This window comes from Streptomyces sp. Q2, assembly GCF_056820935.1.
Window position 1 is genome coordinate 121450 of record NZ_JBXEJE010000013.1, and the last position, 57671, is coordinate 179120.

The following is a 57671-nucleotide window of genomic DNA, read 5'->3' on the forward strand; positions in this document are numbered from 1 at the left end:
CGGCCCCTCGGCTTGCGCCCCCACCCAGGGGAGCGCAAGCCGAAGACCCGGCCCCCGACCGGGGGCAGGACGGCCTCAGTCCGCGAGGGGCAGGTACACCCGGTTGCCCGCCGCCGCGAACTCCTTCGACTTCTGGGCCATGCCCTCCTCGATCTCCTCCTGATTCCCGCCGTGCCGGCGGCGGATGTCCTGGGAGATCTTCATCGAGCAGAACTTCGGCCCGCACATCGAGCAGAAGTGCGCCGTCTTGGCGGGCTCGGCCGGCAGCGTCTCGTCGTGGAACTCCCGTGCCGTGTCCGGGTCGAGAGCCAGGTTGAACTGGTCCTCCCACCGGAACTCGAAGCGGGCGTCCGACAGCGCGTCGTCCCACTCCTGGGCACCTGGGTGCCCCTTGGCGAGGTCGGCCGCGTGGGCGGCGATCTTGTAAGTGATGACGCCGGTCTTCACGTCGTCACGGTTGGGCAGTCCCAAGTGCTCCTTGGGAGTGACATAGCAGAGCATGGCCGTGCCCCACCAGGCGATCATCGCGGCACCGATGCCGGAGGTGATGTGGTCGTACGCCGGCGCGACGTCCGTCGTCAGCGGGCCGAGCGTATAGAACGGAGCTTCATCGCAGATCTCCTGCTGAAGGTCGATGTTCTCCTTGATCTTGTGCATCGGGACGTGGCCCGGGCCCTCGATCATGGTCTGTACGTTGAAACGCTTCGCGATCCGGTTGAGTTCCCCGAGCGTGCGCAACTCCGCGAACTGCGCCTCGTCGTTGGCGTCCGCGATGGAGCCCGGCCTGAGGCCGTCACCGAGCGAGTACGTGACGTCGTAGGCGGCGAGGATCTCGCAGAGCTCCTCGAAGTTCTCGTACAGGAAGCTCTCCTTGTGGTGCGCGAGGCACCAGGCGGCCATGATCGAGCCGCCGCGCGAGACGATGCCCGTCTTGCGGTTCGCCGTCAGCGGTACGTACGGCAGGCGGACGCCCGCGTGGACCGTCATGTAGTCCACGCCCTGCTCGGCCTGTTCGACGACCGTGTCCTTGTAGATCTCCCAGGTCAGTTCCTCGGCGCGCCCGTCGACCTTCTCCAGGGCCTGGTAGAGCGGCACCGTGCCGATGGGCACGGGGGAGTTGCGCAGCACCCACTCGCGGGTGGTGTGGATGTTGCGGCCGGTGGACAGGTCCATGACCGTGTCGGCGCCCCAGCGGGTCGCCCAGGTCATCTTCTCGACCTCCTCCTCGATGGAGGAGGTCACCGCGGAGTTGCCGATGTTGGCGTTGACCTTCACCAGGAACCGCTTGCCGATGATCATCGGCTCGATCTCCGGGTGGTTGACGTTGGCCGGCAGCACGGCCCGGCCCGCGGCGATCTCCTCGCGGACGACCTCCGGAGAAACGTTCTCCCGGATGGCGACGTACTCCATCTCCGGTGTGATCTCTCCCCGGCGGGCATAGGCGAGCTGCGTAACCGCCTTGTCGTCGCGACTGCGGCGCGGAAGGCGCGGCCGTCCCGGGAAGACCGCGTCGAGGTTGCGCAGGCCGCCCCGCGGTGAGGTGTGCTTGACCCCGTCGTCCTCGGGGCGGACGGGCCTGCCCGCGTACTCCTCGGTGTCGCCGCGGGCGACGATCCAGTTCTCCCGGAGGGGAGGCAGACCCCTGCGGACATCGGTTTCGGTGAGGGGGTCGGTGTAAGGGCCTGACGTGTCGTACAGCGTGACCGACTGCCCGTTGGTGAGGTGCACCTGACGGACCGGCACTCGCAGATCGGGGCGTGAGCCCTCCACGTACGCCTTGTGCCAGCCGATGGACTTCCCGCTCTCCTCGCCCTCATTGAGCTCGTTCTGCGTGGAGGCAGGCGTGCGTGCGTCCTTGTTGGTCATGAGACCTAGCTCCCTACGCCGGCATTACCCGGTAACAGGTTCGGCGGTCGACGCAGCGGATTCCGTCTGCCGGCGTTTCGTGTGAAACATCACTCGCTTCAGGCGATGTTTCATGTGAAACATGGCAGGGACGGAGGTCAGCGCCCTCTCAGCCCGGTGCTCCGAGCTCCCGCGTGTACAAAGGTGGCTCCACGCTAGCGTCAATTCGGGCGCGGTGAACAGAGGGCCCCCGGCGTTCTTGCGATGATCGGTCGGTGACCACGACACAGCAGTTCCCGTTTCCGCCATCCGAGCCGCCGCGCAGGCCGGGCGGCGGGAGCGGCGACGGAAGCGACGACGGACGTGGAGACGGGCGTGACGACAGCCTTGGTGGCGGTCACGGAGGCGCCCGCGGGGGTGGCCATGAAGCCGGCCATGATTTTTTCGGCGTCAGGGGCAACACACGAGCCGGACGAGCCCATGACCCCGGGGTCGGTGGCGGGCACGGTGCCGGTCAGGGACCCGGTGGCGGTCCGGGACCCGGTGGCGGTCGTGGGCACGGCCACGGCGACGGGCACGGTCACGGCTCGGGTGGTGGCGACGGTCACGGCGACAACGGTTCCGGTGGGTGGCAGGGGCACAACGGCCCTGGTGACGGACAGGGGCACAACGGTCCCGGTGACGGACAGGGACACGACGGTCCCGGTGCTGGCGGCGGGCACGGCCACTCCCACAGTCATGGGCCTGCGGCCCCCGTCTCCAAGCATCTGCGCAAGGTCATCGCGGCGATCCTGATCCCGTTCGCCTTGGCCGTCCTGGTCGGGCTCGTGGTGCTGTGGCCGGGGGGCGCCCCGGGGCACGCGCGCACGGGGGTCGGCTTCGACCGGCAGACCCAGCAGGCCACGGTCACCAAGGTCGAGAGCGTGAGCTGCTCGTCGGTGAACGCCTCCGGGGAAGCCCCGACCGGCGACACCTCCACCGCCGAGGGCTCGTCCGCGCAACAACAGGCGAACGGCACCTGCAAGAAGGCGACGATCCGGGTCGACACCGGCGATGACAAGGGCCGTACCTTCACGGAGATCGTCCAGCCGGACCAGTCACGGCAGTTGCACCAGGGCGAGGAGGTCGTGGTCGCCTACGAGCCCTCCGCACCGAAGGACCTGCAGTACTCGGTCACCGACGTCAACCGTCGCCTCCCGATGGCGCTGCTCGCCGGCATCTTCGCGCTCGCCGTGGTGATCGTGGGACGACTGCGAGGGGTGATGGCACTCGTCGCGCTGGCCATCAGCTTCCTGCTGCTGAACTTCTTTGTCCTGCCCGCAATCCTCCAGGGCTCGAATCCGCTGGTCGTGGCCGTGGTCGGAGCGAGCGCCATCATGCTGATCGCCCTGTACGTGTGCCATGGTCTGTCGGCCCGCACGTCCGTCGCGGTGCTCGGCACACTGATCTCGCTGCTGCTGATCGGCGTCCTGGGCTCGCAGTTCATCGGCTGGGCCGCGCTCACCGGCAACACGGACGACAACACCGGCCTCATCCACGGCCTGTATCCGTCGATCGACATGAGCGGTCTGCTGCTCGCGGGCGTCATCATCGGTTCGCTCGGTGTCCTCGACGACGTGACGGTCACCCAGACGTCGGCGGTATGGGAGCTGCACGAGGCCAACCCGACGATGGGCTGGCGCGGCCTGTACCGCGCGGGTATCCGGATCGGCCGCGACCACATCGCGTCCGTCGTCAACACGCTCGTCCTCGCCTACGCGGGCGCCGCGCTGCCACTGCTGCTGCTCTTCTCGATCGCCCAGAGCAGCGTGGGGACGGTCGCCAACAGTGAACTGGTCGCGGAGGAGATCGTGCGCACGCTGGTGGGCTCGATCGGCCTCGTCGCCTCGGTACCGGTCACCACGGCCCTCGCGGCCCTGGTGGTCTCGGCCGACCGGGCGGGAGCGGGGGGCGGTGCGACGACGGGGGCGCCGGCACTGGAAGCGGCAGCGACCGGTGCGCGTCCGGCTCCGGCACGCGGCGGGAAGGGGCGCCGGCGCCGGCGCTGAGGCGGGAGACCTGGCCCCGCCCCCCCCCGTTGCTCAACGGGGTAAACGCGGGGGGTGGTGGTGCGCGGGGCGGCGGGGCCAGGTCTCCCGCCTCAGCGCCGGCGCCGGCGCTGAGGCGGGAGACCTGGCCCCGCCGCCCGGCTCACCCCGTCCGCCCTGTTTACCCCGTATGCCCAACGTGGTCGGCCGGATCGCGCCGGGCGGCACGGGGGATCTCAGCATTCGCCCGACCGCAACGCCGCTCACGCCTCGGTTCACGCCTCACGCCTCACGCCTCACGCAGAAGCGTTACTGCGCAACCTCCCGCCGGTGCCGAAGCGTTCCGCCATCTCCTGCCGAAGCGCTTCAGCCCGCGCTCTGCTCTTCCGCCAGGATGCGGTCCAGAGCCTCGTCGAGGTGAGCGTCGAAGTCGGCGTGCGCCCCTTCCTGGCCCAGCGGCACCAGCTTGTCGGTGCGGTCGAGGAAGGCGATGAGCGGAGCCGTGGACGAGCGGAACAGCGCCTGGTCGCTGCCGACCTGAAGCCGGATCAGCACGTCGCCCAGCGAGTCGGGATCGGCGGGCGAGACCCGCACGTCCCCGTCACCGCAAGGCCGCCCAACCCCGTCGATCAGCAGCTCGCGACCAAAAGCCCAGGTCACCGGGGCATCCCCCGGCAAGTGGAAGGTCAGCCGCACGGCGTAGGGATCGCAGGTCTCGTAGCGCAGCTCCACCGGGATTCGGAAGGAGAGCTCCTCGGAGACGAGAAAGCTCATCATGACCTCTGCTTGCACGGACTCGCGCATCGCCTATCCCGTCACTCGCCGTCGGCTGGCTGGTAACCATCCTTCTGACACTGAGGGAATCTTGCTGAAAGTACACGAGAGATCACAAGGAGTGAGTTTTCAGATACTGATAGAGATCGCGAGTGACCCCAGCAGCAGCCCCAGCGCGTCCTGCAACTCCCGCGTCGCCGCCTGCAACCGATCCGCCTGGTGGGCGGGCAGGGAAATGGCCATCGTCGCGGCCAAGTTACCCACCGTGATCGGAATGGCCGCGCACACCGTCCCCAGCGCGTATTCCTGGCGCTCGGTCACCGGATCCGCCCGTCGCATGCGTTCAAGTCGCCGCATCATGGAGTGGTTGTCCCGGACCGTGTACGGGGTGATGGACTGCACGGGATAACGGGCGAGGTGGTCGCGGCGGGCCTCATCGTCCAACTGGGCCAGCAGACACTGCCCGATGGCGTGCGCGTGCCCGGTTTCGCGGAAGTCGGCCCACTCCTCGACCGCCGGGATGCCCGGGGTGTCGGAGACGCACATGACCTCGATCTCGCCGTCGCGGTACATCGCGTAGTACACCGGTACGCCGATCGCGTCGCGCCAGTGTGCGAGTGTCTCCGCGACCGTGCTGCGACGTTTCTGCTGGGCTCCGCTGCTGCCCAGCCGCTCGGCCGCCTCGCCGAGGAAGAACAGCCCCTTGTCGCGGCGCAGATAGCCCTCGTGCACGAGGGTGCGCAGCAGGTGGTAGGCCGTGGGAAGCGCCAGGCCCGTCTCGCGGGCGAGCTGCTTGGCCGGGGCTCCGTGTTCGTGCTCGGCGACGGCTTCCAGTAGGCGCATCGCGCGCTGCACGGATCCGATGAGGGTCGCGGACTGCGGCGACGCGGATGACGCGGTCGCCTGCCGCTGTGTCGGAGGTGTCGTCGGGCGTGGCCGCGCCGTCGATGCGGCGGGCTGGTCGGGCGGTCGGAGGCGGGCTCCCGGAGGGGGTGGCGCCGACCGGCCGGCCGCGGCGGGTGCACGGGGTGGGCCCGCTGCGGCGGATGACTGGGGCTGGGCGGGTGCGGTGGGTACGTGGGATGGGACAGGTGGGGTGTCAACCGTGGCCAAGGGTCACTCCCGGAGCGCGAGGGGGCAGCCCGTGCGGGGAACACGGGAGGGGGTGTACGCCGCTCGCGGGGTCGTCCCCGCGTCGAGTTCCGGACTCTAACCGTCCGTCACCGCTCGCAGACCGCCTCCCCGGGAAACTTCCCTCCCCCGAGGGAACCGGTGATTCCTGTTACCGGTCGCCGGTTGCCCCGAGTTGACGGCTCACCAGTCGCCGCGGGACGAGGAGCTCGTCGTGAACTTCCGTACGACGTAAACCAGTCCGCCGACCAGGGCCACGAAAACCAGCAGCTTGAAGAGCAGGCCGATGACGAAACCCACGACGCTCGCTATCAGCCCGCCGAACACGACCAGGGCGATGACCGGCACCGCGACCCACTTCACCCACCACGGCAGTCCCGTGAAGATCTCTCGCATGGCCCCAACCTCTCTGTGCCCGGCCTCTGCTGCCGGATCCTCTGATGTCCTGCACTCGATGCTAGGGCCGGGAGGGGCCCGAGCGGGGGCCTCGCATCCCTTGTCCGCCCCTGACTGATCCCCTAGGGAACCCCGAGGTCGCAGCTCAGCTCTCGGGCGGAGAGAAGACCACCATCACCCTCAGGTCCTCGCTGATGTGATGGAACTTGTGCGCGACACCGGCCGGTACGTACACGACACTGCCGCGCGCCACCTGGGTGGTCTCCATTCCCACGGTGATCGCGGCGCGACCGCTCACGACGAAGTAGACCTCGTCCTGGCTGTGCGGCTGCTGCGGGTCGTGCTCGCCCGCGTCGAGCGCGTACAGGCCGACCGACATGTTCCGCTCCCGCAGGAACTGCAGGTAGGCGCCGTCGTTGGCGGCGCGCTCCGCCTCCAGCTCGTCCAACCGGAATGCCTTCATCGACTTTGTCCGCCCTCGCCGTACTCGTAGCCGATCTCTTCTGTCACGATCAGACACATGATGAATTTCCTAGTCAAGACGATCGCCAACGCGGGCGCTCTGGCGGTTGCCGTTTGGCTGCTCGACAAGATCACCCTGACCGGTGACAGCACCGGCAAGAAGGTCTGGACGCTCATCCTCGTCGCCCTGGTCTTCGGGCTGGTGAACTTCCTGGTCAAGCCCATCGTGAAGGTTCTCACCTTCCCGCTGTTCATCCTGACCCTCGGGCTGATCACCCTGGTGGTCAACGCCCTGATGCTGCTGCTGACCTCGTGGCTGGCCGACAAGCTCGACCTGAGCTTCCACGTCGAGGGCTTCTGGACCGCCGTCCTGGGCGGCCTGATCATCTCGATAGTGTCCTGGGCGCTCCACGTCGTCCTGCCCGACGAGGACTGAGCACGCCATGACGTACCGGGTCTGCTTCGTCTGCACCGGCAACATCTGTCGTTCCCCGATGGCCGAATCCGTCTTCCGCGCCCGCCTACAGGAGGCCGGCCTCGACGGCTTGGTGGAGGTCGACAGCGCCGGCACCGGCGGCTGGCACGAAGGGGACGGTGCCGACCCGCGCACGGTCACCGTCCTCGAGAACAGCGGCTACGAAGGTGCTCACACGGCCCGCCAGTTCCAGCCGTCGTGGTTCGACCGCCTCGACCTCGTCATCGCCCTCGACGCAGGTCACCTCAAGGCCCTGCGCCGCCTCGCACCCACCTCGCAGGACGCGGAGAAGGTCCGGCTGCTGCGCTCCTACGACCCCACGGCGGGCGGTGACCTCGACGTACCGGACCCGTACTACGGGGGCATGGACGACTTCGAGGAGTGCCTTGAGATGGTGGAGGCGGCGAGCGAGGGTCTGCTCGCCGCCGTACGCGAGGACATGAAGGGAAAGGCGGCGTGAGCGCTACGAGCGGGCAGGGACTGCCGGTGGACAGCGGCGACGGCACGCGCGCGGTGCGGGCCGGGCTGCCCGAGCCGGTCAAGCACGAGCCGACCCTGCCCGGTCCCGTGTTCGCCGCCCACTTCCATCTGCCGGGCGACGTGACGGGTCCGTACGGCTACGGCCGCGACGACAACCCCACCTGGACCCTGCTGGAACGCGCTATCGGTGAACTGGAGGCGCCCGGGCGCGGCGACGTCGAGACGCTCGTGTTCGCCTCGGGCATGGCCGCGATCTCCTCGGTGCTCTTCTCGCAGCTGCGGGCCGGGGACGCGGTCGTTCTCCCCAGCGACGGTTACCAGGCCCTGCCCCTGGTACGCGCTCAGCTGGAGGCGTACGGCATCGAGGTGCGCACCGCGCCCACCGGCCGCGACGCCCAGCTGGAGGTCCTCGACGGCGCGAAGCTGCTGTGGATCGAGACGCCGTCGAACCCCGGGCTCGACGTGTGCGACGTACGGCGGATCGCCGAGGCGGCACACGCGCGTGGCGCCCTGGTCGCGGTCGACAACACGCTCGCGACACCGCTCGGGCAGCGCCCGCTGGAGCTCGGCGCCGACTTCTCCGTGGCCAGCGGCACCAAGCAGCTCACCGGGCACGGAGACGTCCTGCTGGGATACGTCGTCGGCCGCGGCGCCGAGGCCATGGCCGCCGTACGGCGCTGGCGGAAGATCGTCGGGGCGATTGCCGGGCCCATGGAGGCCTGGCTCGCCCATCGTTCGATCGCCACGCTCCAGCTACGCGTCGAGCGGCAGAACGCGACGGCCCTGGTTCTCGCGGAGGCGCTGCGGGAGCGCCCCGAGGTGACCGGGCTGCGTTATCCCGGGCTGCCCGACGACCCCTCCCACAAGGTCGCCTCGCAGCAGATGCGGCGCTTCGGATGCGTGGTCTCCTTCACGCTGCCCACGCGCGCGCGTGCCGACCGTTTTCTCGACGCGCTGCGGCTCGTCGACGACGCGACCAGCTTCGGCGGGGTGCGCTCGACGGCCGAACGCCGCGGGCGCTGGGGCGGGGACGCCGTGCCGGACGGATTCATTCGCTTCTCAGTGGGTGCCGAAGACCCCGAGGACCTCGTGGCGGATGTGCTGCGCGCGCTGGACGAATCGTCCCGGTGACCCCTTCGCGCCCGCTCGGGGCGGTGTACGGCTACGAACAACGGACGGTCCGAGCCTCCCCCCTCGTGGCTCGGACCGTCCCGGTTCTGCGCGCGAAGAACCGCGCGAACAAGGCTAGTTGACTCTGTGTCAGTGTCCAATCACAGTAGCGACAGAGACCTATCGACATATTTATAGTTGGGCCCTGCCTCGGGGCCGGGAGAAGGGCAGGGAAGAGGAGGACGTCGCCATGGATCTGGCCTTGCTGCGCACCTTTGTGACGGTGCACCGGGCCGGGTCCTTCACCCGCGCGGCCGCGCTGCTCGGCCTGTCGCAGCCGGCCGTCACCTCGCAGATCCGCACCCTGGAGCGACAGCTGGGGCGTCCCCTGTTCCTGCGGCAGGCCCGGGGCGTGACGCCTACGACCATCGGCGACGAACTCGCCCACAAGGCCGCTCCGCATCTCGACGCCCTGGTGGAGATCACCGAGACCGGGCTCGACGACGAGTCGTCCTTACGGACACTGCACCTTGCGGGCCCACCCGAGTTCACCGCTGAGCGGGCGCTGCCAGCGCTCACCCGGCTGACCGGCGAGGACGGCCAGGGCTTCGCTCTGCGTGCTTCCTTCGGGAACGCCGAAGAGGTTCTGGAAGGGCTGGCCGCCGGGCATCATGATCTGGCCATCTGCCCGGCCCGTCCACGCGGCGCCCTGCTCACGGCGACTGCGCTCTGCGACGAGGAGCACGTCCTGGTCGCCGCCCCGCGCTGGGCCGAGCGACTCGGCTCCGGGAAGCCGCGCCGCAAGGGGCCACGGGTGCTGGAGAACGTCACCTCGGCCAAGGCGAGACGCGCGACGGAGAACATCTCCGGGTCCAAGGGAAGGCGGGCTTCGGAGTGCGCTTCCGCGGCCAGGTCGGCACCCGCGCTGGAGAACGTCCCGGTGGTCGAGGTGCACGAGTCGCTGCCCTTCGTGTCCCGCTACTGGGCTTCGGTCTTCGACTCCCTCCCGGCCGCCCCGGGCACCGTGATCGTCCCCGACCTGCGCGCGGTTCTCGCCTGCACGGTGGCGGGCGCCGGGCTCGCGGTGCTGCCCCGCTATCTGTGCGCCTCCGCCCTCGAGCGCGGGGAGGTCGTCGCGCTGCACGATCCGGCGGTTCCGCCCCTGCGGACGTACTTCCTGGTGGTCCGCACCGGCACCCTGGCGATGCCGCACATCGCCCGTGCTCACGAGTGGCTGCTGCGAGCAGCCGGCGACTGGTGCTGAGGCTCGCATTTCAGCTGGTCACACGGTGAGCCCATTCGGTGCCCTTCGCGATGTTTCACGTGGAACCAGCGGGGCCACATTTCTCCCATGACCGTCCGACCCGTGGTCAAGCGCACCGCCCGTGCCGTTCTGCTGGACGGTGACGATTTGATCCTGATCAAGCGCACCAAGCCCGGCATGGATCCCTACTGGCTCACGCCCGGCGGCGGGGTCGAGCCGGACGACACGACCGTTGTCGACGCCCTGCACCGCGAGGTGTACGAGGAGCTCGGCGCCAAGATCACCGATGTGGTGCCCTGCTTCGTCGACACCGTCGAACACATCGGCGCGGACGGCGGTGCGACCGGCGTGAAGGTGCAGCACTTCTTCGTCTGCCATCTGGAGTCCATGGACCCGTCCCTGCGGCACGGTCCCGAGATGGACGAACCCATCGGCGAGTACGAGATCGTGCGGGTGCCGTTCACTCGCGTCGGGATCGCCTCCGTCCACCTCGTACCGCTGTCGCTGCGGCACTACCTCGACGGCAACATCGAGGGCGTACGGGCCATGCACGCCCCGGACCTCGGCTGACGTCCGAGGACGGTCACGGAGCGGCGGCGACGAGCTCCTCCACCGAGTCGTGGCGAATGCGGGCCGACGGGATGCCGATGTCCCTGAGCGCGTCCACGCCGCTGCGGATCATTCCGGGCGGGCCGGAGAGGTAGGCGTCGTACTCGTTCCACGGGCCGTACTCGCGTATGGCGTCCGGGAGCTGCAAGTGCGCCTGCTGATCGATGACCGCGCGGACCGAGAGCCAGGGGTGGCTCTGCTGAAGCCGGAGCATGGTGTTGATGTCGTAGAGGTCGTGATCGGTGCGGGCGCCGTAGAAGACCTCGACCGGGCGCCGTTCGCCGTGCTCGGCGACGTCCTCGACGAGGGCCTTGATGGGCGCTATGCCGGTCCCGCCGCCCAGACAGAGCAGTCCGCTGTCGGTGGTGTGGTCGACGGTCATCGAGCCGGCGGGCGGGCCGAGCCGGATGATGTCGCCCGGCCGGGCACGGTGCACCAGGGCGTTGGAGACCCAGCCCGCGGGGACGGCCTTCACGTGGAACGACAGCAGACCGTCCGAGCGCGGGGTGGAGGCGAAGGAGTAGTGCCGCCAGATCCGCGGCCACCAGGGCGTTTCCACGCTCGTGTACTGACCGGCGAGGAAGGGATAGGGCTGATCCGGGCGGACCGTGACCACCGCGACGTCCGGCGTTCGGAGGTCGTGCGCCACGACCTCCGCATACCACCAGGCCGGGGCGCGCAGTTCGTCCGCCGCCGCCGCGTCGATCATGACCTGCGAGATCGTCGTGTACGCCCGGACCCAGGCAGCCTCCAGCTCCGGGTTCCAGATCCCGGAGGCGTACTTGCTCAGGGCGCCGATGAGGCACTCGCCGACAGCCGGGTAGTGCTCGGCCCGCGTGCCGTACTTGCGGTGGCCGCGGCCGAGGTTCTGCAGGTACTCGACGAGGACCTCGGTGTTGTCGATGTGCTCGGCGGCGGTGAGCAGCGCCTTGAGCAGGCGGTCCCGCTGGGTGTCCATCGCGGCCGGGAACAGTGACCGCAGATCGGGGTGACGTACGAAGAGCAGGGCGTAGAAGTACGAGGTGACCTTGTCGGCCACGGGACCGACCTCGGCCATGGTCTGGCGGATGAGTACGGCGTCCGGGGAGGCGTCCTGCTGCGGGGCGGAGCGCTGGACGGGTACGCGCTGTTCGGCGGGCGGGGCCTGGGCGGGCGCAACCTGAGTGAGGAGGGAGGAGTGGGTGAGCGGGGCTTGGGAGGGCGGAGCTGGGGAGCTGGTCGGCGTGAGGGCCGATAGCGAGGGCGCTGTCCCGGGAGCCGGTATCGCGCTCGGCCTCCCCCCGGATGCGCTGACGGCCGGCATGTCGGGGGTTGTGACGGACGATGTGTCATCCGCGGTGACGGGCGGGGCGTCGGCTGTCTCCGCTGTAGGGGCTGCGCCGGCTGCCGTCACTGTGGGCGGTGTGGCGTCCGTGGCCTCGGTGGGCGGTGGTGCGCCGCCGGTTTTCGTGGCCCGCGGTTCGGCGTCCGGCGTCGGTGGGGCCTTACCGGTGCCTGTCGCGGTCCTGCCCACCGGACGCATCGCTGACAGGCGGCGGCCGTCGACGCTCTCCTGTTCGCCGCCAGGAGGGGTCTCCGGCGGCTTGTGCGGCGTGAACCAGCCGCTCCCGCCGCCGGAAGTGCCGTTGTCGGCCGACGTGGTGGTCGGAGCGTCCATGGTGTGCCTCGCCTCGAACATCTTTCGGTCGGTCTGCGCACTTCCCTGGTTGGAAGATGCCTGCTTTCCCCCGCAGACGGCTTGCTCTCTAGTCCGGCGCCGCAGCCGATGTGGCCACATTCAACCCGTGTTCCGGCTACGTACGGACAAGTAAGGCGAGAGTGTGACATTGGCCGCAGTACCTACACCGCAGCGTCCCACCTGATGTGAATGCACCGGACGCATAACCGGAAATGCCGGTTTTTGATCTCTCCGTCCCGTTAGGCTGCGTCGCCCTGCTCTCGGCCCACTCAGGCCTGCAGGAAGGGCTCCTCAACCGGACAGGAACCGGAGTCGACCATACCGGCCACCGCTCCCCACACAAGTCCCCCCTCCTCCTCCACGAATGCGACGAGGGCCGAACCATCGATTCCCGCAATTACCGGGCGTGCCGCACCAATTCATAGGCTTCCCACAGGTCCCGGCCCATATAGCAGTGGGTCGAGACACCGGACAAATGGCTGTCCGCGTTGACCGCGACAGAGATCGGCACCACGCCGAACAGGTCCCTGTCCGACAGCGAGTCCCCGTAGGCGATGCAGTCGGCCCGCGTGACGCCGAACTCCTCGCACAGCCGGTCGGCGATCCGGACCTTGGCGGCAGCGCTGAGCACCCCGGCCGGGTCCACGGGCTCGGTGAAAGGCAACGCGGGAAAGCGGGACCCGTAGGCCGCGTGGGCGCCCCAGCCGATGAGCCGCTCCACGAAGAACGAGGGCGAGAGCGACACGACAGCGCAGTAGTCGCCGCCATTTCTGATCTCCGCCCAGACCTCGCGGATACGCGCCAGCCACGGGGCGTCTTCGAAGGCCGCCGTCACGTGAGCCTCGGTGAGTTCCGCCCAGAGCCTGTACACCTCCGCCGCGTATTCGGGCGGGCCAATCAGCCCTGCCCCGATCGCCTGGTCGAGTGCCACCGCCTCGGCTTCCAGCCCGAGCTGCCGGGAGATCTCCACGGGTGCGGTGCTTCCGTGCAACAACGTGCCGTCGAGGTCGAAGAGATGAAGTCTGGCCATGCCGCCGAGGCTATCGGGATGCCTGCCGCTTACGGAGTGGCCATCGGACAGCCGTTGTTCGCCGCTGTTTCACGTGAAACACGCAGTGCTTGCTCGCAGGCTGTGCAATCTGCCATGACATGGCCAAAAGCCCGTTCCTCCTCCCGGAAACGGGTGGACGCCGGGGGTGCAGGTCCGACAGCCTGACCTGCGTGCCGACTCGTTCCCCCACCGCTCTGCCCATCCGCCGTCTGACGCGTCGTGATCTCACCGCCTGCGCCGACTTGTCCGAGGACCGGGGGTGGCCACGCGAGGAGCACAAGTGGGGCCTCCTCCTCACGGCCGGGAAGGGCTACGGCATCGACGACCCCGACGGCGGTCTCGTCAGCGCCTGCGTGGTCACCGAGTACGGACCGCCGGAGCAACCCGATCTCGGGGCGATCGGCATGGTGCTGGTCGCCGAACGGCATGCCCGCCAGGGCATCGGACGCCGGCTGATGCGCCACGTCGTCTCGGCGATGGGCACCACACCGTTGACGCTGCACGCGACGCCGAACGGTCGCCCGCTCTACGAGGAACTCGGCTTCAAGGCCGTCGGCCGGGTCGAGATGCTGCGCGGACACTTCACACCGGACAGCTCGCTTCCCGAGATCGCCACCCGTGCGGCCACCGGTGAGGACCTCACCGGCATCCTCCGGCTCGACGAGGAGGTGTTCGGCACCGATCGCACCCACATCATCGCCCGACTGCCTGCCTTCGCCGACCAGTTGCGCGTCGCCGAGGAGAACGGCCGGGTCATCGGCTACGGGGCCGCCTGGCCCAACATGGACACGCACGTCGTGGGTCCGCTGATCGCCCGCGACACGCGGACGGCGAAGTGTCTCATCGCCTCCCTGGCCGCCCACACCTCTCGCCCACTGCGCACCGACATCGACGTACGGCACGAGGAACTGCTGGCCTGGGCGAAGGCGCACGGTCTGGCACCCGTCGCCTTCAACGCCGTCATGACATATGGCGTCGCGGAACTCCCCGGCGACTGGAACCGACGGTTCGCGCCACTGACGGTGGCGGCGGGCTGAGGCCGGACGGGCCGAGCTCCGATGCGGCGACGTCAGCTCCCGGTGGATCCGGGAACCGGCATCGCCGCGCGTACAGCTCGTGGTCAGGGGCAGCCGTCCGGCTCACTGGGGCACGGCAGCCCGCTGTTCCGTCGGCACGCCCTCCGCGACCACCGTGCTGGGCGCGCTGTCTCGGCGTTCCAGAGCGGCCGAGAGGAAGGCGAGGAGCAGGGCGGCCGCAGCGAGGGCGGCGCCGACCCAGTTGGGGGCGGTGTACCCGAGGCCGGCCGAGATGACGAGACCGCCGAGCCAGGCGGAGAGCGCGTTGCCGAGGTTGAAGGCGCCGATGTTCACGGCCGACGCCAGCGTCGGGGCTCCGTGCGCCTGGTCGAGGACGCGCTTCTGAAGCGGCGGGACGGTGGCGAAGCCCAGGGCACCGATCAGCGCGATCGTGACGGCCGCCAGGGCCTTGTGGTGGGCGGTGAGCGTGAAGAGGGCGAGCACGACGGCAAGGGCGCCCAGAGAGACGTAGAGCATGGGCATCAGGGCGCGGTCGGCGTACTTGCCGCCGACGAGGTTGCCGCCGACCATGCCGAGGCCGAAGAGGACCAGGAGCCAGGTGACCGAGCCGTCGGCGAAACCGGCGACATTGGTCATCATCGGCGCGATGTAGGTGATGGCCGCGAAGACGCCGCCGAAGCCGAGTACGGTCATCGCCATCGCGAGAAGGACCTGCGTGTTCTTGAAGGCGGCCAGTTCGTGGCGCAGGCTCACGCCCTCCGCCCTGGGCATCTCGGGGACGAGCTTGGCGATGCCGAACAGTCCGATCACGCCCAGGGCGGCGACGATCCAGAAGGTGACACGCCAACCCACAAACTGCCCGACCAGCGTGCCGAGCGGGACACCGACGACGTTGGCGACCGTCAGGCCGGTGAACATCATCGCGATGGCTCCGGCCTTCTTGTCGGGGGCGACCAGGTCGGCCGCGACGACCGAGCCGATGCCGAAGAAGGCGCCGTGGGCGAGTGACGCGATCACGCGGCCGATCAGCATGACGGCGAAGGCGGGTGCGACGGCGGACAGCAGGTTGCCGACGATGAAGAGGCCCATCAGCAGCATCAGCATGCGCTTGCGGGAGATCTTGGTGCCGAGCACGGTCATCAGCGGAGCGCCGAACATGACACCGAGCGCGTAGCCGGTCACCAGGAAGCCGGCCGTAGGGATGGAAACCCCGAAGTCGCCCGCGACCTCGGGCAGCAAGCCCATGATCACGAACTCCGTCGTACCGATTCCGAAGGCCCCGATCGCGAGGGCGAGAAGCGCGAGCGGCATGGGGGTGACACCTTCCCAGACGGTTGCAAGAGCGCGTTACACGAAGACACATTAATTGCAGACGCTCTATATATGCAAACGCTGACTATTTTGGTAACGCCGTTGCGTAGAGTTCGACCATGGGAGATCTTGAGATACGGCCCGCCAAGACGGAGGACATTCCTGCGATCGTCGCCATGCTTGCCGACGACCCCCTGGGTGCCCAACGTGAGTCGCCGGACGACCTGACCCCGTACCTGACGGCTCTGGAACGCCTCACGGCCGACCCCAACCAGCATCTGATGGTCGCCGATCGCGAAGGTCGCGTCGTGGGGACGCTCCAGCTCACGATCATTCCCGGCCTGTCCCGGCGCGGCTCCACCAGGTCGATCGTCGAAGGCGTACGCATTCACGCCGACGAGCGCGGCAGCGGCCTGGGGACTCAGTTCATCGAGTGGGCTGTCGAGGAATCCCGTCATCAGGGCTGCCAGTTGGTGCAACTGACGTCGGACAACACCCGCACGGACGCCCACCGCTTCTACGAGCGGCTCGGCTTCACGGCATCGCACGTGGGTTTCAAGCTCCAGTTGTGACGTGACACCGGGCGACATGCCGCTCCGGCTACGACATGGCGAGGCGGCCCGTTTCACGTGAAACAGGCCGCCTCGCCGCGACCGACGGTCAGCCGATGCCGCGCCAACCCTCGGGATCCACTCCGCCGGGCAGGGAAGCCCCCTCGCCGTACGGCTGCCGCGTGAAGACGAACGACCCGAGGTCGAGATGGCTCACGGAGCCGTCAGGGCGTCGTACCGCCTTCAGGAGCTCTCCGGCGTAATAGCCTTCCAGGCCCGCCCAGGTTCCGTCACCGTTCGCCCGAAACCGCGAACGACGGCCGTTACCGGAGAGAGGGCTCAGCGAGGCGAGCCCGTCGGCCGTCAGCCGCAGGGCGAAGCCATGCGTACCCCAGTACCACTGGCCCGCCAACTCGAGATCGTCCGCCTCGACTTCGGCCAGCGGCCTCCATGGTTCGGGGAAGCGGGGTTCGGACTCGGCGACGATCCGTACGAGGTCTGCACCCACGGCCGACAGCAGCGGTCCCGAGGTGCAGTTGGCCAGCACCACCACCGCGACGTCGTCCGCCACGCTGATGGTGAGGTTCGCGAGAAAGCCCGGCAGCGAACCCGAATGTCCCACGAGCAACCGTCCGTCCCGGTGCTGGATCTGCATACCCAGCCCATAGGTGGCACCGTCCACGACATCCGCGGCCTCGGCCGGCGCCGCGGGTGTCCGCATCTCCAGCACGGTCTCGGCGTTCAACACCTGCTCGTCCCCCTTCGCCAGGAAGACGGCGAACTTAGCCAAGTCGCCTGTGGTGGACCAGAGTTGCCCGGCCGGAGCCATCAGCCCAAGATCCTCCGTGGGTTCGGGCAGCATCACGTCGGCCCACGGGTGCACCGCCCAGCCACCGGCATGAGGGGCCAGCGGCCGCGTGCTCGTACGGTCGAGACCCAGCGGCTCGAGCACCTCGCTACGCAGTACCTCCTCCCACGAAGCCCCGCGCAGCTTCTCCACCAGCGCGCCCAGGAGGCTGTAGCCCGGGTTGGAGTAATGGAAGCGGCGGCCGACCGGATGCCGGAAGGGCTGCTCCCCCAGTACGTCGGCGAGTTCGGGACGCAGAGACCCCGGCGTGCGCTCCCACCACGGCGCGGGGGACTCGGCCGCCAGTCCACTCGTGTGGGCCAGCAGTTCGGCGATCGTGGCCTCTCCCGCACCGGTTCCCGGCAGATGTTTCTCCAGCGGGTCACTGAGGTCGAGCGCGCCCTCGTCGCGCAGCCGCAGCACGAGGACGGCAGTGAAGGTCTTGGTGATCGACCCGATCCGGTACTGCACGTTCTCGTCGGGGCCGTGCCCCTCCACCGAGGTCCGCGAGCCGTGCCACACAGCCCGCCCCTCCCGTACGACCGCCGCAACCAGCGACGGCGCACGTCCTTCCGCCTGAGCCACGGCAATCCGGTGCAACAACGCCCGGCGCGTGCCGGGAAGCAGCTCTTCCTGAGATGTGGTCATGGCCCCAGTCCACCCTGCGGGGCACTCGGGAGTCGAGCCTGCCGGTTGCCGGGTCGGAGGGTCTGCATCATGCCAACGTGGATGACGGCATCAGGGTCGGTGCTGTTGTCGGCCGCGTCCTCGGCCGGCGGGCCCGGCTGAGGACGCTCCGGGATCAGGTCTGCGCCATGTCCACAAAACGCGAGTAGTGGCCCTGGAAGGCGACCGTGATCGTCGCCGTCGGACCGTTTCGGTGCTTGGCCACGATCAGGTCAGCCTCGCCGGCGCGCGGGGACTCCTTCTCATAGGCGTCCTCGCGGTGCAGCAGGATGACCATGTCGGCGTCCTGCTCGATGGAACCGGACTCACGCAGGTCGGAGACCATGGGCTTCTTGTCCGTGCGCTGCTCGGGACCACGGTTCAACTGGGAGAGCGCGATGACCGGCACCTCCAGCTCCTTGGCCAGCAGCTTCAGGTTTCGCGACATGTCCGAGACTTCCTGCTGACGGTTCTCCGCACGCTTCGAGCCACCGGACTGCATCAGCTGGAGATAGTCGATGACGACCAGCCTGATGTCGTTGCGCTGTTTCAGCCGGCGGCACTTGGCACGGATCTCCATCATCGACAGGTTCGGGGAGTCGTCGATGAACAGCGGCGCGGCCGAGACGTCCGGCATCCGCCGGGCCAGCCGCGTCCAGTCCTCGTCGGTCATCGTGCCGGATCTCATGTGGTGCAGGGCAACGCGGGCCTCGGCGGACAGCAGGCGCATCGCGATCTCGTTGCGGCCCATTTCGAGGGAGAAGATCACGCTCGGCAGGTTGTTCTTGATCGACGCGGCCCGCGCGAAGTCCAGCGCGAGGGTGGACTTACCCATGGCGGGACGGGCGGCGATGACGATCATCTGGCCCGGATGCAGACCGTTGGTCAGCGAGTCGAAGTCCGTGAAACCCGTGGGCACTCCGGTCATCTCACCGCTGCGCGAGCCGATCGCTTCGATCTCGTCGAGCGCACCCTCCATGATGTCGCCGAGGGGCAGGTAGTCCTCGCTGGTGCGCTGCTCGGTGACCGCATAGATCTCGGCTTGGGCCCGGTTGACGATCTCGTCGACGTCGTCGTCGGCCGCGTATCCCATCTGTGTGATGCGGGTACCGGCCTCCACCAGGCGGCGCAGGACGGCACGCTCGTGGACGATCTCCGCGTAGTACTCGGCGTTCGCCGCCGTCGGAACGGTCTGGACGAGGGTGTGCAGATACGACGCCCCGCCGACCTTGTTGATCTCACCGCGCTTGGTGAGTTCGGCGGCGATCGTGATGGGGTCGGCCGGCTCGCCCTTGGCGTAGACGTCGAGGATCGCCTGATAGATCGTCTCGTGCGCCGGCTTGTAGAAGTCGTGGCCCTTGAGGACCTCGACGACATCAGCGATGGCGTCCTTGGAAAGCAGCATGCCGCCCAGCACGGACTGCTCGGCGTCGAGATCCTGCGGCGGAACCCGCTCGAAGGATGAACCGCCGCCCTCCCAAGCCCCGTTCTCCCTGCCTCGGTCGTGCTGCTCGTCGCGGCCCCGGGCTCCGTCGCCACGACGTCGGGAGGCGGGCAGACGATCACTGGGACCGCTGTCCGCCCAGGGGTCGTCCAAGGGCTCGGAAATGCTCACCGAGCCACCTCCTCCCGTCCGCGGAGCGGACCTTCGCCGTGCCTCTCTTTTCTACGGCACGGCACTGACAAATGAGACGCCCAACTCCGGTTCTGGCGCGTCGGCTTTGTGATGGTTTCCAGGCCGACGGACGGAGTGGGCGCCGGTCCACGGTAGGCCCGCGGGCACCGTCAGCCAATCTGGTTATCCACAGGCCATGTGGACGACGGCCCGGATGCTGTGGAGAAGTCGGCAAAACCTGTGCACGACCCGGTGGACAGCCCTGTGAACAAGCTTCGGCACTTCGCACGAAGACCCATCTGACCTGGCCTTTCGCCGTCCACCGGCTGTGCAGAAGAAAAACTTTCCCAGTCAGACCAAGATCACATCGAACGGTACGCAGAAGAGCACATGGCGCGACGATCAGTAAGGGTCATTGCACCATTGCATCTCTTACCTGTGGACGATTAGATTGGTGCTCATGACACAGGCTCCCGCGACCCCCAAGGCCACCCGCCGCCGGCACGACCGAGAGATCGTCGCGCTGGCCGTCCCGGCCTTCGGCGCGCTCGTCGCCGAGCCCCTCTTCGTCATGGCCGACAGCGCCATCGTGGGCCATCTCGGCACGGCCCAACTCGCCGGTCTCGGCATCGCCTCGGCTCTCCTCGTGACCTCCGTCAGCATCTTCGTCTTCCTCGCCTACGCCACCACGGCCGCCGTGGCCCGACGCGTCGGAGCGGGCGACCTTCAGGCCGCCATCCGCCAAGGCATGGACGGCATCTGGCTGGCGCTACTTCTCGGTGCCGCCGTCATCGCCACCATCCTGCCCACCGCCCCGGGGGTCGTGGAACTCTTCGGCGCCTCCGACACCGCCGCCCCGTACGCGACCACCTACCTACGGATCTCAGCCCTGGGCATCCCGGCCATGCTCGTCGTGCTCGCCGCCACCGGCGTTCTGCGCGGACTGCAGGACACAAGGACACCGCTGTACGTCGCCATCGCGGGCTTCATCGCCAACGCCGCCCTCAATGTGGCCCTCGTCTACGGCGCCGGCCTCGGCATCGCGGGCTCCGCCTGGGGCACGGTCATCGCGCAGTGTGGCATGGCCGCCGCCTATCTCGTGGTGGTGGTCCGCGGTGCCCGTCGGCACGGGGCGTCACTGAGACCCGATGCCGCCGGGATCCGGTCCTCAGCACACGCCGGCGTCCCCTTGCTCGTCCGTACGCTCTCGCTACGGGCGATCCTGATGATCGCCACCGCTGTGGCAGCTCGCCTCGGCGACGCCGACATCGCGGCACACCAGATCATCCTGTCGCTGTGGAGCCTGCTCGCGTTCGCGCTCGATGCCATCGCCATCGCCGGACAGGCCATCATCGGTCGCTATCTCGGAGCCGACGACCCGGAAGGCGCCCGCAACGTCTGTCGCCGCATGGTGCAGTGGGGCATCGCGGTCGGCGCCCTGCTCGGCATACTGGTCATGATCAGCCGCCCGGTATTCCTGCCCCTCTTCACCAGCGACTCCGTGGTGAAGGACGCGGCCCTGCCCGCTCTCGTGATCGTCGCCCTGTCTCAGCCGATCTGCGGCGTCGTCTTCGTCCTGGACGGAGTCCTCATGGGCGCGGGCGACGGTCCATACCTGGCGTGGGCGATGCTGGTCACCCTGGCGGTGTTCATCCCGGCCGCCATCCTGGTACCTGCCCTGGGCGGCGGACTCACGGCTCTCTGGGCGGCCATGACACTGATGATGGCCGTGCGCATGTTGACACTGTGGCTACGCACCCGCTCCGGGCGCTGGCTGGTGACGGGCGCGACGCGCTGACTGTTTCACGTGAAACCGGCGTTTCACGTGAAACATGAACTCCCGAAAAGACACTCGGCGCGCGGAAGGGGCCGCACCTCGCTGGGTGCGGCCCCTTCCTTCAGCCATTCAAGCCGAGTGCGGCGATCAGGCCGCGACGACCTCGATGTTGACCTTGGCGGCAACCTCGGGGTGCAGACGCACGGACGTCTCGTGGGCGCCCAGCGTCTTGATCGGCGAGCCGAGCTCGATGCGGCGCTTGTCGACCTCGGGGCCACCGGAAGCCTTGATCGCGGAAGCGACGTCGGCCGGAGTGACGGAACCGAAGAGACGACCGGCGTCGCCGGAGCGGACGGCCAGGCGAACCTTGACACCCTCGAGCTGGGCCTTTACAGCGTTGGCCTGCTCGATGGTCTGAATCTCGTGGATCTTGCGAGCACGACGAATCTGCTCGACGTCCTTCTCGCCACCCTTGGTCCAGCGAATCGCGAAGTTCCGCGGGATCAGGTAGTTGCGAGCGTAACCGTCCTTGACGTCGACGACGTCGCCCGCGGCACCGAGGCCGGAGACCTCGTGGGTGAGGATGATCTTCATGTTTCGGTCACCCTTCCCTTATCGCGCAGTGGAGGTGTAGGGCAGCAGCGCCATCTCACGGCTGTTCTTCACTGCCGTGGCGACGTCACGCTGGTGCTGCGTGCAGTTGCCGGTCACGCGGCGGGCACGGATCTTGCCGCGGTCGGAAATGAACTTCCGCAGCATGTTCGTGTCCTTGTAGTCCACGTACGTGACCTTGTCCTTGCAGAATGCGCAGACCTTCTTCTTAGGCTTGCGCACAGGCGGCTTCGCCATGGTGTATCTCCTGTGTGATCAAGAAGTGTGGGTACGACCCACCCTCGGCCCGGAGGCCTAGAAGGGGGGCTCGTCCGAGTAGCCGCCGCCGGCGCCACCGCCGCCGGAGTTTCCACCCCAGCCGCCGCCACCGCCGCCGCCCTGCTGGCCGCCGGCGGGAGCGCTGGTTGCCCACGGGTCGTCGGCAGGAGCACCGCCGCCGCCCTGCTGGCCGCCGCCGGAGCCACCGCCCCAGCTGCCACCACCCTGGGCGCCGCCGCCACCGCCACCGCCGCTGAACCCACCCTGGCCACCGCGGCCGGCGGTCTTGGTGACCTTGGCCGTGGCACTGCGCAGGCTGGCGCCGACTTCCTCGACGTCCAGCTCGTAGACCGTGCGCTTGACGCCCTCACGGTCCTCATAGGACCGCTGCTTCAGCCGGCCCTGCACAATGACGCGCATGCCTCGCTGGAGCGACTCGGCGACGTTCTCAGCCGCCTGCCGCCAGACCGAGCAGGTCAGGAACAGGCTCTCGCCGTCCTTCCACTCATTCGTCTGACGGTCGAAGGTGCGGGGGGTGGACGCGACACGGAACTTCGCGACCGCCGCACCGGAAGGGGTGAAGCGCAGCTCGGGGTCGTCGACAAGATTGCCGACGACCGTGATGACGGTCTCGCCTGCCATGGGGGAACCTCTCGGCGGGTTTGCTGCTGGCTGCTGGTGCTGCTACTCGGAATCCGAGATCAGCTGAGCGGGAAAGCTCAGTGGGTCTCGGGACGGAGGACCTTGGTCCGGAGGACCGACTCGTTCAGGTTCATCTGGCGGTCGAGCTCCTTGACGACCGCAGGCTCGGCCTGCAGGTCGATGACCGAGTAGATGCCCTCAGGCTTCTTCTTGATCTCGTACGAGAGACGACGACGGCCCCAGGTGTCGACCTTCTCGACCTTTCCGTTGCCCTCACGGACGACGGAGAGGAAGTTCTCGATCAGGGGGGCGACAGCGCGCTCCTCCAGATCGGGGTCGAGGATGACCATCACCTCGTAGTGACGCATGTAGAACCCACCTCCTTTGGACTCAACGGCCACGGCAGTTCCGTGGCAGGAGGGTTGTGATGCGTACGCAACGGTATCGGCCGCCACTGACAATCGGGGGTCCCGAGGGGGAGTCCTTTGTCATGACGTGGGCAGACACCGGTGCAGACGCTACAGACTACCCGTACAGCGGCTCCCGGTTGAAATCAGGCCGCCAGGACCGTCAATCTGTACACATCGGGTGTGTATGGCGCTACGATGCGCCGTCTTCCGCAGGAGGTGCCCTATGGCACAGGCAATGCGACCCAACACCGTCGGAGGCCTTTTCGCCACGGACGGCAAGCCCCACCCGCTCCAGGACACACTGCTCGCGGTGACTCTGGTGCTGGGCTTCACCTCGTTCGTCACGGCGATGTTCCACAGCCTGCATCTGCTCAGCTCCTGGACCGGCCTGGTGGGGATCCTCACCGGCGCGTACGGGCAGTGGATCTCGGAGACGACCCGGGAACGCTTCGGGCTGGTCCTCGGCCTGGGCGCGGCGGCAGTCGGCTTCTTCCTCGGCATGGCCCACGGCGGCCTCTTCGGTGGGGTTTTTGACTGACGCCTCGGACACCGTCCGCTGAACCCCCATAAAACGCGGCGGAACGCCTCGGCGGCCAACAGGCCGGGGCGAAGGTTCCGTACGCCCAGTCGGGGCGCTCGCCAGGCGCAGTAGGCTTCGGCGCGAGAGCCGGAGCCCCCTTACCCATGGGGCCACACCAGCCCGAGGAGCGCCCCGAATGAGCCTGACCCTGAGGACGATCAGCCGCGAGCAGCATCTGGCATACATCCAGAGCCTGCCGTCGGCGAGCCACATGCAGGTTCCGGCCTGGGCCGACGTCAAGGCGGAGTGGCGCTCCGAGAGCCTGGGCTGGTTCGACGACCGCAGTGGTGAACTGGTCGGCGCGGGTCTCGTCCTCTACCGGCAGCTGCCCAAGATCAAGCGCTACCTCGCCTATCTTCCAGAGGGCCCGGTCATCAACTGGTTCGCGCCGAATCTCACCGAGTGGCTGGAACCGATGCTCGCGCATCTCAAGCACCAGGGCGCCTTCTCCGTGAAGATGGGGCCGCCGGTGATCATCCGGCGCTGGGAGGCCGCCTCCATCAAGCAGGGCATCCAGAACCCGGACGTGAAGCGGCTGCGTGACATCGAGGCCGACTTCATCGAACCGCGCGCCTTCGAGGTCTCCGACAAGTTGCGCCGCATGGGCTGGCAGCAGGGTGAGGACGGGGGCGCCGGCTTCGGCGACGTACAGCCCCGCTATGTCTTCCAGGTGCCGCTGGCGAACCGCTCCCTGGAAGAGGTCCACAAGAACTTCAACCAGCTGTGGCGCCGCAACATCAAGAAGGCCGAGAAGGCAGGCGTCGAGGTCGTCCAGGGCGGCTATCACGACCTGGAGGAATGGCAGCGCCTGTACGAGATCACCGCTGTGCGGGACCACTTCAGGCCCCGCCCGCTGTCGTACTTCCAGCGCATGTGGACGGCCCTCAACACCGAGGACCCCAACCGCATGCGGCTGTACTTCGCCCGGCACAACGGCGTGAACCTGTCGGCGGCGACGATGCTGATCGTCGGCGGGCACGTCTGGTACTCCTACGGCGCCTCCGACAACATCGGCCGCGAGGTCCGGCCCTCGAACGCGATGCAGTGGCGGATGCTGCGCGACGCGTACGCGCTCGGCGGCACGGTCTACGACCTGCGGGGCATCTCCGACTCCCTGGACGAGACCGACCATCTTTTCGGTCTGATCCAGTTCAAGGTGGGCACGGGCGGCCAGGCCGCCGAGTACCTCGGCGAGTGGGACTTCCCGCTGAACAAGCTGCTCCACAAGGCGCTCGACATCTACATGTCCCGCCGCTGAGGTCGCGTTCTTCGCTTCAATAGCTCCCATACCTCTGATACACCGCAGCCACCAGAAAGGTTCCAGGTCCGGCCATGGCGCTCACGCTCTACGTCGACACCGCGCGCTGGCGGGCGCACCACAAGCACGTGCAGGAGCAGTTCCCGGGACTCGTCCCGGTCTGCAAGGGCAACGGCTACGGCTTCGGACACGAGCGGTTGGCGGAGGAGGCCACGCGGCTCGGCTCGGACGTCCTCGCCGTCGGCACGACGTACGAGGCCGCCCGCATCAAGGACTGGTTCGGCGGTGACCTGCTGGTGCTGACGCCGTACCGGCGCGGCGAGGAGCCCGTCCCGCTGCCCGACCGGGTCGTCCGCTCGGTGTCGTCGATCGACGGGGTGTACGGCCTCGTGGGCGCCCGTGTGGTCATCGAGGTGATGTCCTCGATGAAGCGGCACGGCATCAGCGAGCAGGACCTGCCGCAACTGCACGCCGCCATAGAGAACGTCCGTCTCGAGGGCTTCGCGATCCACCTGCCGCTGGACCGTACCGACGGCTCGGACGCCGTCGAGGAGGTCATCGGCTGGATGGACCGGTTGCGCGCGGCCCGCCTGCCGCTGCACACGATGTTCGTCAGTCACCTCAAGGCCGAGGACCTGGCCCGGCTGCAGCAGCAGTTCCCTCAGACCCGCTTCCGCGCACGGATCGGCACCCGACTCTGGCTGGGGGACCACGAGGCCACCGAGTACCGCGGGGCGGTCCTGGACGTCACGCGCGTCTCCAAGGGCGACCGCTTCGGCTACCGCCAGCAGAAGGCGGCCTCGGACGGCTTCCTGGTGGTCGTGGCGGGTGGTACGTCCCACGGCGTGGGCCTGGAGGCTCCCAAGGCGCTGCACGGTGTCATGCCCCGCGCCAAGGGCGTTGCCCGCGCCGGCCTCGCCACGGTCAACCGGAACCTTTCTCCGTTCGTCTGGGACGGCAAACAGCGTTGGTTCGCCGAGCCACCGCACATGCAGGTCTCCATCCTGTTCGTACCGGCCGAGGCCTCGGAACCGAAGGTCGGTGAGGAGCTGGTGGCCCATCTGCGCCACACCACCACGCAGTTCGACCGGATCGTCGACCGCTGAGCCCCGGCTTCTCGCCGGCTGAGCGGTTCAGGAACAGCCGAAAGGCCGTACACGGAAGTCCGTGTACGGCCTTTCGCGTGGGTCGCCCACGTCGTGTTCGCTCAGAGCGAACCACCCGTGGAGGGCTCGGAGGGGGCCACCGCGCGCTGGGTGCCCCACTCCACCTGAGGCACCTCGAAGTGGGCCGCGTGCCGCGGCGGATGGGCCGCGGGGCCGAGGACGAAGACATCCTCCGCGCCGTCGAGCACACCGCCCGAGGGGTCGTCGTCACCTGCCCGGCGCACCACGTCCCGCTCCGGCATGAGGATGTCCCGCACGACCACCACACACAGGTACAGCGTGCCCAGCAGGTGCAGGGCGATGGCCCAGTGATAGCCGTCGGTCGGCAAGCCCTTGTGGGCGTCTCCGCTGGTCGTGTACGCGAGGTACATCCAGATGCCCAGGAAGTACGCCACCTCGCACGCCTGCCAGATCAGGAAGTCCCGCCACTTGGGCCGGGCCAGCGCGGCCAGCGGCACCAACCAGAGGACGTACTGCGGCGAGTAGACCTTGTTGGTGAGGATGAACGCCGCGACGATCAGGAAAGCGAGCTGAGCGAAGCGCGGACGGCGCGGGGCGGTCAGCGTCAGCGCCGCGATGCCACCGCAGCACAGCAGCATCAACAGCGTGGCCATCGTGTTCACGGTCTCGGTGCTGGGCGGGTTGCTCGTGTTCTGGGACCAGATCAGCCAGAAAGAGCCGAAGTCGACGCCTCGCTCCTGGCTGAACGTGTAGAACTTCGACCAGCCGTCGAAGGCGAAGAACATCACCGGCAGGTTCACGACCAGCCAGGCGACGATCGCCCCGACCAGGGCCGTCCCGTACTCCCGCCATCTGCCGGCGCGCCAGCACAGCAGGAGCAGTGGGCCGAGCAGGAGGAAGGGATAGAGCTTGGCGGCCGTGGCGAGCCCCAGCAGGACGCCGAAGGCGAGGGAGCGGCCCCGGGCCCACATCAGCATCGCGGCGGCCGTCAGGGCGACCGCGAGGAGGTCCCAGTTGATGGTGGCGGTGAGCGCGGCGGCGGGCGCGAGGGCGATCAGCAGCCCGTCCCAGGGGCGCCGGGCGTGCGTACGGGTCACACAGACGGCGATGACGGCGGCGCACGCCATCAGCATCCCGGCGTTGACCATCCAGTACCACTGTTCCTGGTCCTGGATGCTGCCGCTGCCGGGCGTGAGCCAGCTGGCGACCTCCATGAACACACCGGTCAGCACCGGGTATTCGAGGTACTGCATGTCACCGGGGAGCTTGTCGAAATACGGGACGAGTCCGTCGGCGAAGCCGCGCCCCTGATAGAGGTGCGGGATGTCCGAGTAGCACGCATGCGTGTACTGCGAGCTGGCGCCGAAGAACCAGGCGCCGTTGTAGCACGGCGCCTTCTGGACCAGGCCGAGGGCGAACATGCCGATCGCCACGAGAGCAATGATCCGGACGGGAGTCCACCAGGACGTCCCGAGCAGGGCACGTCGTCCGACGGGGCCACCGATCAGCTCACTGCCGCTCCTGGCGACCTCGTCGTCCTTCGTCGGCCGCACCATGTCCGGCTCGTGCACGCTCGCTGGCGTCGATTCTGCACTGGGCATGCAGCCATCCTGCCGTACTCACCTAGGAGTACGCCGAGGGCCGCCGCACCTGTGGGGTGCGGCGGCCCATGTTTCACGTGAAACACCCTCTGTGGGCGATATGACGGCTAACCGGCTGGGCCTCCGAAGATGCCTCCGTTGTTGTTTCCGTTGTTCCCGTTCTCGCCTGTCGGCGACTCTGTGGGCGAGGAGGTCACACCGCCGTCGGTGGTGCCTCCGTTGTCCGTCCCGCCGGTGTTGTCACCGGTGCACTGCCAGTCGAACTGGCAGCTCTCGGTCGGTGTGGGCGACGGAGAGCTCGACGTCAGGCTGGGCGACGGGCTCGGCGTGGGACTGGCGGACTCGGTCTCACTGACCGTGGGAGTGGGCGTCGGGGTCGGGACGTCGTTGATGATCTCGCCGATGGGCTCGGGCGTCGGGAACGACTCCGCCGTCATGCCCTTCAGTGCCTGTTCCATGTAGTCGTGCCAGATCTCGGACGGGAACGAGGCACCGTGGATCTTCTCCTGGCCACCCGTTCCGAACATCTTCAGGAACTCGCGGTTCTTCTTGGACTCGTCGTCGTCCATCCGGAACATGGTGATCGACGTGGACAGCTGCGGGGTGTAGCCCACGAACCAGGCGGACTTGTTGCCGTCGGTGGTACCGGTCTTGCCCGCCACCTCACGGCCGGTCAGCTTGGCATTGGTACCTGTGCCCTTGTCGACCACGGTCTTGAGGACGTCCGTGACGTTGTCGGCGACCTTCGCTTCGAACGCGTCCTTCGTCTCGTCCTTGTGCGTGTAGATCTGGCCTTCGTTGCTCGTGACCTTCTGCACGGAGAACGGCTCACGCTGCTTGCCGCTGGCCGCGAATGTGGCGTACGCGCCCGCCATGCGGATAGCGCTGGGGTCGGAGATGCCGATGGAGAAGGACGGGAAGCTCGTGCCCGCAAGGCTGTTCTCCTTGAGGCCGGCGTCCATGGCCGACTCCTTCACCTTGTCCAGCCCGACGTCCATGCCGAGCTGCACGAAGGCGGAGTTCACCGATTCCCGCATGGCCTCACGCAGGTCGATCTGGTAGTTCGGCGGACTGCCGTACGACTCCTGGCCGTCGTTCTCCTGGAGCCACTCCTTGTCCTTCTCGTTCTTCCAGATCGACCCGTCGTAGTTCTTGATCTTGAGGTCGTTCTTGCCGCTGTACAGACTCTTCGGAGAGACGACCGTGCGCTCGTCCTGTGCCTGGCTCTCGCCCAGGTCCGGATCGCGCACACCCCACTTCATCGCGGCCGCGAGCACGAACGGCTTGAACGTCGAACCCACCTGGGCACCGGTCGCGTCGGCGTTGTTGGTGAAGTGCTTCGTCGCGTCCTCACCGCCGTAGATGGCCTTGATGGCACCGGTCGTCGGATCCACGGAAGCGCCGCCGAACTGGACGTAGGTGTCCGTCTTCGGGCGCTCCTTGGGCTTGATGTTCGCCTTCTGGACCTTCTGGACCGACTTCTCGAGCTCGTCGACCTTCTTCTTGTCGAAGGTCGTGTAGATCGAGTACCCGCCCTGCTGCAACTTGTCGGCGCTGATGATGTCGTTGTTGATCAGGTACGCCTTGGCGAGGTCGACGAGGTAGCCCACCTGGCCGCTCAGCTCGTTGTTCGAGCGCGGGTTCTTCCAGTTGGGGAGCTTGGTGTACTTGGCCCGTACCGCGGGGTCCAGATGGCCGTACTCGACCATCTTGTCGAGCGTGTCCTGCATCTGTGCCAGGGCCCGCTTTTGGTTGGCCTCCGGACTGGCGCCGGTCGGGTCGATGGAAGTCGAGCCCGCCGGGTCGTAGTACGTGGCGCCCTTGAGTGTCGCGGCGAGGAAGGCACACTCTCCCTCGTTCAGGTCGACGGCGTCCTTGTTGAAGTACGCGCGGGCAGCCGCCTGGATGCCGTAAGCCGAGCGTCCGTAGTACGCGGAGTTGAGGTAGCCCTCCATGATCTTGGACTTCGAGACCGTGGCGCCCACCTTGATGGAGACGAAGATCTCCTTGAACTTTCGCGAGACCGTCTGGGACTGGTCGTTCAGCATCGCGTTCTTCACGTACTGCTGGGTGATGGTCGAGCCACCCTGCGTCTCACCACCGCGGGCCATGTTGAACACCGCGCGGGCGATGCCCTTGGGGTCGATGCCGCTGTCGGTCTCGAAGGTCTTGTTCTCCTGCGAGATGACGGCGTACTGCATCGCCTTGGGAATCTGCGAGAGGTTGACGTTCTGGCGGTTCGTCTCACCGCCCGTGGCGACCATCTCGCTGCCGTTGGCCCAGTAGTAGACGTTGTTCTGCGCCGTCGCGGTCTGGTCGATGTTCGGGACGCTCACGAGCGCGTACCCGACGCCCGCGACCGCGACCAGGCCTCCGAAGAAGCCGATGAACAGGCCCGTCACCAGCTTCCACGACGGCACCCAGCGCGCCACGCCGTACTTGCCGGAGCGCGGGTAGTCGATGAGCCGCTTCTTGCCGGAAGCCGCTGGACGCCCCCTGCCCCGCCCAGGGCCGTTCGGGCCGCCGGGACCACCACGCCGGCCACGGCCGGCGGGTTCGGCCGCTCTGCGTCGGCTTCCACTACTTCTCTGTGCCGCCCGGCGCGCCTCGGCGCGGCTGCCGAACTGACGTTCCTCGCCTCCCGGACCATAGGAATCCGACTCATGGGAACTCTCCCCATAGGAGTCGGAAAGAGACCCGGTGGCGCCTCGCGGAGCCGCGCGGCGGCCGGAGGACGAACCGGACTGGCCGCGTCGGGCCGCGGCACGTCCGCCTCCCTGCGGCTGCGGCGGTTTGCGACGGTGCTCGCTCATCGAACGACTACTCCTCGGGCAGGCGCACCTTTGCGCGCCTGGAAACGGCGGCTGGTTTCCGGTCCCCCCGAAGTACGGATGTGGTCGGTTACACATTCACCCGTACTGCACCGAGGACAAAGACGCCCCCCAGGCGTCACTCGGTTCCCGGTGGTGTGCATGGCGCACAGACTACGCACCGTCAAACCCTGCCTAGCCCAGTAGTTCACCCCAAACCAGGCAACTCGCTTCCCATGAATCAGTGATGTGATCCCGTTCACCATCTCCTCCCTTGCCGGAGCCGGAAGGCCGTTCTATCGTCTGGATGTATCGAGTCGATACATCAGCTCGGCATAACGACCGTCACGGCCCCGTCCGCGGCAGAGAGGAGGCGACGATGAGCCGGCGTTCCGGGATCCTCGAGTTCGCCGTACTCGGCCTGCTCCGCGAGTCCCCGATGCACGGATATGAGCTGCGCAAACGACTCAACACGTCACTGGGCGTGTTCCGTGCGTTCAGCTACGGAACCCTGTACCCCTGCCTCAAGACGCTGCTCGCGAACGGCTGGTTGATCGAGGAGCCGGGGAACACCCCCGCGGACGCCCTCGCCACACCACTCGCAGGGCGTCGTGCCAAGATCGTCTACCGGTTGACGGCGGAAGGTAAGGAGCACTTCGAGGAGCTCCTCTCGCAGACGGGTCCCGACGCGTACGAGGACGAGCACTTCGCCGCCCGCTTCGCCTTCTTCGGGCAGACCTCTCGTGATGTGCGGATGCGCGTCCTCGAGGGTCGCCGCAGCAGACTCGAGGAGCGCCTGGAGAAGATGCGCGTTTCTCTGGCCCGCACCCGGGAGCGTCTCGACGACTACACCCTTGAGCTCCAGCGCCACGGAATGGAGTCCGTGGAGCGCGAAGTGCGCTGGCTGAACGAGCTCATCGAAAGCGAGCGGGCCGGACGGGACCTCAAGGGTTCCGCGTCCGGGGGGTCCGCTCAGCACGACACCACATCTGGAGCGTCGGGCGATCTGCCCCGTCCCGGGGACCTCCCCGGGACGGATTCGCCCGACGACACCGCCACGTGAGCGCCCCTTCAGGGCCTCACTCGTACACACAGGGAGCAACCGGAATGGGTTCGGTTCGCGTAGCCATCGTCGGCGTGGGCAACTGCGCCGCGTCGCTGGTGCAGGGAGTCGAGTACTACAAGGACGCCGATCCGGCGACCAAGGTGCCCGGCCTGATGCACGTCCAGTTCGGCGACTACCACGTCGGCGACGTCGAGTTCGTCGCCGCCTTCGACGTCGACGCGAAGAAGGTCGGCCTCGACCTCTCGGACGCCATCGGTGCCAGCGAGAACAACACCATCAAGATCTGCGACGTCCCGAACAAGGGCGTCACGGTCCAGCGTGGCCACACGCTCGACGGTCTCGGCAAGTACTACCGCGAGACCATCGAGGAGTCCGACGAGACCCCGGTCGACGTCGTCCAGATCCTCAAGGACAAGCAGGTCGACGTCCTCGTCTGCTACCTGCCCGTCGGTTCCGAGGACGCGGCGAAGTTCTACGCCCAGGCCGCCATCGACGCCAAGGTCGCGTTCGTCAACGCCCTTCCGGTCTTCATCGCCGGCACCAAGGAGTGGGCGGACAAGTTCACCGAGGCGGGCGTTCCGATCGTCGGCGACGACATCAAGTCGCAGGTCGGCGCCACCATCACGCACCGCGTGATGGCGAAGCTGTTCGAGGACCGCGGTGTCCGTCTCGAGCGCACCATGCAGCTCAACGTCGGCGGCAACATGGACTTCAAGAACATGCTCGAGCGTGACCGCCTCGAGTCCAAGAAGATCTCGAAGACGCAGTCCGTCACCTCGCAGATCCGCGACCGCGACATGGGCGCCGACAACGTCCACATCGGCCCGTCGGACTACGTCGCCTGGCTGGACGACCGCAAGTGGGCGTACGTCCGTCTCGAGGGCCGTGCCTTCGGTGACGTCCCGCTGAATCTGGAGTACAAGCTCGAGGTCTGGGACTCCCCGAACTCCGCGGGTGTCATCATCGACGCCCTGCGCGCCGCGAAGATCGCCAAGGACCGCGGCATCGGCGGCCCGATCCTGTCGGCGTCCTCGTACTTCATGAAGTCCCCGCCGGTCCAGTACTTCGACGACGAGGCCTACGACAACGTCGAGAAGTTCATCAAGGGCGAGGTCGAGCGCTAGGGAACCAGAACGCAGCACGCCAAGACCCCGGTGTGCTCGCCTGTTGAGGGTCCCCGAGGCATTGCGCCCGGGGGCCCTCCCCTTGTGTGAGGCTGTGCACCATGGCCGTCGTCCGTGACCTGCGCGTCCTCCTCCGCTTCCGGAACTTCCGCCGCCTCCTCGCCGTACGGCTGCTCTCGCAGGGCGCCGACGGCGTGTACCAGGTCGCTCTCGCCGCCTACGTCGTCTTCTCGCCGGAGAAGCAGACCTCGGCCACCGCGATCGCCTCCGCGATGGCCATCCTGCTGCTCCCGTACTCCCTGGTGGGCCCCTTCGCCGGCGTCCTGCTGGACCGATGGCGCCGCCGCCAGGTCTTCCTGTACGGCAACCTGTTGCGCGCCGCAATGGCATCGGTGACCGCCGCCCTGATCGTCAGCCAGGTACCCGACTGGCTCTTCTACGTCTCCGCCCTGTGTGTCACCGCCGTCAACCGTTTCGTCCTGTCAGGCCTGTCCGCCGCGCTGCCCCGGGTCGTGGACGCGGAGCGCCTGGTGATCGCCAACTCCCTTTCCCCGACCGCCGGAACGCTCGCCGCGACCGCGGGCGGCGGTCTCGCCTTCGTCGTACGGCTGGTGGTCGCGGACTCGGACGCGGCCGTGGTGCTGGTGGGAGCCGCGCTGTACCTGTGCGGGGCGCTCGCATCACTGCGCATGGCTCCGGAACTGCTGGGCCCCGACCGCGTGATACCGCATCGACTCGCGACAGCGCTCGTGGGCACCGCCCGCGACCTGATGGCGGGCGTACGGCATCTCGCCGCACCCTCACGCCGGGAGGCCGCCCAGGCGCTCGGCGCGATGGCGCTGATGCGGTTCTGCTACGGCGCTCTGCTGGTCATGCTGCTGATGCTCTGCCGGTACGAGTTCTCCTCGAACACCGACGACGGACTCGCCCTGCTCGGCCTGGCCTTGGGAATCTCCGGCGCAGGCTTCTTCGCGGCAGCCGTCGTGACGCCCTGGGCGGCCGGACGGCTCGGCCCCGGCAGGTGGATCCTCGTGTGCGCCGCGGCCGCCGCGGTCCTGGAACTCTCCCTGGGTCTGCCGTTCGCCACCGCCCCCATGCTCGCCGCGGCCTTCGTGCTGGGCCTGTCGACCCAGGGCGCGAAGATCGCCACGGACACGATCGTCCAGTCCTCGGTCGAGGACGGCTTCCGGGGAAGGATCTTCTCCGTCTACGACGTGCTGTTCAACGTCGCCTTCGTCAGTGCCGCCGCCGTCGCCGCCCTGATGCTGCCTCCGGACGGCCGGTCGGTGCCGCTGGTACTCACGATCGCCGTCATCTACGGAGCAGTCGCCGTTGCTCTGGCCCGATTTGAACGCCGGTGACCTCCACCGAGTCATGTTTCACGTGAAACACGCCTCTGAGTGCACCCGAGAGGGGCCTTCTGCGCGTCCGGGGTCATGTTTCACGTGAAACATGACCCCCTTTCACGGCTTCAGCTCTGCTCGGCCCACCACTCCTTGAGTGCGGCCACCGCCTCGTCGTGCTCCATCGGCCCGTGCTCCAGACGAAGCTCCAGCATGTGCTTGTAGGCGCGGCCGACAGCGGGGCCGGGCCCGACACCGAGGTTCTCCATGATCTGGTTGCCGTCGAGATCGGGACGGATCGCGTCCAGCTCCTCCTGCTCCTGGAGCTGAGCGATCCGCTCCTCCAGGCCGTCGTACGCCCGCGACAGCGCGGCCGCCTTTCGCTTGTTCCGGGTCGTGCAGTCCGACCGGGTCAGCTTGTGGAGACGGTCGAGAAGCGGCCCCGCGTCCCTGACATAGCGACGGACCGCGGAGTCGGTCCATTCCCCGGCGCCGTACCCGTGGAAGCGCAGGTGGAGTTCGACCAGTTGCGAGACGTCCTTCACCAGATCGTTGGAGTACTTCAGGGCGGTCATGCGCTTCTTGGTCATCTTCGCTCCGACCACCTCGTGGTGATGGAACGAGACCCGGCCGTCCTGCTCGAAGCGGCGTGTGCGCGGCTTGCCGATGTCGTGCAACAGAGCGGCCAGGCGGAGAACGAGGTCGGGACCGTTCTCCTCCAGCGCGATCGCCTGCTCCAGAACGATCAGCGTGTGCTCGTAGACGTCCTTGTGCCGGTGGTGCTCGTCGCTCTCCAGCCGCAGGGCGGGCAGCTCCGGCAGGACGTGGTCGGCGATCCCCGTGTCGACGAGCAGCGTCAGACCCTTGCGCGGGAGCGCGGAAAGGATCAGCTTGTTCAGCTCGTCCCGTACCCGCTCGGACGAGACGATCTCGATGCGCCCGGACATCTCCTCCATGGCCGTGACGACCTCGGGAGCCACCTCGAAGTCGAGCTGCGCGGCGAAGCGCGCGGCCCGCATCATCCGCAGCGGGTCGTCCGAGAAGGACTCCTCGGGGGTGCCCGGCGTGCGCAGAACACGCGCCGCGAGGTCGTCGAGGCCGCCGTGCGGATCGATGAACTCCTTCTCCGGCAGCGCGACAGCCATCGCGTTCACGGTGAAGTCCCGTCGGACGAGGTCCTCCTCGATGGAGTCGCCGTACGACACCTCGGGCTTGCGCGAGGTCCGGTCGTACGCCTCCGACCGGTAGGTGGTGACCTCGATCTGGTAGCCGTCCTTCTGGGCACCGACCGTGCCGAAGGCGATCCCGACCTCCCAGACGGCGTCCGCCCACGGCCGCACGATCTTCAGGACGTCCTCGGGACGAGCGTCGGTCGTGAAGTCCAGATCGTTACCGAGCCGGCCGAGCAGCGCGTCCCGGACGGAGCCGCCGACCAGGGCGAGCGAGAACCCGGCCTCCTGGAATCGGCGGGCGAGGTCGTCGGCGACAGGAGCGACCCGCAACAGTTCACTGACCGCGCGGAGCTGCACCTGACTCAGGGCACTGGGGGTGTCTTCGTTGGCGTTCGGCACAACAGAAGAGGGTACGTGGCTCGGGCGGCCCCGAGCTCCTCCATTAAACGCGCACAGACTCTCCACCCCTACCTGCACAAGGCCTGCCCGCGAACCCACGAAGGTGGCCCCTTTTATACGTGCACAATCGGGACAGCACGGCCGCGTCCCCGATCTTGTGAAGCAGACCGCGGCACTTCCCCTCAGCGCGCATCGTTACCATGCGTGGACGCACATTCCGACGACCACTGACGACGACGAGGGACGGGCGAGCGCGTGGCCGAGGCGGCAGACTTCCAGGGGACGAGTCCCTCACCTGCCCGCCGCTGGCTGCGGCGCACCGGAGCGCTGCTCGCCGGGGCGCCTCTGCTGGCCGGACTGTGCCAGCTGCCCTCAGCAACGTCCGCGCACGCCGCCGGACAGACCTTCGCGCAGGCCGCCGCCGACTCGGGCACGGTGTCCGTGGCCGTCGACACGCTCAGCCCCAGCACCCCCACGGACGGCGACACACTGACCGTGTCCGGCACGGTGACCAACAACGGCAAGCAGGCCGTCACCGACGCACATGTGGGCCTGCGGGTGGGTAACGAGGTGACGACCCGCTCGGGCATCGACAGCGCCGCCAGGGACAGCAGCGACACGCAGGCCGCCACCGGGCCGGAGGTCGGCGGCAAGTACGTCGAGAAGTACTCCAAGCTGACTCCGGGCGTCGCCCAGCCCTTCTCCATCTCGGTACCGATGGACGAGCTCGACCTAGGCAGCAGCGGGGTCTACCCCCTCGCTGTCTCGCTCTCCGGCGAGACCTCCGCGCAGCCCTGGGAGCAGGTGCTCGGCACGCGGAGCACGTTCCTGCCGTGGCAGTCCGGCGAGGCGGACACGAAGACGAAGACGACGTACCTGTGGCCGCTTCTCTCCACCGTTCACATGACGGCGGAGACGGGATCGAACGAGCAGCAGACGCCGGTCTTCCGCAACGACGACCTCGCCAAGGAGATCTCCCCGGGCGGCCGCCTGGACCAGCTGGTGTCACTGGGCAAGGACCTCGACGTCACGTGGGTGGTCGACCCCGACCTGCTGGCCTCGGTCGACGCGATGACGAACACCTACCGCGTGAAGTCGGGCGAGACCACAAGGCCGGGCTCCCAGGAGAATCAGGCGCTCGCCAACCGCTGGCTCGCCGAGTTGCAGCGGGCGGTGGTGGGCAAGGAAGTCGTCGCGCTGCCGTTCTCCGACCCGGACCTCGCCTCCCTCGCCCACAACGGCACGAGCGTCACCGGCTCCCTGAGCCAGCTCAAGAACGCCACGGATGTCGTCACCGACACGGTGGACACGATCCTCCACGTGAAACCGGTCACCGACTTCGCCTGGCCCGTGGAGGGGGCCGTCGACCCCTCGATCGTCAAGGTCGCCACGTCCGCCGGCGCCGACAAGGTCATCGCACGCAGCGACAGCCTGCAGGAGACGGGCCCTCTGACGTACACGCCCTCCGCGGCCCGGCCCATCGGCGGCGGCACCACGGCCGTGGTCGCGGACGCTCGCCTGTCGACGGCCTTCCAGGGCGATCTGACAAGGGCCTCCGCCTCCACGCTCGCCGTACAGCAGTTCCTGGCCCAGAGCCTCGCCCTCAACCTGCAGACCGACAAGCAGCGCAGCATCGTCATCGCCCCGCAGCGCTTGCCGTCGTCGCGCCAGGCCCTGGCCATGGCCGAGGCGGTGACGGCTCTGCAAGGCGGGAACTGGTCCGAATCCCAGGACCTCACCGCGGCCGCCACCGCCAAGCCGGACCCGGCGGCCACCACGAAGGTGCCGTCGACGTCCAAGTACCCCGCCTCGCTGCGCAAGCAGGAGCTGCCGCGGTCGGCCTTCGTGCAGATCGCCGGCACGCAGGAGAAGCTCGACAACTTCAAGGTGATCCTCGCCAACCAGTCCAGGGTGGTGACCCCCTTCGGACGGGCCTTGAACCGTGAGATGTCCACGTCGTGGCGTGGTCGCGCCGCGGAGGCGACCGGCTTCCGCAACGACGTGGAGGAGTACCTCGATGAGCTGAAGGACCAGGTCAAACTGATCGACAAGTCCGAGACCAAGCTCTCCGGACGCAGCGCCACGATCCCGGTGACCGCGCAGAACAACCTGGTGCAGGGCGTGGACCACCTGGTGCTGCGGCTCACCTCGCTCAGCCCGAAGCGCCTCGAGATCCGCGGCAAGTCGTACTCCGAGCAGTCGGTCGAGGTCAACGGCGGACACAGCCAGACGGTGAAGTTCCCCACGACGGCCAAGGCCAACGGCAAGGCCACGGTGATCGCCCAGCTGTACACGGAGGACGGCCAGGCGTACGGCGAACCCGTCACCTTCGACGTGAAGGTCACCGAGTTCACGGCCACCGTGATGCTGGTCATCGGCGGCGGCTTCCTCCTGCTCGTCCTCGCCGGCTTCCGGATGTACACGCAGCGCAAGCGTGCGGCCGCCCGTGAAGCCGAGGATGACGGCCCCGACGGAACGGACGAGGCCGAGGGCGAACCGGTGAACCACGGGGGCCCCGAAGACCGTCTCAAGGAGGAGTCCGGCACCCGGGCCCGGGCAGACGACCCCGAGCAGCCGAGTGACCCGACGCCGGACACCCCAGCGGAAAGCGCAGACCCTTCCGGCACGGGTGAGAGAGTGGACCGTTGAGGATGTCGTGGCCGGTGGGCCCGGGACGATGAGGTGGGGTAACCATGAACGCGCCGTACGACGGTGACCGCGGCCAGGCCGCGGGCAGCTCGGGCGACCCCGAGGGCCCGCCGCCCGAGCACGGCCAGGTACCGCCGCAGCCCCCCGCAGACATGTACCTCCAGGACGCCCACGACCAGGACCCCTACCGGGCGCAGGAGCTCTACGCCCAGGACCCGGTCGCCGAGGCGCTCTACGACCGCGCGGCCCACCCTCCGCCGCCCCCGGACGCATACCAGCCGCAGCAGCCGCTTTACGCCCAGCCGTCGCAGTCGTCGTACGCCCCGGACCCGCGCGTGTGGGCGCAGACCCCGGCGCCCGAGCCGGAGGGGCCGACCCAGTACCTGCCGTACGGCGACGATCCCCGGACCACTCAGTTCGTGGGCGTCGACGACCTGGTGACCCAGGCGGGCGAGCAGCGCCACGAGCCGGACGCCTTCGCCCACCTCTTCCGGGACCAGCAGCAGGGTGGCGGCCACTCGCCGTACGACCCCCCGTCGGTACCGAATCCGACCCCCGCACCGCCAGCAGGTCAGTACCAGGCGGCGACACCGCCCGCCCAGGGTCAGTACCAGGCGCCCCCGACACCGTCCGCCGCCGAGACCCCCGCTCCGGCGGCGCCGGCGCCCGCCGCGAAGAAGGGCGGCCGGGCCACGGGTCTGCTGCAGTCGAGTGCCGTGATGGCGGCGGGCACGATGGTCTCCCGCCTCACCGGCTTCGTCCGCTCCGCGCTGATCGTCTCGGCGCTGGGCACCGCTTTCCTGGGTGACTCCTTCCAGGTGGCGTACCAGCTGCCGACCATGATCTACATCCTCACCGTCGGCGGCGGCCTGAACTCCGTCTTCGTGCCACAGCTCGTGCGCGCCATGAAGGACGACGACGACGGTGGTGAGGCGTACGCGAACCGGCTGCTGACGCTCGTCATGGTGGCGCTCGCCGCGCTCACCGCGATCGCGATGTTCGCGGCGCCGCTCTTGGTGCGCGCGCTGTCGAACTCCGTCGCGAGCGACCCCGCGGCCAACGACGTCGCCGTCACCTTCACCCGCTACTTCCTGCCCTCGATCTTCTTCATGGGCGTCCACGTGGTGATGGGGCAGATCCTCAACGCCCGTGGCAGGTTCGGCGCGATGATGTGGACCCCGGTCCTCAACAACATCGTCATCATCGTGACGCTCGGGATGTTCCTCTGGGTGTACGGCACCGCGGAGCACTCCGGGATGAGCGTCACGAACATCCCGCCGGAAGGCCAGCGACTGCTCGGCATCGGCATCCTGCTCGGGCTCGTGGTGCAGGCCCTCGCGATGATCCCGTATCTGCGCGAGACCGGCTTCCGACTGCGGCTGCGCTTCGACTGGAAGGGCCACGGCCTGGGCAAGGCCGCGATGCTCGCCAAGTGGACCATCCTGTTCGTCCTCGCCAACCAGGCGGGCGCGCTCGTGGTCACCCAGCTGGCCACCGCGGCGGTCGCCGGCACGAAGATCCCCGGCACCGGCTTCAGCGCCTACGCGAACGCCCAGCTCATCTGGGGCCTCCCGCAGGCCATCATCACCGTCTCCCTCATGGCCGCCCTGCTGCCTCGCATCTCGCGCTCGGCCGCCGAGGACGACGGCGGAGCGGTGCGCGACGACATCTCTCAGGGCCTGCGCACGACAGCGGTCGCGATCGTGCCCCTCGCCTTCGGCTTCGTGGCACTCGGCATCCCGATGTGCACGCTGATCTTCGGCTCCTCCGGGACCAGCGCCGCCACCAACATGGGGTACATGCTGATGGCCTTCGGCCTCGGCCTGATCCCGTACTCGGTGCAGTACGTCGTCCTGCGCGCCTTCTACGCGTACGAGGACACCCGAACCCCCTTCTACAACACGGTCATCGTGGCCGCCGTCAACGCCGCCGCCGCCGCCGTCTGCTACATCGTGCTGCCGGCCCGCTGGGCGGTGGTCGGCATGGCAGCCGCGTACGGCCTGGCGTACTCGATCGGTGTCGGCGTCGCCTGGCGCCGGCTGCGCAAGCGGCTCGGCGGAGACCTCGACGGCGGGCGCGTCCTGCGGACGTACGCCCGGCTCTGCATCGCCTCGGTACCGGCGGCCCTGCTCAGCGGAGCCGCCTGCTACGGCATCGGCCACACGCTCGGCCAGGGCGTCCTCGGCTCGTTCGCCGCACTGATCGCCGGAGGAGCGGTACTGCTCGGAGTCTTCTTCGTCGCCGCCCGCAAGATGCGTATCGAGGAGCTGAACTCACTGGTCGGGATGGTCCGCGGGCGCCTGGGGCGCTGAGGCGGGGGTAAGCGCACAACCATCGTCCGCCACCGTGTGTCGTGCATAGCGGCGGACTGTGGGCACAATTGGTTTCGGCGTCATATGACGCGCAATGGATGGGGAGGCAGGAACGACGGTGGCGGAACGGAGCACAGCTGCCGTCGACGTGGCAGACAACAGCGGTGACAAGCCGCTGACCGCCGAGGCGGACCAGTCCACGGCCGACGGGGTGGCCAAGAACCGGGAGCGGGACACGGAAGACGTCGAGGCACAGGGGAGTGGGGGGACCGAGAGTCACGGGAAAGTCTCACCACCGGAGCTGCACAGCGGACACAAGCTCGCCAGACGCTACCGGCTCGAGGAGTGCGTCACCCGTCTGGACGGATTCAGCAGTTGGCGTGCCGTGGACGAGAAGCTGCGTCGCGCCGTCGGCGTCCACCTATTGCCCGCGGACCACGCGCGGGCCCGTTCGGTGCTGGCCGCGGCCCGCTCCTCCGCGCTGCTGGGCGATCCGCGCTTCGTCCAAGTCCTCGACGCCGTCGAGGAGAACGACCTCGTCTACGTCGTTCACGAATGGCTGCCCGACGCCACCGAGCTGACCGCGCTTCTCGCCGCCGGCCCGCTGGAGGTGTACGACGCCTACCAGTTGGTCAGCCAGATCGCCTCGGCCATGGCAGCCGCCCACCGTGAGGGCCTCGCCCATCTGCGTCTGAATCCCAACGCCGTGCTGCGCACGTCGACCGGCCAGTGGCGCATCCGCGGTCTCGCCGTCAACGCCGCTTTGCGCGGCATCAGTTCCGAGACCCCGCTGCGGACCGACACCGAGGCGATCGGTGCCCTGCTGTACGCGGCGCTCACCCAGCGCTGGCCGTACGAGAACGACGCCTACGGGCTGTCGGGCCTGCCCAAGGACATCGGCCTCATCGCCCCCGACCAGGTGCGTGCCGGCGTCCACCGAGGCCTGTCCGAGCTGGCCATGCGGGCACTCGCCAACGAAGGCGCCACCGCCTCCCGTCACGAGTCCCCGTGCACCACGCCCGAGGAGCTGGTGAAGGCCATCGGCGAGATGCCCCGCATCCGCCCTCCGGAGCCGACGTTCACCGCCCCACCGGACTACCAACGCACGACGTACCAGCAGGGCACGTACGGCCGCCAGGCGCCGCGTCCGGGCGTCACCCAGCCGGTGCAGGTCCCGCCGCCTCCGCTGCAGAGCCGTACCGGCAAGGCGCTGAAGTGGGCCGTCTCGGGCCTCCTCATCGCCGCACTCGGCCTGGGCAGCTGGCAGTTGGCGGACGCGCTCTTGGACCGGGGCGGCAAATCCGAGGAAACGAACCAGACTCAGACGACGGACGGGGACGACAAGACTCCGACGAAGCCGGCCAGCGCTCCGATCTCCATCAGAAGCGCGGACGACTTCGACCCGTTCGGCGCCGACGGCTCGGAGAAGCCGGGTGACATAGACAAGGTCTACGACAACTCGTCCAGCACGTACTGGCAGACGGACTACTACCTCAGTTCCGATTTCGGCCGACTGAAGCCCGGCGTCGGCGTCATCCTCGATCTCGGCAAGGTCCAGGAGGTCGGGAAGGTGACCGTCTCCTTCGTGGGGAACACCTCCGTCGAGCTCCGCGCCGCCTCCGGTGACGCGAGTTCGGAACCCACGTCCTTCGACGCCTACACCAAGGTCACGCAGGGATCGGGCACGGCCGTGACGCTCAGCCCCGACAAGTCCCTCAAGTCCCGCTACCTTCTGGTCTGGCTGACCAAGCTGCCGCAGATCGACGGTGAGTGGCGGGGCCGGGTCGCGGACATCAAGGTGACCAGCTAAGGACGAAGGGAAGGGGGCCCGATGGCAGATGACACCGCGTACGGCGACACGAGCGATCGGGACCTCCTGACCCGCCACGTGGAGGGCGATCCCGACGCCTTCGGTGAGCTCGTACGCCGGCACCGGGATCGGCTCTGGGCGGTGGCCCTGCGGACGCTGGGGGACCGCGAGGAGGCCGCTGACGCTGTCCAGGACGCCCTCGTGTCCGCCTATCGGGCCGCCCACACCTTCCGGGGCCAGTCCGCGGTCACGACGTGGCTGCACCGGATCACGGTCAACGCCTGCCTGGATCGAGCCCGTAAGGCTGCATCCCGCAAGACCTCCCCCGTCGACGACACCGAGCGCCTGGAGCAACTGCTGGAGCCGCACGAGTCGGCCTCGGCGCCCGCGGAGCGCAACGACCTCCATCGTCAGCTCCTGGAAGCACTCGGCACCCTCCCTCCCGACCAGCGGGCCGCGCTCGTCCTGGTGGACATGCAGGGCTACCCGGTCGCCGAGGCCGCCCGCATGCTCGATGTGCCGACAGGGACGGTGAAGAGCCGCTGTGCCCGCGGCCGAGCCAGACTCCTGCCCCTGCTCAAGCATCTGCGGCCGGAAAACACCAGTGCCGGCAGAGAAGCGGGCACGGGGCGGAACCGGACGCAGGGGACATCCGTCCCACCCGCAGCGGGACCGCGCCGAGCGGGACCGCCGGACACAGGACCAAGCGATCCAGCTGCAGTGAAGGGCGGAGGTGGGCGAGCGTGACATCCACGACAGATACAGCCGGGCACCCGGACGTCGCGGAGATCTCCGACCTCACCGAAGGACTGCTCCCGCCGTCCCGGACCGAGGACGTACGACAGCATCTGGACGAATGTGAACTCTGCGCAGACGTCCACGCCTCGCTCGAGGAGATCCGTGGACTGCTGGGCAGCCTGCCAGGTCCCCCGCGTATGCCTGCCGATGTCGCCGGCCGTATCGACGCTGCCCTCGCCGCGGAGGCCCTGCTGCACGCCACCGCACCCGACGCTGTGGAGGCGCCCACACCTGTCAGCGCCCAGTCCGGGTCCGACGCGTCACCCGCCTCCGCCTCGGACGACAGCGCGCGTGTTTCACGTGAAACATCGCCGGACCGCCCCGCAGGCCACGCGCGAACCTCGACCACCGGTCCGGGCCGCAAGGAGCCCAGGCGGAGCGGTCGGCGCCGGGCTGTCGTCCTCGGCGCTGTGTTCACCGCCGCCGCCCTCGGATTCGGGTCGGTGCTGCTGTCCTCGCTGAACGACGGCAAGCCGTCCAGCCCCGCGGCGAAGTCCACATCCACGGACACCTTCTCCGAGTCCAAGCTGGAGAAGCAGGTCTCCGATCTCCTTGCCCAGAGCCAGAGCACCGGCAGTGGATCCCACGCTCCGCACAGCCTCGGCATGGAATCCGTCCCCGACGGCAACTCACCCAGGGTCTTCAAGGATCCCGTGGTGCCTGACTGCATCCAGAAGGGCATCGGCCGCAGCGGCACAGTGCTCGTGACCAAGGAGGGGATCTACAAGGGGACGGACACGCTCCTCGTTGTACTCCCCGACGCTCCGGACGGTACCCGGGTCACCGCCTACCTCATGGATGCGACCTGCGCTAATCAGCCGTCGTCGTCAGCCACGGCCAAGGTCCTGCTGAAGCAGTCCTACACCGGCTCCTGAGCGCGCACACTTCGTCTCCGTCCTGCGTGGTATCCCCTCCGGTGTCGCGTCCCCGTGTGCCCGGACACAGCGGGAATGCGGGACCCTTAGGATCCGTTGGGTGGGGTGAGAGTTCCGAGAGGAACTCCCCCGGACATACGACGTAGTCCAGAGACGAGGAATCAAGCCGTGAGCGACGTCCGAAACGTGATCATCATCGGCTCCGGGCCCGCCGGCTACACGGCGGCGCTCTACACCGCGCGCGCGTCGCTGAAGCCGCTGGTGTTCGAGGGCGCCGTCACCGCGGGTGGTGCGCTGATGAACACCACCGAGGTGGAGAACTTCCCGGGCTTCCAGGACGGCATCATGGGCCCCGAGCTCATGGACAACATGCGCGCCCAGGCCGAGCGCTTCGGTGCCGAACTCATCCCTGACGATGTCGTCTCCGTCGACCTGTCCGGTGAGATCAAGACCGTCACCGACACCGCGGGCACCGTCCACCAGGCGAAGGCCATCATCGTCACCACCGGCTCCCAGCACCGCAAGCTCGGGCTGCCGAACGAGGACGCCCTCTCCGGTCGTGGCGTCTCCTGGTGTGCCACCTGCGACGGGTTCTTCTTCAAGGACCAGGACATCGCCGTGATCGGCGGTGGCGACACCGCGATGGAGGAGGCCACCTTCCTCTCCCGCTTCGCCAGGACCGTGACGATCGTCCACCGCCGCGACACCCTGCGCGCCTCGAAGGCGATGCAGGAGCGTGCCTTCGCTGACCCGAAGATCAGGTTCGTGTGGGACAGCGAGGTCGCGGAGGTCCAGGGCGACCAGAAGCTCTCGGGCCTGAAGCTGCGCAACCTCAAGACGGGCGAGCTTTCGGACCTTCCGGTCACCGGCCTGTTCATCGCGATCGGCCACGACCCGCGCACCGAGCTGTTCAAAGGCCAGCTGGAGCTGGACGAGGAGGGCTATCTCAAGGTGGACGCGCCCTCCACGCGGACGAGCCTCACCGGTGTCTTCGGCGCCGGTGACGTGGTCGACCACACCTACCGCCAGGCGATCACCGCAGCCGGCACCGGCTGCTCCGCCGCCCTCGACGCCGAGCGCTTCCTCGCCGCCCTCGCGGACGAGGAGAAGGCCGAGCCCGAGAAGACCTCCGTCTGAACCCCCATCCGCCCCACCGCACCAACCAGTTAAGGAGCCCGCCGTGGCCGGCACCCTCAAGCATGTGACCGACGATTCCTTCGAGCAGGACGTCCTCAAGAGCGACAAGCCCGTCCTGGTGGACTTCTGGGCCGCTTGGTGCGGCCCGTGCCGCCAGATCGCGCCGTCCCTCGAGGCGATCGCCGCCGAGTACGGCGACAAGATCGAGGTCGTCAAGCTGAACATCGACGAGAACCCGGGTACGGCCGCCAAGTACGGCGTCATGTCCATCCCGACCCTGAACGTGTACCAGGGTGGCGAGGTCGCCAAGACCATCGTCGGTGCGAAGCCGAAGGCCGCGATCGTCCGTGACCTCGAGGACTTCATCGCCGAGTGACGTTTCACGTGAAACACGAGTGGGCCGACCTCCAGGGGTCGGCCCACTCGTTTGTTCAGAGCGGCCTGAGCGCCGGCTCCTTCTGAACAGCCCCGAGGAGCCGGTCCAGTGCCATCTCCACGTCCTCCTTCCAGGAGAGCGTGGTGCGCAGCTCCAGCCTCAGCCGCGGGTACGTGGGATGAGGCCGGACCGTTTTGAATCCCACCGCGAGCAGATGGTCGGCGGGCAGCAGGCAGGCCGGCTCTTTCCAGCGTGCGTTTCCGAAAGCCTCGATCGCTTTGAAGCCCCGCCGCAGCAGATCCTTGGCGACCGTCTGAACCATCACCCGGCCCAGCCCCTGCCCCTGATAACCCGGCATGATGAAGGCGGTCATCAGCTGCACCGAGTCGGGCGAGACGGGGCTCGTGGGGAATGCCGTCGAGCGGGGCACGTAGGCCGGGGGAGCGTAGAGCACGAAGCCCACTGGTACGTCGTCGACGTACACCACCCGGCCGCAGGACCCCCAGTCGAGGAGGACGGCGGAGATCCAGGCTTCCTTCTCCAGGGCGGCCGTTCCGGCCTTTACCGCGGCTTCACCGCTGACTGGGTCCAACTCCCAGAAGACACACGCGCGACAGCGCTGGGGAAGGTCCGGAAGGTTGTCCAGCGTGAGCGGTACGAGCCGACGCCCCATGAAGGCTGTTCCTCGCTTCCTTCGCCCGCCGCGTCGCGGGCGGCCGTCAGAGCGCTTCGTTCCTTGAGCAGGCTGCCGACGAAGCCGCCGACCGCGCCCAGCCCCAGGCCCGCGCTCACCAATCCGGTGCGGCTCACCGTTCGCATGGCCCCTGCCTCTCCCCTCACAGGTGCTGCCGGGTGGATGCGCCATACCCGAACGCATCGTATCCACGATGAGATTCCACCGATACCGCCGGAAAGCAAAGAGCGGGCTGTGTCCAGTACACACCGGACCCAGCCCGCCCCGGCGGCCGAGCGGGGTCTCCCCGCCCAGCCAGCACTCAGTCCTCCGACTCCTCGGAGTCGTCGTCCACAAGGCTCTTCTGCAGAACCGGTCCCTCTCCGGGAGCGAGGCTGCTGAGGATCCGCTCAAGGTCCTCCATCGACGCGAACTCGACGGTGATCTTGCCCTTCTTCTGGCCCAGGTCGACCTTCACTCGCGTCTCGAAGCGGTCCGACAGGCGGGTCGCAAGGTCGGTCAAGGCCGGTGAGAGCCGGGTACCGGCCCGCGGGCCCTTGGAGCGCTGAGCAGTCTGGGGCCGAGACCCCATCAGGGTCACGATCTCCTCGACGGCACGCACCGAGAGGCCCTCGGCCACGATCCGGTGAGCCAGTCGGTCCTGCTCCTCCGAGTCGTCGACGGAGAGGAGCGCCCTCGCGTGTCCGGCAGAGAGGACTCCTGCGGCTACCCGCCGCTGAACCGCCGGCGAGAGCTTCAGCAGACGCAGGGTGTTGGAGACCTGCGGACGCGAACGACCAATGCGGTCCGCCAGCTGGTCGTGCGTGCAGTTGAAGTCCTTCAGCAGCTGGTCGTAGGCGGCTGCCTCTTCCAGCGGGTTCAGCTGGGCACGGTGCAGGTTCTCCAGGAGGGCGTCCAGGAGGAGCTTCTCGTCGTCCGTGGCGCGGACGATCGCCGGGATCGCGTCCAGCCCCGCCTCCCGGCAGGCCCGCCAACGCCGCTCACCCATGATGAGTTCGTAGCGCGCCGGGCCGAGCTGCCGTACGACGACCGGCTGGAGGAGGCCGACTTCCTTGATGGAGGTGACGAGCTCCTGGAGGGCGTCCTCGTCGAAGACCTCACGCGGCTGCCGTGGGTTCGGCTTGATGGAGTCGAGGGGGAGTTCCGCGAAGTGAACTCCCATGGGCGCTGCAGGCGTCTCCAGCGCACCGTCCGTCGACGGGTCCTCGGTTTCATGTGAAACAGGCGGCAACATGGCCACCTTCGCCGCAGCCACCCCGCGGTCGGTGGTCAGCACCGGTACGGCCGCCGGGGACGCCGAAGCGCCGCCCCCCATCGCGGCCGGAGGCACCGTCCTCTCCGTCGGGGCAGCAGGGATCAGCGCGCCGAGCCCACGACCCAAACCCCTCCGTCGCTCGCTCACTGGATCCCCTCCACCATGTTCAGGTCGCTCTGTGCGCCGATGTGCGCGTGTGTCGCGTCGTAGGAGACGCCGACACCCTTCAGCGCGATTTCTCGTGCCGCCTCAAGATAGGACAGGGCCCCACTCGATCCTGGATCGTAGGTCAGAACCGTCTGTCCGTAGCTCGGTGCCTCGGAGATGCGGACCGAGCGGGGAATGCTCGTCCGCAGCACCTCGTCGCCGAAGTGACTGCGCACCTCGTCCGCGACCTGGGACGCGAGACGTGTCCGGCCGTCGTACATGGTGAGCAGGATCGTCGATACATGCAGCTCGGGGTTGAGGTGCCCCCTCACCAGATCGACGTTGCGCAGCAACTGCCCCAGGCCCTCCAGTGCGTAGTACTCGCACTGGATCGGGATGAGAACCTCCTGGCCGGCGACCAACGCGTTGACCGTCAGCAGGCCGAGCGAGGGAGGGCAGTCGATGAGGATGTAATCCAGCGGCTGCTCGTAGGCCTGGATCGCCCGCTGCAGTCGGCTCTCTCTCGCCACCAGGGACACCAGCTCGATCTCCGCGCCGGCGAGATCGATCGTGGCGGGGGCACAGAAGAGACCCTCGACGTCAGGGACCGGCTGGACGACCTCGGAGAGAGGCCTGCTGTCGACCAGGACGTCGTAGATGGAAGGGACGTCGGCGTGGTGGTCGATTCCCAGCGCTGTGGACGCGTTGCCCTGGGGGTCGAGGTCGACTACCAGGACTCGGTTGCCATGCAGCGCCAGCGAAGCGGCAAGATTGACGGTCGTCGTCGTCTTGCCCACTCCGCCCTTCTGGTTGGCGACCACCATGACCCGGGTCTCCTCGGGACGCGGCAGACCCTCGCCGGCGCGGCCCAGAGCCTCTACCGCCAGTTGGGCAGCACGACCGATCGGGGTGTCGTCCATCGGGGGCGGTGTTTCACGTGAAACATCCTCCCCCATCGACTCGGTACGGGGACCGGGGACCGGATCGGTCATCGGTCCCGCAATGTTGGCGTCGGACCGCAAGGATTCACTCTCCTCGACTTCAGGCTCGCAATGCACAGAGCCTCCCATGTCTTCGGGGTCGTGAACCAGCGAGGGCCGGTCTTCTGTGGATGAATCCACACCTGTGGACAACTCTGTGCCCCCCGCAAAGGGCCTGCGGTCACGCGGAGTCACAGAACGGCCACGACTGATGATCCCATGCAGCAGCGAGCGACGTTTCACGTGAAACACGATGCCGAGCACCCTTCGCAGGATGCGCACGACACTCCGGCGTGCGTACTTTTGACGGCCTTAATACGTGTCGCTGGTCATCACAACGGATCAATGACGCGAAAGAGGAAGAGCGTGGCCCTCTCGGGTCAACGACGTCGACGAGTTCGCCCCGTCCGGGCCGCCTTCGCCCGCTTCGCGGCGAAGCGCACACCACCCGGGCTCTCGCCGACCTCGACCCGCACGACCGTGGACAGCGGATCCACTACGCCCTCACCGACGTGCAGAATGGACGTCTCCACGGCACCGAGCTTGCTCAGCGCCGTCGACGCGCTCTTGAGCTCTTCCTCCGCGGTGTCACCCTTGAGCGCGAGCATCTCCCCGTAGGGACGCAGCAGGGGAATGCCCCAGGTCGCCAACCGGTCCAGCGGAGCCACGGCCCTCGCCGTCACCACATGCACGGGTGTGAGCTTTCCCATGACCTCCTCTGCCCGCCCACGGACGACGGTCACATGGTCCAGGCCCAGCAGCTCAACCACTTCGGTGAGGAAGGTCGTACGCCGTAGCAGCGGCTCCAGCAGCGTGATCTTCAGGTCCTCCCGGACGAGCGCCAGGGGGATGCCGGGCAGGCCGGCGCCCGAGCCGACATCGCACACCGTCACACCCTCGGGGACGACCTCCGAGAGCACCGCGCAGTTCAGCAGGTGCCGCTCCCAGAGACGAGGTACCTCGCGCGGACCGATCAGACCGCGCTGCACGCCCGCCTCGGCGAGCAGCTCCGCGTACCGCACCGCGTCGGCGAAGCGATCACCGAACACCTCGCGGGCACGCTCGGGCGCGGGGGGAAGCTCCGCTGCCTCCGTCACGGGGGGACCGTCCTTCCGTACCGCGTGGGCGCACCGGGCGCCGACGCCAGAACCACGAGAACTATCAGGCTGACAAAGTCCGGCCCCGTCTGCGCAACAGACGGGGCCGGAGGAACGTACGGACCGATCAGGCGGGAAGCACGACGACGAAGCGCTGCGGCTCCTCGCCCTCGGACTCGCTGCGCAGGCCGGCGGTCTTGACCGCGTCGTGCACGACCTTGCGCTCGAACGGCGTCATCGGCTTCAGCTTCACGGGCTCACCCGAGCTCCTGACCTCGGCCGCGGCCTTGGCACCCAGCTCGGAGAGCTCCTCGCGCTTCTTGGCGCGATAGCCCGCGATGTCCAGCATCAGCCGGCTGCGGTCGCCGGTCTCCCGGTGCACGGCCAGGCGCGTCAGCTCCTGCAGGGCTTCCAGCACCTCGCCGTCGCGGCCGACCAGCTTCTGCAGGTCGCGGCCGCCCGCGTCACTGATGATCGATACAGCGGCGCGGTCGGCCTCGACGTCCATGTCGATGTCACCGTCGAGGTCGGCGATGTCGAGCAGACCCTCGAGGTAGTCCGCCGCGATCTCGCCCTCCTGCTCGAGGCGGGTCAGGGTGTCTGCACCCTCGGCAGCGGCGGAGGTGGTGCCTTCCGTCACGGGATGGACTCCTTCTTACTTCTTGGACGGGGACTTGGGCCGCTGCGGGCCCTTGCGCTGTCCGGACTGGGCCTTGCTGCGATTACCGCCGGGCTTCTTGGCCGCGGCGGGCTTGGCGTCCTCGGGCTCGTCGGACTTGATCAGCGACGGACCCTCGCCGGCCGCCTTGGCGCTGCCGGACTGGCGCTGGGACTTGCTCTGCCGCTTCGGCTGCTGACGCTTGGGAGCGGCGGCGCTCGTCGACGTACCGTCCTCGGTCTGGGCTTCGACCTGGGTCTCGCCCTTCACCACGGTGCCGTCGGCCTGGGCCGAGAAGCCCGCCTTGTTCAGGCCGTTGATGAACTTGCGCTCGAACTCGTTGCGGTCGCGGCCCTTGGCCACGATGGCCTTGACGATGGTCTTCTCACTGCGGCCGCGCGTCTTGCCGTGGTGCGTGACGTGCTTGTACAGACGCTCCAGGTAGGCGGCCTGAGCCTTGGAACCCGGGGTCGGGTTGTTGCGGATGACGTACATCTGCTGGCCCATGGTCCACACGTTGGTGGTCAGCCAGTAGACGAGGACACCGACCGGGAAGTTGATGCCGAAGACCGCGAACATGACGGGGAAGACGTACATCAGCATCTTCTGCTGCTGCATGAACGGTGTCTTCACCGTCGTGTCGACGTTCTTCGTCATGAGCTGGCGCTGCGTGTAGAACTGCGACGCCGACATCAGGACGATCATGATCGCGGTGACGACACGGACGTCGGTCAGCGTGGCACCGAGCGCCTGCACCTTGTCCGCGCTGTCGGTGAACTTCGCGGCCAGCGGGGCGCCGACGATGTGCGCCTTACGGGCACTGGCGAGGAGCGGCTCGTCGATGAAGCCGATCGTCTTGCCTGTCGCAATGCTGTTGAGCACGTGGTACAGAGCGAAGAAGAACGGCGACTGCGCAAGGATGGGAAGGCACGAGGAGAGCGGGTTGGTACCCGTCTCCTTGTACAGCTTCATCATCTCTTCGGACTGGCGCTGCTTGTCGTTCTTGTAGCGCTCCTGGATCTTCTTCATCTCGGGCTGCAGCGTCTGCATCGCCCGGGTCGCCTTGATCTGCTTCACGAACAGCGGGATCAGACAGATACGGATCAGGATCACCAGGGACACGATGGACAGGCCCCAGGCCCATCCGGTGTCATCGCCGAAGAGGGCGCCGTACACCTTGTGGAACTGGACGATGACCCAGGAGACAGGTGTCGTGATGAAGCTGAAGAAGCTGGCAATCGTGTCCACTAATCATGCTCCTTGGGCATGGGACGGGGTCTCTGCGGCCGGGCTCGTAAGAGCCTGCCCCGAGGTGGCCGGTTCGGCGGAGGATGACCCGCCCCTGCGTGTACGCCAGGCGCCACGCAGCATTTCGTGCCACCGCGGACGCCTGCGGGGCGGGACATGGTCCACACCGCCCAGCGACCACGGATTGCACCGCAGGATGCGCCAGGCCGTGAGTCCCGTGCCCTTGATCGCACCATGCCGGTCGATGGCCTGGTACCCGTAGTGGGAGCACGACGGGTAGTACTTGCACACCGGCCCGAGCAGCGGGCTGATGGTCCACTGGTACAGCTTGATCAGCGCCAGCAGCGGGTACTTCATCGCGCGCCCCCTCCCAGCAACCGCTCCAGGGCGGCATCCAGGTCTTGGGCCAGTTGTGCATGATCGGCGTCGCCCGCACCGGGCAACGCTCGTACGACTACCAGGCTACCGGGGGGCAGGAGGGCGACTCGATCGCGCATCAGGTGACGAAGCCTGCGCTTCACCTTGTTGCGCACCACGGCCCCGCCCACGGCCTTGCTCACGACGAAACCCGCACGCGTCGGGGGAGCGCTCTCCCCAGGCGCGTGCGGGTTCGTGGCACCGCTACGAAGATGGACGACGAGAGTCGGGCGTCCTGCCCGACGCCCTCGTCGTACCGCGGTCGCGAAGTCCTCGCGCCGCCTCAGCCGGTTCTCGGTGGGCAGCACGATGTCATGACCTGACCGGAATCAGGCGGACAGGCTGGCGCGACCCTTGCCACGGCGGTTCGCGAGAATCGCGCGGCCGGCACGGGTACGCATCCGCAGGCGGAAGCCGTGGGTCTTGGCGCGGCGACGGTTGTTCGGCTGGAAGGTGCGCTTGCTCACTCGAGGGCTCCAGAATAAATCGGGGTTTTCGGGGTGCCGTCCTGGCTGTCACCGTGCGCCCACGAGTAGCTCGCGTCACGCCCGAGTGCACCGCTGACCGATCACCCAAATGATCTGTGCCCATCGGAGGCAGGCGGCAGCAGCCATCGACAACTCGACCTCGTTACGGTACGCGCGGCTGCGCCATCCGGTCAAACCAGCGGTCACCAGGAGACACTATCCACAGCCTGGGGACAACAACTTGAACCGCAGCCGTCGCCCTGACTACCGTGACTGGACTCCGCTTCGTTCCCCTGTGCCTGCCCCACCCCATTTGAATCCCGACCCGTCCCGAACCACACGTTCGTGGGACCCGTGAGAGAGCGTGCTCTGTGGCTGACGTACCTGCCGATCTTGCCGCAGTGTGGCCACGAGTACTGGAGCAGCTCCTCGGTGAAGGGCGCGGGCAGGGGGTTGAAGGCAAGGACGAACACTGGATCCGACGCTGCCAGCCGCTCGCGCTCGTGGCGGACACCGCTCTGCTCGCAGTACCGAACGAATTTGCGAAAGGCGTGCTCGAAGGCCGCCTCGCCCCTGTGGTCAGCGAAACACTGAGCCGCGAATGCGGCCGTCCGATCCGTATCGCGATCACTGTCGACGACTCGGCCGGCGAACCGGCGCCGATCCCGCCGCCCCGGTCCCAGCCGCGCTACGAGGAGTCCGAACTCCCCTCCGGCCAGTACGAGAGCTACGGCCGTCACCGTGCCGACGACCAGAGGCCGGGCCGCTCCGAGCAACACGGCCCCCAGGGCGACCACAACTCCCGGCCGGATCAGCTCCCGACCGCTCGCCCCGCCTACCCGTCGGAGTACCAGCGTCCCGAGCCCGGCGCCTGGCCGCGCCCGCAGCAGGACGAGTACAGCTGGCAGCAGCAGCGACTGGGTTTCCCCGAGCGCGACCCGTACGCCTCGCCGTCCCAGAACAACTACGGCCCGCCGTCACAGGACTCGTACGGCGCTCCTTCCCAGGACTCGTACTCGCAGGACTACCGCCCGCAGTCGATGGAGCGCCCCCCGTACGAGACCCAGCGCCCCGACTACGACCAGCGACCGGACTACGGCCGCCACCGCGCCGACGAGGACCAGCGCGACGCCCGTCGCGAACGGCCCGAGCCGTCCGGTTCCGGGCATGTGCACCGCGGCGGTCCCGTCGGTTCGCATCTGCCCACCACCGGCGCCCCCGGCCCGCTGGCCGCGCAGCCCGCGCCGGCGACCGGTCCGGGCGAGCCGACCGCACGACTGAACCCGAAGTACCTCTTCGACACGTTCGTCATCGGCGCCTCCAACCGTTTCGCGCACGCGGCCGCGGTGGCCGTCGCCGAGGCGCCGGCGAAGGCGTACAACCCCCTCTTCATCTACGGGGAGTCGGGACTCGGCAAAACGCATCTGCTGCACGCGATCGGGCACTACGCCCGCAGCCTCTACCCGGGCACGCGCGTCCGCTACGTGAGCTCGGAGGAGTTCACCAACGAGTTCATCAACTCCATCCGCGACGGCAAGGGCGACAGCTTCCGCAAGCGCTACCGCGAGATGGACATCCTGCTCGTGGACGACATCCAGTTCCTCGCGGACAAGGAGTCGACGCAGGAGGAGTTCTTCCACACCTTCAACACGCTCCACAACGCCAACAAGCAGATCGTGCTCTCCAGCGACCGGCCGCCCAAGCAGCTGGTGACCCTGGAGGACCGGCTGAGGAACCGTTTCGAGTGGGGCCTGATCACCGATGTCCAGCCGCCCGAGCTGGAGACGCGCATCGCGATCCTGCGCAAGAAGGCGGTCCAGGAGCAGCTCAACGCCCCGCCGGAGGTACTGGAGTTCATCGCCTCCCGGATCTCGCGCAACATCCGCGAGCTGGAGGGCGCGCTGATCCGGGTGACGGCGTTCGCGTCGCTCAACCGGCAGCCCGTGGACCTGGGCCTCACGGAGATCGTCCTCAAGGACCTCATCCCGGGCGGCGAGGACTCGGCCCCCGAGATCACCTCCACCGCGATCATGGGCGCGACCGCCGACTACTTCGGCCTCACGGTCGAGGACCTGTGCGGCACCTCGCGCGGGCGCGCTCTGGTGACCGCCCGGCAGATCGCCATGTACCTGTGCCGTGAGCTGACGGACCTGTCCCTGCCGAAGATCGGTGCGCTGTTCGGCGGCCGCGACCACACGACGGTCATGCACGCGGACCGCAAGATCCGCAATCTGATGGCCGAGCGCCGCTCCATCTACAACCAGGTCACCGAGCTGACCAACCGCATCAAGAACGGCTGACAGAGCCGCTCGTACGCCGGCCGCCGAGGGCGCCCCGGGACATGTTCCCGAGGGCGCCCTCCGTCGTTCCAGCAGTCCTGAGCCGGTCCGATCGGCGTCCGAGCCGGGTCTGGAGGCGTCCGAGCCGGGTCCGACAGGCGTCCGAGCCGGTCCGACCGGCCCCTGCGCCGCGACCGAAGTGAGATCCGCTGTTCGAATACCCGCCGGGTTACGGCCTCCCTCCACAGATCCGGCGACTTTCTTCCGTCCACATCCTGGGGACTGGGAAGTTGTCCAGATCGTGTCCACAGGGGACCCTGGTGAACAACCATCAGGCCAGGTCAGGTGGCTGTGGATTCGTGGACGAAGGATCTCCACAGACTGTGGACAGCGAAATGATCCACAGCCTGTGCATCGAGTTGTCCACCGGCCGCCCACAGGCCGAGGCCGGTTGTCCCCAGCGATCCCCAGCTTCTCCACACCGCTGTCCACTGTTCGGCAACGCGACGCGCCTCCTCACCGTGTCGAGTGAAAGGCGTCACACGAAGGTGCCGGGTTGGGCTGTGGGAAACGGGGGTAAAGCTGGGGACGGTGCTGGGGAGAAGTAGCCCGAGGCTGTGCATGGAGTGTGCAGAACTTTCCGTTCTCCACAGAAGAGCCCGGTTGTCCACCGCCGTCACCCACAGGGGCAGTGGACAAAATTCCTGCCCTGAGCTGGGAAAACGGGGTTATCCACGGTATCCACAGGCCCTACTACTACTCCCAACTAGAGAGAGCTGGGAATCCGTTTCGAAGTGGGTCCTGTGCACAACTCGCTGTCCGGCTCCCGACTGCCCCTCGTCACGACTTGACCCCGAGAGGCACCTACTGTCAGTGCCGTGCGTCAGACTGTTCCCGGTGTCCTTCCCGCCACAGGGACCGACGACACCGAGACAGACGACGAAGCCAGGCAGGCCGAGAAGCGCCGGCAACAGCAGGAGGCGGCAACAGTGAAGATCCGGGTGGAACGCGACGTACTCGCGGAGGCAGTGGCCTGGGCGGCACGCAGCCTCCCGGCCCGTCCGCCGGCGCCTGTCCTCGCCGGCCTTCTGCTGAAGGCCGAGAACGGCCAGCTGAGCCTGTCCAGCTTCGACTACGAGGTGTCGGCCCGGGTGTCCGTGGACACGGAGGTCGAGGAAGAGGGCACGGTGCTGGTCTCCGGCCGCCTCCTCGCCGACATCTGCCGGGCTCTGCCCAACCGCCCGGTGGAGATTTCCACAGACGGTGTACGGGCCACGGTGGTCTGCGGCTCCTCCCGGTTCACACTCCACACACTGCCTGTGGAGGAGTACCCGGCCCTGCCGCAGATGCCGAACGCCACGGGCACCGTCCCCGGTGAGGTCTTCGCCGCGGCCGCCGCCCAGGTCGCCATCGCCGCCGGTCGAGACGACACGCTGCCCGTCCTCACCGGTGTCCGCATCGAGATCGAGGGCGACACGGTCACGCTGGCGTCCACCGACCGCTACCGCTTCGCGGTCCGTGAGTTCCTGTGGAAGCCGGAGAACCCCGAGGCGTCCGCGGTCGCCCTGGTGCCCGCCAAGACGCTCCTGGACACCGCCAAGGCCCTCACAAGCGGCGACAGCGTCATCCTGGCGCTGTCCGGCGGAGGCTCGGGCGAGGGCCTGATCGGTTTCGAGGGCGCGGGCCGTCGCACGACCACGCGTCTGCTGGAGGGCGACCTCCCGAAGTACCGCTCGCTGTTCCCGACCGAGTTCAACAGCATCGCCGTGATCGAGACCGCCCCCTTCGTGGAGGCCGTCAAGCGTGTGGCCCTGGTTGCCGAGCGCAACACACCGGTCCGGCTCAGCTTCGAGCAGGGCGTGCTCATCCTGGAGGCCGGTTCCAGCGACGACGCACAGGCTGTGGAGCGGGTCGACGCGCAGCTGGAAGGCGACGACGTGTCGATCGCCTTCAACCCGACCTTCCTGCTGGACGGCCTGAGCGCCATCGACTCCCCCGTCGCCCAGCTGTCCTTCACGACGTCCACGAAGCCGGCACTGCTCAGCGGCAAGCCGGCCCTGGACGCCGAGGCGGACGAGGCCTACAAGTACCTGATCATGCCGGTGCGCCTCAGCGGCTGACCGGGCCCGTCAGAGAAACCGCAGGTCGGGGTATGCGTATGAGCGCGTATGCCCACAGATGTGCGCGAGCGTCCGGGTTTAGGCTCGGACGCAGGTACGAAAGTGCCGCGGTACGCAAGTGCCGTCACGCCACGTCGCAAAAACCTAAGGAACAACTGATGGAGCTCGGTCTCGTCGGCCTCGGCAAGATGGGCGGCAACATGCGCGAGCGGATTCGCCGCGCAGGCCACACCGTCGTCGGATACGACCGCAACCCGGACGTCGCCGATGTCCACAGCCTCTCCGAGCTTGTGGGCAAGCTCAAGGGCCCGCGAGCGGTCTGGGTGATGGTCCCGGCCGGTGCCGCGACCCAGTCGACCGTCGACGAGCTCGCGGAGCTGCTGGAGCCCGGCGACGTCGTCGTGGACGGCGGGAACTCCCGCTGGACGGATGACGAGAAGCACGCGGAGGAGCTGGCCGCCAAGGGCATAGGTTTCGTCGACTGCGGTGTCTCCGGCGGCGTCTGGGGCCTGGAGAACGGCTACGCGCTGATGTACGGCGGCGACGCGGAGAACGTCGCCAAGGTGCGGCCGATCTTCGACGCCCTCAAGCCGGAGGGCGACATGGGCTCGGTGCACGCCGGAAAGGTCGGTGCGGGCCACTTCGCGAAGATGGTCCACAACGGCATCGAGTACGCGATGATGCAGGCCTATGCCGAGGGCTGGGAGCTCCTGGAGAAGGTCGACTCCGTGACCGACGTCCGGGAGGTCTTCCGCTCCTGGCAGGAGGGCACGGTCATCCGCTCCTGGCTCCTCGACCTCGCGGTGAACGCCCTCGACGAGGACGAGCACCTGGACAGGCTGAA

Annotated in this window: 51 protein-coding genes (1 of these 51 running past the window's edge); 25 read left to right on the forward strand and 26 right to left on the reverse strand. The window is 68.1% G+C overall.

Annotated elements, in window-relative coordinates; all coding sequences use genetic code 11:
• Window positions 1-75 precede the first annotated feature (75 nt).
• Entirely contained in the window at window positions 76-1866 is a 1791-nt protein-coding gene (thiC, locus tag ACWBNA_RS16475; RefSeq protein ID WP_482705081.1) for a phosphomethylpyrimidine synthase ThiC, read from the reverse strand.
• 254 nt (window positions 1867-2120) lie between these two features.
• Between thiC and ACWBNA_RS16480 the strand changes: the two genes are divergently transcribed.
• On the forward strand, window positions 2121-3893 hold the full coding sequence (locus tag ACWBNA_RS16480; protein ID WP_482705082.1) for a YibE/F family protein: 1773 nt from the start codon (window positions 2121-2123) through the stop codon (window positions 3891-3893).
• 345 nt (window positions 3894-4238) lie between these two features.
• On the opposite strand, the gene ACWBNA_RS16485 is transcribed toward ACWBNA_RS16480, so the two are convergent.
• The 4 genes from ACWBNA_RS16485 to ACWBNA_RS16500 all read right to left on the reverse strand — a co-directional run bounded on the left by ACWBNA_RS16485 (window position 4239) and on the right by ACWBNA_RS16500 (window position 6636).
• Window positions 4239-4676, reverse strand: a complete 438-nt coding sequence (locus tag ACWBNA_RS16485; RefSeq protein ID WP_383862380.1) for an SsgA family sporulation/cell division regulator — start codon at window positions 4674-4676, stop codon at window positions 4239-4241.
• A 99-nt stretch (window positions 4677-4775) separates the two neighbouring features.
• The gene (locus ACWBNA_RS16490; RefSeq protein ID WP_482705154.1) at window positions 4776-5510 is read right to left on the reverse strand and encodes an IclR family transcriptional regulator; all 735 of its coding nucleotides are present in this window, start codon (window positions 5508-5510) and stop codon (window positions 4776-4778) included.
• A gap of 450 nt (window positions 5511-5960) precedes the next feature.
• A complete protein-coding gene (locus ACWBNA_RS16495) occupies window positions 5961-6173 on the reverse strand; it encodes a DUF5326 family protein (protein ID WP_482705083.1) in 213 nt (70 codons plus the stop codon).
• Between the two features lie 145 nt (window positions 6174-6318).
• Window positions 6319-6636: a cupin domain-containing protein gene (locus tag ACWBNA_RS16500; RefSeq protein ID WP_105970274.1), complete on the reverse strand. Its 318-nt coding sequence runs from the start codon at window positions 6634-6636 to the stop codon at window positions 6319-6321.
• Window positions 6637-6693: 57 nt separating this feature from the next.
• On the opposite strand from ACWBNA_RS16500, the gene ACWBNA_RS16505 reads away from it, so the two are divergent.
• The 5 genes from ACWBNA_RS16505 to ACWBNA_RS16525 all read left to right on the forward strand — a co-directional run bounded on the left by ACWBNA_RS16505 (window position 6694) and on the right by ACWBNA_RS16525 (window position 10534).
• Window positions 6694-7071, forward strand: a complete 378-nt coding sequence (locus tag ACWBNA_RS16505; protein WP_482705084.1) for a phage holin family protein — start codon at window positions 6694-6696, stop codon at window positions 7069-7071.
• Between the two features lie 7 nt (window positions 7072-7078).
• Window positions 7079-7570, forward strand: coding sequence for a low molecular weight protein-tyrosine-phosphatase (locus ACWBNA_RS16510; protein ID WP_482705085.1), 492 nt, complete (start codon window positions 7079-7081; stop codon window positions 7568-7570).
• Window positions 7567-8721, forward strand: coding sequence for a cystathionine gamma-lyase (locus ACWBNA_RS16515; protein WP_482705086.1), 1155 nt, complete (start codon window positions 7567-7569; stop codon window positions 8719-8721). The genes ACWBNA_RS16510 and ACWBNA_RS16515 overlap by 4 nt, the downstream gene beginning before the upstream one ends.
• Before the next feature lie 229 nt (window positions 8722-8950).
• Window positions 8951-9964, forward strand: a complete 1014-nt coding sequence (locus ACWBNA_RS16520) for a LysR family transcriptional regulator (RefSeq protein ID WP_482705087.1) — start codon at window positions 8951-8953, stop codon at window positions 9962-9964.
• Window positions 9965-10051: 87 nt separating this feature from the next.
• Window positions 10052-10534, forward strand: a complete 483-nt coding sequence (locus ACWBNA_RS16525; protein ID WP_482705088.1) for an NUDIX domain-containing protein — start codon at window positions 10052-10054, stop codon at window positions 10532-10534.
• A 13-nt stretch (window positions 10535-10547) separates the two neighbouring features.
• Here ACWBNA_RS16525 and ACWBNA_RS16530 read toward each other — a convergent pair whose 3' ends face one another.
• Together ACWBNA_RS16530 and ACWBNA_RS16535 are read right to left on the reverse strand one after the other, a co-directional pair.
• Window positions 10548-12230, reverse strand: coding sequence for a globin domain-containing protein (locus tag ACWBNA_RS16530; protein WP_482705089.1), 1683 nt, complete (start codon window positions 12228-12230; stop codon window positions 10548-10550).
• 418 nt (window positions 12231-12648) lie between these two features.
• Complete coding sequence (locus ACWBNA_RS16535) at window positions 12649-13281, reverse strand: HAD family hydrolase (RefSeq protein WP_482705090.1); 633 nt, start codon at window positions 13279-13281, stop codon at window positions 12649-12651.
• 191 nt (window positions 13282-13472) lie between these two features.
• On the opposite strand from ACWBNA_RS16535, the gene ACWBNA_RS16540 reads away from it, so the two are divergent.
• Window positions 13473-14339, forward strand: coding sequence for a GNAT family N-acetyltransferase (locus ACWBNA_RS16540; protein WP_482705091.1), 867 nt, complete (start codon window positions 13473-13475; stop codon window positions 14337-14339).
• Window positions 14340-14441: 102 nt separating this feature from the next.
• On the opposite strand, the gene ACWBNA_RS16545 is transcribed toward ACWBNA_RS16540, so the two are convergent.
• Window positions 14442-15650, reverse strand: coding sequence for an MFS transporter (locus tag ACWBNA_RS16545; RefSeq protein WP_482705092.1), 1209 nt, complete (start codon window positions 15648-15650; stop codon window positions 14442-14444).
• A 119-nt stretch (window positions 15651-15769) separates the two neighbouring features.
• Between ACWBNA_RS16545 and ACWBNA_RS16550 the strand changes: the two genes are divergently transcribed.
• Window positions 15770-16222: a GNAT family N-acetyltransferase gene (locus ACWBNA_RS16550; RefSeq protein ID WP_482705093.1), complete on the forward strand. Its 453-nt coding sequence runs from the start codon at window positions 15770-15772 to the stop codon at window positions 16220-16222.
• An 88-nt stretch (window positions 16223-16310) separates the two neighbouring features.
• Here the strand turns inward: ACWBNA_RS16550 and ACWBNA_RS16555 are convergent, their stop codons facing one another.
• Together ACWBNA_RS16555 and dnaB are read right to left on the reverse strand one after the other, a co-directional pair.
• Complete coding sequence (locus ACWBNA_RS16555) at window positions 16311-17696, reverse strand: serine hydrolase domain-containing protein (protein ID WP_482705094.1); 1386 nt, start codon at window positions 17694-17696, stop codon at window positions 16311-16313.
• A 154-nt stretch (window positions 17697-17850) separates the two neighbouring features.
• Complete coding sequence (gene dnaB, locus ACWBNA_RS16560; protein ID WP_053751668.1) at window positions 17851-19329, reverse strand: replicative DNA helicase; 1479 nt, start codon at window positions 19327-19329, stop codon at window positions 17851-17853.
• A 460-nt stretch (window positions 19330-19789) separates the two neighbouring features.
• Here dnaB and ACWBNA_RS16565 point away from each other — a divergent pair, with 460 nt between their 5' ends.
• Window positions 19790-21127 carry an MATE family efflux transporter gene (locus ACWBNA_RS16565; protein ID WP_482705095.1) on the forward strand — a complete coding sequence of 446 codons (1338 nt, stop codon included), beginning with the start codon at window positions 19790-19792 and terminating at the stop codon, window positions 21125-21127.
• Between the two features lie 126 nt (window positions 21128-21253).
• Here the strand turns inward: ACWBNA_RS16565 and rplI are convergent, their stop codons facing one another.
• The 4 genes from rplI to rpsF form a co-directional block, all read right to left on the reverse strand.
• The gene (gene rplI, locus ACWBNA_RS16570; RefSeq protein ID WP_175433548.1) at window positions 21254-21700 is read right to left on the reverse strand and encodes a 50S ribosomal protein L9; all 447 of its coding nucleotides are present in this window, start codon (window positions 21698-21700) and stop codon (window positions 21254-21256) included.
• Window positions 21701-21718: 18 nt separating this feature from the next.
• Entirely contained in the window at window positions 21719-21955 is a 237-nt protein-coding gene (gene rpsR / locus ACWBNA_RS16575; RefSeq protein WP_003949403.1) for a 30S ribosomal protein S18, read from the reverse strand.
• A gap of 57 nt (window positions 21956-22012) precedes the next feature.
• Window positions 22013-22618: a single-stranded DNA-binding protein gene (locus ACWBNA_RS16580; RefSeq protein WP_482705096.1), complete on the reverse strand. Its 606-nt coding sequence runs from the start codon at window positions 22616-22618 to the stop codon at window positions 22013-22015.
• A gap of 77 nt (window positions 22619-22695) precedes the next feature.
• Window positions 22696-22986, reverse strand: coding sequence for a 30S ribosomal protein S6 (gene rpsF, locus ACWBNA_RS16585; protein ID WP_005482942.1), 291 nt, complete (start codon window positions 22984-22986; stop codon window positions 22696-22698).
• 265 nt (window positions 22987-23251) lie between these two features.
• On the opposite strand from rpsF, the gene ACWBNA_RS16590 reads away from it, so the two are divergent.
• From ACWBNA_RS16590 to ACWBNA_RS16600, 3 genes are all read left to right on the forward strand, one after another.
• Complete coding sequence (locus tag ACWBNA_RS16590; protein ID WP_482705097.1) at window positions 23252-23566, forward strand: hypothetical protein; 315 nt, start codon at window positions 23252-23254, stop codon at window positions 23564-23566.
• Between the two features lie 178 nt (window positions 23567-23744).
• Window positions 23745-24866, forward strand: coding sequence for a peptidoglycan bridge formation glycyltransferase FemX (gene femX, locus ACWBNA_RS16595; RefSeq protein WP_482705098.1), 1122 nt, complete (start codon window positions 23745-23747; stop codon window positions 24864-24866).
• Between the two features lie 74 nt (window positions 24867-24940).
• A complete protein-coding gene (locus ACWBNA_RS16600; protein WP_482705099.1) occupies window positions 24941-25972 on the forward strand; it encodes an alanine racemase in 1032 nt (343 codons plus the stop codon).
• Between the two features lie 101 nt (window positions 25973-26073).
• Here the strand turns inward: ACWBNA_RS16600 and ACWBNA_RS16605 are convergent, their stop codons facing one another.
• Entirely contained in the window at window positions 26074-27594 is a 1521-nt protein-coding gene (locus ACWBNA_RS16605; RefSeq protein WP_482705100.1) for a glycosyltransferase family 87 protein, read from the reverse strand.
• Window positions 27595-27701: 107 nt separating this feature from the next.
• The gene (locus ACWBNA_RS16610) at window positions 27702-30407 is read right to left on the reverse strand and encodes a transglycosylase domain-containing protein (protein ID WP_482705101.1); all 2706 of its coding nucleotides are present in this window, start codon (window positions 30405-30407) and stop codon (window positions 27702-27704) included.
• 376 nt (window positions 30408-30783) lie between these two features.
• Between ACWBNA_RS16610 and ACWBNA_RS16615 the strand changes: the two genes are divergently transcribed.
• The 3 genes from ACWBNA_RS16615 to ACWBNA_RS16625 all read left to right on the forward strand — a co-directional run bounded on the left by ACWBNA_RS16615 (window position 30784) and on the right by ACWBNA_RS16625 (window position 33955).
• Window positions 30784-31467, forward strand: coding sequence for a PadR family transcriptional regulator (locus ACWBNA_RS16615; protein WP_482705102.1), 684 nt, complete (start codon window positions 30784-30786; stop codon window positions 31465-31467).
• Between the two features lie 44 nt (window positions 31468-31511).
• The gene (locus ACWBNA_RS16620; protein ID WP_482705103.1) at window positions 31512-32594 is read left to right on the forward strand and encodes an inositol-3-phosphate synthase; all 1083 of its coding nucleotides are present in this window, start codon (window positions 31512-31514) and stop codon (window positions 32592-32594) included.
• A 101-nt stretch (window positions 32595-32695) separates the two neighbouring features.
• Window positions 32696-33955, forward strand: a complete 1260-nt coding sequence (locus tag ACWBNA_RS16625) for an MFS transporter (protein WP_482705104.1) — start codon at window positions 32696-32698, stop codon at window positions 33953-33955.
• Window positions 33956-34065: 110 nt separating this feature from the next.
• Here ACWBNA_RS16625 and ACWBNA_RS16630 read toward each other — a convergent pair whose 3' ends face one another.
• Entirely contained in the window at window positions 34066-35508 is a 1443-nt protein-coding gene (locus tag ACWBNA_RS16630; protein WP_482705105.1) for a CCA tRNA nucleotidyltransferase, read from the reverse strand.
• A gap of 255 nt (window positions 35509-35763) precedes the next feature.
• Between ACWBNA_RS16630 and ACWBNA_RS16635 the strand changes: the two genes are divergently transcribed.
• The 7 genes from ACWBNA_RS16635 (at window position 35764) to trxA (ending at window position 45465) form a co-directional block, all read left to right on the forward strand.
• The gene (locus tag ACWBNA_RS16635; protein WP_482705106.1) at window positions 35764-38157 is read left to right on the forward strand and encodes a DUF6049 family protein; all 2394 of its coding nucleotides are present in this window, start codon (window positions 35764-35766) and stop codon (window positions 38155-38157) included.
• Between the two features lie 44 nt (window positions 38158-38201).
• Window positions 38202-40469, forward strand: a complete 2268-nt coding sequence (murJ, locus tag ACWBNA_RS16640; protein WP_482705107.1) for a murein biosynthesis integral membrane protein MurJ — start codon at window positions 38202-38204, stop codon at window positions 40467-40469.
• 118 nt (window positions 40470-40587) lie between these two features.
• A complete protein-coding gene (locus tag ACWBNA_RS16645; protein ID WP_482705108.1) occupies window positions 40588-42279 on the forward strand; it encodes a protein kinase family protein in 1692 nt (563 codons plus the stop codon).
• A 21-nt stretch (window positions 42280-42300) separates the two neighbouring features.
• Window positions 42301-43026: an RNA polymerase sigma factor SigM gene (gene sigM / locus ACWBNA_RS16650; RefSeq protein ID WP_482705109.1), complete on the forward strand. Its 726-nt coding sequence runs from the start codon at window positions 42301-42303 to the stop codon at window positions 43024-43026.
• Complete coding sequence (locus ACWBNA_RS16655) at window positions 43023-43952, forward strand: anti-sigma factor family protein (RefSeq protein ID WP_482705110.1); 930 nt, start codon at window positions 43023-43025, stop codon at window positions 43950-43952. The genes sigM and ACWBNA_RS16655 overlap by 4 nt, the downstream gene beginning before the upstream one ends.
• A gap of 168 nt (window positions 43953-44120) precedes the next feature.
• Window positions 44121-45089 carry a thioredoxin-disulfide reductase gene (gene trxB, locus ACWBNA_RS16660; protein ID WP_482705111.1) on the forward strand — a complete coding sequence of 323 codons (969 nt, stop codon included), beginning with the start codon at window positions 44121-44123 and terminating at the stop codon, window positions 45087-45089.
• 43 nt (window positions 45090-45132) lie between these two features.
• Complete coding sequence (trxA, locus tag ACWBNA_RS16665; protein ID WP_143641354.1) at window positions 45133-45465, forward strand: thioredoxin; 333 nt, start codon at window positions 45133-45135, stop codon at window positions 45463-45465.
• 55 nt (window positions 45466-45520) lie between these two features.
• Here the strand turns inward: trxA and ACWBNA_RS16670 are convergent, their stop codons facing one another.
• From ACWBNA_RS16670 to rpmH, 9 genes are all read right to left on the reverse strand, one after another.
• Window positions 45521-46138 (reverse strand): GNAT family N-acetyltransferase, encoded by a 618-nt coding sequence (locus ACWBNA_RS16670; protein ID WP_482705113.1) that lies wholly within the window; start codon window positions 46136-46138, stop codon window positions 45521-45523.
• A 322-nt stretch (window positions 46139-46460) separates the two neighbouring features.
• Window positions 46461-47561: a ParB/RepB/Spo0J family partition protein gene (locus ACWBNA_RS16675; protein ID WP_482705115.1), complete on the reverse strand. Its 1101-nt coding sequence runs from the start codon at window positions 47559-47561 to the stop codon at window positions 46461-46463.
• Window positions 47558-48631, reverse strand: a complete 1074-nt coding sequence (locus ACWBNA_RS16680) for a ParA family protein (RefSeq protein ID WP_482705155.1) — start codon at window positions 48629-48631, stop codon at window positions 47558-47560. The genes ACWBNA_RS16675 and ACWBNA_RS16680 overlap by 4 nt, the downstream gene beginning before the upstream one ends.
• Before the next feature lie 290 nt (window positions 48632-48921).
• Window positions 48922-49638, reverse strand: coding sequence for a 16S rRNA (guanine(527)-N(7))-methyltransferase RsmG (rsmG, locus tag ACWBNA_RS16685; protein WP_482705116.1), 717 nt, complete (start codon window positions 49636-49638; stop codon window positions 48922-48924).
• Window positions 49639-49765: 127 nt separating this feature from the next.
• Window positions 49766-50278, reverse strand: a complete 513-nt coding sequence (locus tag ACWBNA_RS16690; RefSeq protein ID WP_482705117.1) for a Jag family protein — start codon at window positions 50276-50278, stop codon at window positions 49766-49768.
• A gap of 15 nt (window positions 50279-50293) precedes the next feature.
• Window positions 50294-51544, reverse strand: a complete 1251-nt coding sequence (gene yidC, locus ACWBNA_RS16695) for a membrane protein insertase YidC (protein WP_482705118.1) — start codon at window positions 51542-51544, stop codon at window positions 50294-50296.
• A 3-nt stretch (window positions 51545-51547) separates the two neighbouring features.
• On the reverse strand, window positions 51548-51901 hold the full coding sequence (gene yidD, locus ACWBNA_RS16700; RefSeq protein ID WP_482705119.1) for a membrane protein insertion efficiency factor YidD: 354 nt from the start codon (window positions 51899-51901) through the stop codon (window positions 51548-51550).
• The gene (gene rnpA, locus ACWBNA_RS16705; protein ID WP_482705120.1) at window positions 51898-52269 is read right to left on the reverse strand and encodes a ribonuclease P protein component; all 372 of its coding nucleotides are present in this window, start codon (window positions 52267-52269) and stop codon (window positions 51898-51900) included. The genes yidD and rnpA overlap by 4 nt, the downstream gene beginning before the upstream one ends.
• Before the next feature lie 21 nt (window positions 52270-52290).
• The gene (gene rpmH / locus ACWBNA_RS16710; RefSeq protein ID WP_006381191.1) at window positions 52291-52428 is read right to left on the reverse strand and encodes a 50S ribosomal protein L34; all 138 of its coding nucleotides are present in this window, start codon (window positions 52426-52428) and stop codon (window positions 52291-52293) included.
• A 371-nt stretch (window positions 52429-52799) separates the two neighbouring features.
• Here rpmH and dnaA point away from each other — a divergent pair, with 371 nt between their 5' ends.
• The 3 genes from dnaA to gnd all read left to right on the forward strand — a co-directional run.
• Window positions 52800-54728 (forward strand): chromosomal replication initiator protein DnaA, encoded by a 1929-nt coding sequence (dnaA, locus tag ACWBNA_RS16715; RefSeq protein ID WP_482705121.1) that lies wholly within the window; start codon window positions 52800-52802, stop codon window positions 54726-54728.
• 968 nt (window positions 54729-55696) lie between these two features.
• Window positions 55697-56827 (forward strand): DNA polymerase III subunit beta, encoded by a 1131-nt coding sequence (dnaN, locus tag ACWBNA_RS16720; RefSeq protein ID WP_482705156.1) that lies wholly within the window; start codon window positions 55697-55699, stop codon window positions 56825-56827.
• 158 nt (window positions 56828-56985) lie between these two features.
• On the forward strand, window positions 56986-57671 hold the 5' portion of the coding sequence (gnd, locus tag ACWBNA_RS16725) for a phosphogluconate dehydrogenase (NAD(+)-dependent, decarboxylating) (RefSeq protein WP_482705122.1). 190 nt of this gene lie beyond the right edge of the window; only the first 686 of its 876 coding nucleotides appear in the window; it begins with the start codon at window positions 56986-56988; its stop codon lies beyond the right edge, outside the window.

Coding starts and splice junctions, on each gene's coding strand:
- thiC (WP_482705081.1), bottom strand. CDS start 1,866: ATGACCAACAAGGACGCACGCACGCCTGCCTCCACGCAGAACGAGCTC.
- ACWBNA_RS16485 (WP_383862380.1), bottom strand. CDS start 4,676: ATGCGCGAGTCCGTGCAAGCAGAGGTCATGATGAGCTTTCTCGTCTCC.
- ACWBNA_RS16495 (WP_482705083.1), bottom strand. CDS start 6,173: ATGCGAGAGATCTTCACGGGACTGCCGTGGTGGGTGAAGTGGGTCGCG.
- ACWBNA_RS16500 (WP_105970274.1), bottom strand. CDS start 6,636: ATGAAGGCATTCCGGTTGGACGAGCTGGAGGCGGAGCGCGCCGCCAAC.
- ACWBNA_RS16505 (WP_482705084.1), top strand. CDS start 6,694: ATGATGAATTTCCTAGTCAAGACGATCGCCAACGCGGGCGCTCTGGCG.
- ACWBNA_RS16510 (WP_482705085.1), top strand. CDS start 7,079: ATGACGTACCGGGTCTGCTTCGTCTGCACCGGCAACATCTGTCGTTCC.
- ACWBNA_RS16520 (WP_482705087.1), top strand. CDS start 8,951: ATGGATCTGGCCTTGCTGCGCACCTTTGTGACGGTGCACCGGGCCGGG.
- ACWBNA_RS16525 (WP_482705088.1), top strand. CDS start 10,052: ATGACCGTCCGACCCGTGGTCAAGCGCACCGCCCGTGCCGTTCTGCTG.
- ACWBNA_RS16530 (WP_482705089.1), bottom strand. CDS start 12,230: ATGGACGCTCCGACCACCACGTCGGCCGACAACGGCACTTCCGGCGGC.
- ACWBNA_RS16535 (WP_482705090.1), bottom strand. CDS start 13,281: ATGGCCAGACTTCATCTCTTCGACCTCGACGGCACGTTGTTGCACGGA.
- ACWBNA_RS16545 (WP_482705092.1), bottom strand. CDS start 15,650: ATGCCGCTCGCGCTTCTCGCCCTCGCGATCGGGGCCTTCGGAATCGGT.
- ACWBNA_RS16550 (WP_482705093.1), top strand. CDS start 15,770: ATGGGAGATCTTGAGATACGGCCCGCCAAGACGGAGGACATTCCTGCG.
- ACWBNA_RS16555 (WP_482705094.1), bottom strand. CDS start 17,696: ATGACCACATCTCAGGAAGAGCTGCTTCCCGGCACGCGCCGGGCGTTG.
- ACWBNA_RS16565 (WP_482705095.1), top strand. CDS start 19,790: ATGACACAGGCTCCCGCGACCCCCAAGGCCACCCGCCGCCGGCACGAC.
- rplI (WP_175433548.1), bottom strand. CDS start 21,700: ATGAAGATCATCCTCACCCACGAGGTCTCCGGCCTCGGTGCCGCGGGC.
- rpsR (WP_003949403.1), bottom strand. CDS start 21,955: ATGGCGAAGCCGCCTGTGCGCAAGCCTAAGAAGAAGGTCTGCGCATTC.
- ACWBNA_RS16580 (WP_482705096.1), bottom strand. CDS start 22,618: ATGGCAGGCGAGACCGTCATCACGGTCGTCGGCAATCTTGTCGACGAC.
- rpsF (WP_005482942.1), bottom strand. CDS start 22,986: ATGCGTCACTACGAGGTGATGGTCATCCTCGACCCCGATCTGGAGGAG.
- ACWBNA_RS16590 (WP_482705097.1), top strand. CDS start 23,252: ATGGCACAGGCAATGCGACCCAACACCGTCGGAGGCCTTTTCGCCACG.
- femX (WP_482705098.1), top strand. CDS start 23,745: ATGAGCCTGACCCTGAGGACGATCAGCCGCGAGCAGCATCTGGCATAC.
- ACWBNA_RS16600 (WP_482705099.1), top strand. CDS start 24,941: ATGGCGCTCACGCTCTACGTCGACACCGCGCGCTGGCGGGCGCACCAC.
- ACWBNA_RS16605 (WP_482705100.1), bottom strand. CDS start 27,594: ATGCCCAGTGCAGAATCGACGCCAGCGAGCGTGCACGAGCCGGACATG.
- ACWBNA_RS16610 (WP_482705101.1), bottom strand. CDS start 30,407: ATGAGCGAGCACCGTCGCAAACCGCCGCAGCCGCAGGGAGGCGGACGT.
- ACWBNA_RS16615 (WP_482705102.1), top strand. CDS start 30,784: ATGAGCCGGCGTTCCGGGATCCTCGAGTTCGCCGTACTCGGCCTGCTC.
- ACWBNA_RS16620 (WP_482705103.1), top strand. CDS start 31,512: ATGGGTTCGGTTCGCGTAGCCATCGTCGGCGTGGGCAACTGCGCCGCG.
- ACWBNA_RS16625 (WP_482705104.1), top strand. CDS start 32,696: ATGGCCGTCGTCCGTGACCTGCGCGTCCTCCTCCGCTTCCGGAACTTC.
- murJ (WP_482705107.1), top strand. CDS start 38,202: ATGAACGCGCCGTACGACGGTGACCGCGGCCAGGCCGCGGGCAGCTCG.
- sigM (WP_482705109.1), top strand. CDS start 42,301: ATGGCAGATGACACCGCGTACGGCGACACGAGCGATCGGGACCTCCTG.
- ACWBNA_RS16670 (WP_482705113.1), bottom strand. CDS start 46,138: ATGGGGCGTCGGCTCGTACCGCTCACGCTGGACAACCTTCCGGACCTT.
- ACWBNA_RS16680 (WP_482705155.1), bottom strand. CDS start 48,631: ATGGGAGGCTCTGTGCATTGCGAGCCTGAAGTCGAGGAGAGTGAATCC.
- yidD (WP_482705119.1), bottom strand. CDS start 51,901: ATGAAGTACCCGCTGCTGGCGCTGATCAAGCTGTACCAGTGGACCATC.